We start from the raw sequence: 46,755 nt of genomic DNA on the forward strand, positions 1-46,755 counted from the left end.
TAGATTTTTTCTTCCCTTGCAACCCCTTATTTCACTTATTTTCAACGGGTGTTGCTTTTTTCGACTAAAAAGATGAAAAACATGAATTTTCACTCATTTTTTAATCATTATTCATATTTATTTTCATCATTCATTTAAATTTTACGAATAATTTTCATTTTTATACACACTGGAGCTCATATATTTTGATGTTTTATTTTCCAAAATGTTTTTTTACGCTACATTGAATAAAAATTAAGTTGAATTGCTCGCATGATGCGCTCCATTATTTTGATCTTTTCCTTTTTATGCATTGCATATTTTGCTGTACAACGTTTTATTCATCCTCAATTAAATCACAATTCAACTTTAGATCGGCTTCAACACCCCATTGATCAACGCCTAAGATATCGTATTGGGTTTATTGACCCAAGATTTCAACTTGATGCAGAGGCATTACGCCAAATAACTCAAGAGGCAGCGAATATCTGGGAAAATCAAACTCAACAAAAATATTTTGTTTACGACCCCAATGCTCGTCTTACAATTAATCTCATTTTTGATGAACGTCAAAATGAATCAAATTATAGAAAACATACGCTAAAGCAATTTGAAAATAGCAAATCATTAGCCGACCAAATGAGATTACAGCTAGAGCAAGAATCACAACAACTTGAATTTTTAAAACAGCAAATTGAACAGCAGCAACACAACTATAGTAATGATCTAGATCAACATAATAATTTCGTCCACCACATTAATGGCTTAAACACATCTATTACAGATTCACAACTTCAGCAGATCAATAACTCTAAGACACGACTCACACAGCAGAAGCTTAGGATTGAAAGCAATATTGAAAGATTTAACATCTTACGAAAAGAACTCAACGATAAAGTTGAAAAATTCAATCAATCCCAACACCAACAACGTAAAGCCATTGATGAATTCAACCAAGTTTTTCAAGCCAAAATGTTCCATAAAGGCGAGTTTAATGGTCGTGAAATCAATATTTATGAATTTCAATCTATAGATGAGCTTCGAATCGCATTGGCTCACGAATTAGGTCATGCATTAGGTCTCCAGCATACTAACGACCCCAATGCCTTAATGTATCCAATTCTAGAAAAGCAGAATTTCTCCAATTTTAAATTGACTGCTGCCGACCTCGAACTGCTAAAAAGTCGATAAAATCAGCACCACAGCTCAATCCCATAATTAAATTACGGATTTAATTGAATAGTTTTGAATTCGTGTTAAGGTATTTTGAAATTAATCAGAGGAGAGAGACGTGAGTTATTATCATATTATTCTTGAGGTAAATGATCATATCAGCACGATCGAGGAAACTCGCGATATTGAAATATTTGATATTGTCGAGCTTCAACCTTATCTCTACTCAATTTTACTGCCATATTTCAATAAACAACTCATCGAACTCGATGATGAGAACATTAAATTCGAAGACGTCTTACATATTCAAATTAAGCAAACACTATTACCTATTCAAGATTTAATTGAAGAGGAACAACGCCAACTTCCAAGCGATACAGATGTCACCATTACAGCTTATGAAATTTTTAATGATCGAGAATTAAGTCAAGATGTAACCTTAGTCATTTTTGACTTACTCGATGCTGTTAAAATCGATCGCTCCATTATTTAGAAACATCATCACAAAAAAAGGTCAACCTATGTTGACCTTTTTTAATCCGAGAACCTATTTATTGCATCATCAGCTGAGCCTGCTCATTTCTAAATGCACTCAATATCTGCTGTCCCGCTCGACCTGTAGGATTTAAGCCCAATCGGGTTTGCTCTTGACGAATTGCCTGTCGAGTTTTATCCCCAATTAAACCATCAATCGCACCAATATCGTAACCGCGCTGGATTAAATAGCGTTGAATTTCTCGGCGTTCTGCTCTTGATGTACCAGGATCATCAGTCGGCCAAGCGTTTGCAATTTTGGCTTTTCCTTGCAATCGATCTGATAAATGTGCGATTGCCAACGCATAACTTTCTGCTGCGTTATAACTATATATAGCATCAAAATTTTTAAATACTAGAAATACTGGCCCAGCACTGCCAGCAGGCGCAAGCAACCCAGCTTGAGAAGAGGCAGAAAGATTACCCTGAATTAAAGGGGAGCCATCCACTCTATTCAATCCTTGATTGACCCAATAAGACAATGCTTTCTTATTACGTCGCCCCTCACCTACAACTGACATTCCTGCAGGAATCTGCACTTCAAATCCCCAAGGTTGACCAGTTTGCCATCCTCTTTTCTTCAAAAAATTTGCTGTTGAAGCCAAAGCATCTGGAATACTTGAGACTAGATCACGTCGCCCATCACCATCAAAATCTACAGCAAGCTCATCATAGGTTGAAGGCATAAACTGAGTATGCCCAAAAGCCCCTGCCCACGATCCTCTCAATTGTTCTTCCCGAACATCACCACGCTGTAAAAGTTTCATGGTGGTAAAAAATTCACCTCTAAAATACGATTGACGGCGTCCCTCACAACTTAAAGTCCCCAAAGCTTGGAGCAATGGATAGCGTCCAGAAATATCACCATAGTTACTCTCAACTCCCCAAACTGCAACCACCGTTTCAGCTGGAATGCCATAAGCCACACTTACACGGTCAAGTGTTTCTCGATGCTGTTGAAGTTTCTGTTGCCCCAATTGAACACGTTCATCATCAACTAAACCTGACAAATAATCCCAAATTGGCGTCGAAAATTCAGGCTGATAATTTAAACGTTCAATCACAGAATAGTCAGGAGTTAAATTCTGCGTGTAACGATCATACGTCGCCGAGCTAACCCCTCTAGTGATCGCTTGTGATTTTAAATTCGAGATGCATTGCTGAAAATTAGGAGCGGATGACACAGTTGCCGTCATGGATGGCGAGGCTGTCACAGACTGACCATTAATAATCAACTCAGCATGAGTTTGAGACATCGCTAAAAAAAATGAACCTATCGTGAGTGCAAGCCGTTGCATAAGACCCTGTAATTCTAAAATGTTGGAATTATGTCTTTACCTTAACAGCTCACTCTAAAAATTAAAGCATCGAATCGTAAATTTAAATTCATACTTTCTACTTTTTTAAATTTATTTTGAAAATTTAAATTTAAAAACTTATCCACAACCTAGTTTCAAATTTATTTGTTATTGAATTTAAATTTAAACCGCCACACAACATTTAAATTCAAAAAACTTATCCACAGTCATCCAATACTACAAATCAACCTAAATCATTGAAAATTATAAATATTAAAATAATTTAATTTACTCAATAGATAAGAATTTAGATATAAATCTTTAAATACATTTTTGAATTCAAACCTCAATAGTAACTTTGAATTCAAAATATCCTGCAAGCCTATTATTTTGAATTTAAACCCACTTTGAATTCAAAGTTAAGATGGCTCACATAGCCATAATCAAACTTATACACAGTTCAAAATATGTATTCTAATCAGAACTAATAGTATAATTATTATGCAATTTTTTTAAAATTTCATCCGACCAATGGCAAATGATTTTTAAAGAGGCGCAATCATGCCTTAAACAAGATAAATAAAAAAGCGACCACTCGTGTGATCGCTTTTTTTATCAGCAACTTAAAGTCTAGATGGTCATATCTTCACTTAATGCTAATGGGTTTGGTAAAATTTTCGACAATTGGCGACAGAGTGTAGTCAATTCTGAGCTATCGATTGGCATTAAGGTAATATGACCAATTTTACGACCTTCACGTTCTGACTTGTTATAAAGGTGCAAATGTGCACCCTCTAAAGCCAACACATCTTCAGTCTTTGGATGCTGACCAATAATGTTCACCAATACCGTTGGACGAATCATCTCAGTTGAACCCAAAGGTAAGCCTGCAACAGCACGGATATGGTTTTCAAACTGAGAGCACACAGCACCTTCAATCGACCAATGACCTGAGTTATGTACACGTGGCGCCATCTCATTGGCATACAAGCCTTTGTCCGTCACAAATAGCTCAAGCGTCAGCACACCGACATAGTTCAAATGGTTAAGCAAGCGAGTGATGTAATCTTGTGCTACAGGTTGTAGATCTACACTGTTCGGTGCAGGGACAATCGAGTGCGATAAGATACCATTGTGATGGTGGTTCTCAGCCAATGGCCATGTTTTCACATCACCATTCTGACCACGTACTGCAATGATTGACACTTCACGCGAGAAAGTCACAAAACTTTCAGCAATCAATTCACCCGCAGGACCAAGTTCCGCCCATGCTTGATCAATTTGATCCGCAGTGCGTAAGACAAACTGACCTTTACCATCATAACCACCACGTGAAGTTTTTAGTACGATTGGAAGACCAAGTTCAGCGACCGCGTTTTGTAAACTTTCTAGTGATGTCACCGCTTTGTAAGGTGCTACTGGAATATCTAACTCATCAAATAACGCTTTTTCAGACAAGCGATGCTGAGCAATCGCTAAAGCCTGACGCGGGGGATGCAGTTGCTTGGTTTCAGTTAATACATCTACATCTGACAATGGCGTATTTTCAAATTCTAAAGAAAAGACTTCTGCACTATTAATGAAATCCTGTAAGCCATTTTTAGCTTGAGTTGAGATCACTGGACCCAAAGCAGCAGAAGGGCAGTCTGTACTTGCTTCAAAAAAAGTACATTGAATATTTAATGGAAGTGCCGCCTGCGCCATCATTCGACCCAATTGACCGCCACCAAAAATACCGATGGTTTTATCCATAAGATTTCTCTCGAATTAAGCTTGACCAGGAATATTTTTACTCGCAACTTTCTCAGTTTGCGCTAAACGAAAATCGGCTACATTCTTTGCAATATCAGGGCGAGTTAAACCTAAAATTTGTGCCGCCATAATCGCAGCATTGGTCGCACCTGCAGGACCAATTGCCAATGTACCGACAGCAATACCTGCTGGCATTTGTACAATGGAAAGCAATGAATCAACACCATTCAAGATCGAAGATTTAACCGGCACACCTAGAACAGGAAGATCAGTCTTCGCTGCGCACATACCCGGTAAATGCGCTGCACCACCAGCACCCGCAATAATCACTTGGATACCACGATCACGAGCTTGCTCAGCATATTCAAACAAACGATCTGGCGTACGGTGTGCTGAAACAACTTCCGCTTCAAAGGGTACACCAAGCTGATTCAACATATTGGCAGTGTGTTCGAGTGTCGCCCAGTCTGACTGAGAGCCCATGATAATTCCAACGAGAGGAGTGTCTTGTGAAGCGGCCGCATTCATTGCAATGTTTCCAGAGATTAAAGTAAGAGAGATAAATCTCGACGAGAGCCAAGCTTTAATAAGAACTCACTATTATAGACTGAAAATGAATAGGTCTAAAGTTAAGCTGATAAAATAAGGATTAAAAATATATACTTGTTAATAGACATAAAAATGAATTTTGTGATTGGTCATTGTTCTGCCTCATCCACCTTAAACATCTGGCTCATTCAAGATAAATTGAAATTGAATTTGGATTAAACTGAACTAAGCCATTCAAATTAAAAAATAAAAAGGAGAATATAGAATGTGGTTTAAACTGAAATTATGGTGGAATAACCCTGCAGAAAATTTATGGTTTACACCAGCACTTGGAGCTTTATTAGCGATTTTTTTCTCTTTATTTGCAACTGCAAGTCGTTATTTTATTCCATCACACGCGGTTCCAAATATCAGTATTGAAACACTAAGTAGCCTACTGGATATCATTGCTTCGAGTATGCTGGCGGTCACTACATTTTCACTTTCGATTATGGTCGCCGCATTTGCTTCAGCTTCATCGAGTGGTACGCCACGTGCTTATAAGCTGATGATGAATGATGATAATACTCGTCTCGCAATTACCAGTTTTATTTCCGCATTTATCTATGCCGTCATCGCAAAAATCGCTTTAGGTTTACAATATTATGGCGTTTCGGGTCGATTTGTCTTATTCGTAAGTACCATTTTGGTTCTTATTTATTTGATTGTGACATTAATTCGCTGGGTACAAACATTGTCTCAGCTTGGCACACTAACCAATGCTATTTCTAAAATTGAAACAGCAGCATCTCAAGCTTTAAGTACATTTCGTACACATCCCAACTTTGGCGCTTCTGGACAAAAACCATTGAGCGAAAGCCAACTCAAAATACACCCAAAACAGACAGGTTATTTTACTCATTTTGATATTGAGTCCTTAAATCTTCTTGCTCAAACTCACAATGCACATATTCATCTTGCTTTTCTTCCTGGGAAATTTGTAGACCCATCACTGGTTCTGATTGAAGTCTTTGCAGAAAATCTAATAGATGATGAAGAATTAAAAAATTTAGAACAACAAATTCATGAATACGTAATTATCGAAACGAACCGTAGCTTTTTACAAGACCCAAGATTTGGTTTATTGGTCATGAGCGAGGTTGGACAAAAAGCGATGTCAGCTGCAATTAATGATGTGGGTTCAGCAATTAGTGCGATCAATGCCTTAACGCGGATTATTATTGATAGTCAGCCAGATCCAGAACAGAAAACTTTTAATTTCTCGAATATCAGTGTCGATATGTTTGATATTCGTGAGTTTATTAGCAGTAGCTTTGCACCGATGGCACGGGACTGTATAAGTAATATCGAATTAAATCAAAGAATAATTAAATGCTTATCCATGATTGAAAAAAATGTATCTGAACCGGAACTACGGGAAGCTGCTCATGAAATGGCACATGAAATCTTGGCACGCTGCTTAAAACATTTTGATTTTGAACCTGATCGTCAAAGATTAGTTCGGGAATATGAAAATAACTTTAGTTAATCTTCATCCTTTTGAATCATGGTGTTCTAAATACAAAATAGACACAACCACATAAGCAAAGTGCAGCCCATACATAATCTAATTTGAAAGGCTGTTTAAACATGAAAATCATGAAAGGAACAAATACCAATAGCGTAACGACTTCCTGAGTGATTTTCATTTGTCCCACAGCCCAGCCATTTTGAGCCAGCATCTTGGTTGCAGGAATCATTAAGCTGTATTCGAATAATGCAATGATCCAACTAAATAGAATGGCTTGCCATAAAGGGGCATCATGCGGCAAAAATTTTAAATGACCATACCACGCCAAAGTCATAAAGCAATTTGCTAAAATCAGAAGCAATAAAGGTAAATAAATCATTTAAATCTCAAGTTAAATCGTCCGCGTTATTCTACGATTAAATCATTTCGTTTCATCATACTAGATTAAAAATATTCATATATTTTAGCTCATAAGTTTAAAAATTTATTTCTGCAAAATTTTACGGAATGCCTTCTAATAATCACTATCTTTTCACCAAGACCCTTGTTATCGTTGACATCAAATCAAATAACACATGACAACAGCACCAAAAAGATGTTTGTGTCGAAAAGAGTAGTGGAGTAAATCATCATGCATCTGCATATTTTGGGAATCTGTGGCACCTTTATGGGATCGTTAGCACTGTTAGCTCGAGACCTAGGGCACACAGTGACAGGCTCGGACCAAAATGTGTATCCACCTATGTCGACACAACTTGAAAATGCGGGTATTACCTTAATGCAAGGTTATGACCGTAGTCATTTGCAACCACACCCAGATTTAGTGATCGTTGGTAATGCCATGAAACGTGGAATTGACGCCGTTGAATACATGCTAAATCAGGGTTTACCCTATATCTCTGGACCACAGTTCCTTGCCGACCATGTGCTACAAGGTAAACATGTATTAGGGGTTGCTGGTACACACGGAAAAACAACTACTACCACGATGTTAGCTTGGGTATTAGATCAAGCGGGCTTGGAACCGGGTTTTTTAATTGGTGGTGTACCACTTGGATTTAAAGAAAGTGCTCGTCTAGGCGGAGGTCAATATTTCTGTGTAGAAGCAGATGAATACGACTCTGCCTTCTTTGATAAACGATCTAAATTTGTTCATTACCATCCAAAGACAGCTATTCTGAATAATCTTGAATTTGATCATGCAGATATCTTTGATGATCTCGCTGCCATTCAAAAACAATTTCACCATTTGGTTCGTACTATTCCAAGTGAAGGCCGTATCATCGCACCAATCACTGAATCAAATATTGATGAAGTTTTGTCACAAGGCTGTTGGACACCGATCGTCCGTACATCGCTTGAATCTCATGATCAAGCAACTATCTCTGCAAACCAACTTTCTGCAGATGGTACTCATTTCCAAGTCTTAAAAGACGGCGAAGTAAAAGGTACAGTCCAATGGTCGATGACAGGTCAACACTCCGTTGCAAATGCTTTAGCAACCATTGCAGCTGCAGAGCATGTAGGTGTTTCCATTGAAACTGCATGCGAAGCATTATCGAATTTTGGTGGTGTAAAACGCCGTATGGAGCTCCTCGATACCATTCGAGGTATTGAAGTTTTCGATGATTTTGCTCATCACCCAACAGCAATTGACACAACACTGGATGGTGCTCGTAAACGACTAGGCGAACGTAAACTATGGGCTATTATTGAGCCGCGCTCAAATACGATGCGAATGGGAAGCCACAAAGATGGTTTAGCATATTCTGCTCGATTGGCAGATGAAGTGATTTGGTATCAACCTGAGGGTTTAGATTGGGATCTACAACCTGTTGTTGAAGCTGCTCCGAATAAAGCTGTGTTAGCGCGTACTTTAGAAGAGATCATCCGAAATGTCGTGAATGAAGCAGGCGAGGGGGATGCCGTTGTGATCATGTCAAACGGTGGATTTGGTGGTTTGCATCAAAAACTCATTCAAGCACTCAAAGCAAAAGAATAAATAAAAAAGCCCGCTCTGCGGGCTTTTTTATATTTAAGCGATAACGTCATGATATTCATTATGAAAACGCTTAAACATGACAACCACATAAGAGCAAGTTGGAACAATTTTTAATTTTTCTGTACGAGCAAATTCTACAAGTCGATCTAACAATAACTTTGCAGTTCCTTGTCCACGTAAACGATCATCGACCCAAGTATGATCCGCTATAATGATCTGTGGAGTTTGGTAACGATAGCTGATTTCTGCAATTCTTGATTGATCTGCGTCCGTGAGATAAAACTCACCGCCTTTCACACTATCGATATGTTCAAACTGCATATGACCGCTCACTGTATGATTTTATTTAAACAGAACATCATGGATTGCTTCATCTTTGTTGAAAACAGATTTAGCAAATGGACAAAGCGGTAGGATTTTAACATTCTTTTGACGAGCTAATTCCACCGCACGGTCAACAAGTTGACGTCCCACGTTTTGCCCTCTTAATGAATCATCAACCCAAGTATGATCAATAATAAATTTATCTTCACCTGCCCATGAATAAGTCATTTCAGCTAAATGATGGCCATCTTCACCAATAAAAAACTCACCTTTTGATCCATTTTCTTGATGTTTAATTTCTAACATTATCATTATCCTATCATTCGTTATTAAATATAGATTAGAACGACATATTTACATAACACTATGAAAAAATGGGACAAACTTGTCTATCAATTACAAATTCAAAACTTTAATTTATTTTAAAAAAAGAAATATTATAAAAAACAAAAATATATATTGTCAGTCATAATCATTAAATGTTATTTTTTTAATATATAAATGTATTATTATTGTTAAAACATTAATGAGTAAATGAAATGGATATCTATTTAATATCAATTGTAGTATTGATCATCATTGCTATAATCTTATTAATTTCAATTTTTAAAGACAAATTTAATAACCCATTTAAATAATTTGCACACAACTTATAAGTGTGTCATCCTTTGTGCACTCGAAATCAAATGAAACGATTTCAACGTAATTTATTATCAAATTTGAACAAGGGGAGTAGCCTCCTCCAACAGTACTTAAATACTGTGTCAGAATATCGTCATTACACTTTGAAAGAAGTCGGTATCTGAGCATCATTTCGATTATCTAAAATGCATAATCAAAATGGTGTAGGCAAGACCTTGATCATGTTGTTTCAGAATTATTATCTGGCAACTGGTCGAGGTTTTTTTATGCCAAAATCAATTGCCAGTATTGGAGATCACTATGGAAACCATAGGCAATATTTGGCTTTATGTCATTTTTTTTGGCATCGTCACGATTATGCTCTTAATTGACTTTCTAGGTTTTAAACAAAAAGAAGGTCAAGAAGTTAAAGTTAAAACTGCTGCTTATTGGAGTATTGCATGGGTCACTGTCGCAACACTTTTTGGTGGTGGACTATGGCTATATCTAGAAAATACCGCTGGTATAAACGTAGCCAATACGAAAGTTATGGAATATTTTGCCGGCTATTTACTGGAAAAGTCACTCGCAATTGATAACGTCTTTGTGTGGCTAATGATTTTTGCTGCATTCGCTATACCTCCTGCACTTCAACGTCAATTACTCCTTTATGGTGTATTGGGCGCTATTATTCTCAGAACAATTTTTATTTTTATCGGTGCGTGGTTCGTTCAGGAATTTTCGTGGATCCTCTATATCTTCGGTGCTTTCCTTGTATACACTGGATTTAAATTCCTTAAAGGACAAGAGGATGATCCAAATATTGAAGATATGGCCATTCTGAAATGGCTACGTAAACACATGCGAATTACTCCACAGTTGGAAGGAAATAAGTTTTTCGTAAGGCAAAATGGCGTTCTATGGGCAACCCCATTATTTTTAGTGCTAATTTTAGTCGAGGCATCTGATGTTATTTTTGCAGTCGATTCTATTCCAGCGATTTTTGCGGTCACCACTGATCCTTTTATCGTCCTTACAGCTAACTTGATGGCTATCCTCGGTCTACGGGCTATGTTTTTCTTACTGTCTGGAGCCGCTTCAAAAATGCATTATTTGCCTTATGGACTTGGGGCTATTTTAATTTTTATCGGTTTCAAAATGCTTATGCTTGACGTATTCCATATGCCAATTTGGATCTCATTAAGTTTTATCGTGATTGCCCTTTCAATTACAGCATGGCTTTCAATTCGTTATAGTAAAAAACATCATCAAACGACCTTATAAGGTCAAACTTTGTTGGATTCAATAAAGCCTTCATCTGAAGGCTTTATTTATATCATTAGATGAGCCATCTAATTCACAATGCTTAACTTAGGCCATCGTTCCAAAAAACATTTTGACTTAACCCTATGTTCAAAGACTCCACGTGAAACCAAACGATTATTCCACCTTAATTTTAAAGTAAATAAATCTTCAAGCCCCAAAGGGGCGAGGATTTCAATATGATTATTCTCCATTAATTTGATAGCGATTGCGGTTGCCGTTTCTGGCCAAAAACTCATAGCATGATGTACTGAAGTATATGGATCAATTTGAGCACCTTCATCAGTTCTGTACCAATGATGTACCAGAGCTTGATTTGTAATGTCCCAATGAATATTAGGATATCTATGTTGAAGTGCACCCTTTAAATAATTTCGTCTCTCATCCATTTTTTCTGAAGGATCAAAATAAATGACATCAATTTCAGTTTCAAAAATGGAATAATTTTGATTATGTAAATAAGACCAGATCCAATTTCGAATCAAGCCCGCACTAAAATAGGCCGCACTATCAATCTGCCGTAAACACTGTAAAAGTTCATAGATATCTGCATTAGATCGTATTAAATGGCTTAACTTCTCATATAAGTCCATGGGTGAATTCACTTTATATATTTTGATTAGAATTTAATATTTCCACTCAGCTCTCCAATTTTAAATGTTAAGAGAGGGTTGGCAAAGATCTTGCATCATCTCCAAAGAAAAAAGCTCAGTAAATTTAGCGCAGCTCTTCGGAGCTCTTTTTTTAGGAAATGACGATGAATATGATTCCCGCATTAAATCCACTCAGTGCACCTTGCCAATGTAGTTTCGACTTACAAGATTGGGAAATTCTCGCGCAATATTGGTATCCAGTGGCTCGTATTCAAGATGTTTCAACCACACCACATCAGGTCACTTTACTTGATGTAAAAATGGCGATTTACCAAACTGACAAGGGAGAAATTCGATTAGTGCGTGATATCTGCCCTCATCGAGGTGTACCTCTAAGTAAAGGATGGGTAGAGGGTGAAGAAATTATTTGCCGATATCACGGGTTAAGATTCGACCTTGCAGGGAAGTGTACAAAAATTCCTGCTCAACCTGATTTAACTAAGATATCTGACCGTTTTAGTTTAACCCAATTTCCAGTAATTTTGAGATATGGACTGGTCTGGACTAGCTTGCATGGACGTGATTCTCAACACAATAATATTCCCCAACTTGACACTTGGGATCATCCTGATCATCAGTCTATTTTACCTCCATATGTTGATATTGCAGGCTCAGCAGGTCGTCAACTCGAAGGATTCATTGATGTAGCTCACTTTGCATGGGTGCATCACGAAGCTTTTGCAGATCGAAACAACCCAGTTGTACCGAAATACCATACTGAGAGAACAGACTATGGTTTAAAAACAATTTATATTAGTGGTGTCAGTAATTACCCGCATACTTTGAAACACTTAGAGCCAGAAGGTTTTGAATGGAAAAGGACTTTTGATATTTACCCACCATTTTCAGCGATATTAACTGTAGATTTTCCAGACAATGGGATTTTAAAAATCTTGAATGCGTGTTGTCCTGTATCGGTCAATCAAACCAGATTATTTGTTCCTTTGACGCGTAATTTTGATCAGACTGGAGATTTACAAGCAGTCTATGATTTTAATGCCCAAATTTTTGCCGAAGACCAAGATATCGTAGAATCGCAAAAACCTGAAGAATTACCACTTGATTTAATGATGGAAGCGCATTTTGAGGCTGATCGATCTTCGACTACTTATCGTCGTATTCTCGCAGAGTGGGGGCTCAGCAAACGATATACAATTTAATTAAGATAGATCAGTTACAATCAATCGAAAAAATTAAAAGTGTAGGTTTTAAATGTCTTCTGTAGTTGCATCGACGGCGATTCGCGGTCGCTTCCTAGATATTCAGAATACGGTTGCCCAAGCGCGTGAAATTCACGACCAAGTGCGTTACGTAGAAGATGGTTTATTGATTACTCAAGCGGGTAAAATTCAATGGTTTGGTCGTTGGGAAGATGGGCAACAACAGCTCCGTAAGCTTGAATCCTCTATCCAAGTTGAGCATTACCCAGATCAACTGATTGTTCCTGGTTTTATCGATACGCATATTCACTTTCCTCAAACTGAAATGGTAGGTGCGTATGGCGAACAATTACTCGAATGGCTGAACACTTATACCTTTCCTACAGAAATCCAATTTCAAGACAAAGCTTATGCAGACCAAATTGCACACTTTTTTGTCAATGAGCTGCTGAAAAATGGCACAACGACTGCATTGGTTTTTTGTACAGTTCATAAAGAATCTGTTGATGCACTATTTGAAGCGGCAGAACAATACCAGATGCGTTTGATTGCAGGCAAAGTATTGATGGATCGTCATGCACCTGAAACACTGATAGACACCGCTGAAAATGCTTATACAGATAGCAAAGAATTGATTGAGAAATGGCATGGTAAAGGTCGAAACCTTTATGCCATTACGCCTCGCTTTGCGCCTACCTCTACACCAGAACAATTAAAAAGAGCAGGGCAGTTAAAAACTGAATATCCTGATGTATATATTCATACTCATTTGAGTGAAAACACCAATGAAATCGCTTGGGTGAAAGAGCTTTTTCCTGAGCAAAATGGCTATTTAGATGTGTATCACCACTATGGATTAACAGGCAATAAATCTGTTTTCGCTCACTGCGTTCATTTAGAAGAGCATGAATGGGATTGTATGCATCAAACAAACTCTGCAATCGCCTTCTGCCCGACTTCAAACCTCTTTCTAGGAAGTGGATTGTTTCCATTGAAAAAAACCTGGGATAAACAAGTCAAAGTCGGTCTTGGCACAGACATCGGTGCGGGGACTTCATTTAATCAGCTTCAAACGTTGAATGAAGCCTATAAAGTTCAACAACTCCAAGGCGACAAATTATCTGCATTTGAATCGCTTTATCATGCGACCCTAGGTGGAGCAAAAGCATTAGCGCTCGAGGATAAACTTGGTAACTTTAATATTGGAAAAGAAGCGGATTTTGTTGTATTAAATTTGAATGCCACTGCATTACAAACATTAAGACAACAACGCGCTAAAAATATTGAAGATGCACTTTTCGCATTGTTTACCATGGGTGATGATCGAAATATTGAGGCGACTTATATTTATGGACAAAAAGCATATCAACAATCAGCATCCTAATGCTCAGACTCAACCACAACACCCAATTAAAAAATATGTGTTGATTGGTGCTGTATTCTTAGTTTGTGCTGTCGTACTAAAACGCGATGCGCATTAATAAACCATTAGTTTACATTTCGTTTTTTTAAAAAGGGTGCAACATTCTGGGATATGTTTTAAAATCGAAGCATATTTCAGGTGTTGCAGGTCAACACCTTTTTTAATTTTAGAATTGTTGTTTTAGGTATCTACCCATGACCATTGACATGAAAGTGTTGATTTCCGCTGAAGAAATTCAAGCGAAAGTTAATGAACTTGGTAATCAAATTAATGCTCACTATGCAAATAGTGATCGAGAATTGGTTCTTGTAGGCTTACTTCGCGGTTCAGTGATTTTCATGGCAGACCTATGCCGCACCATTGAAAAACCACACGAACTCGACTTTATGACAGTTTCAAGTTACGGCAGTGGAACGACTTCTAGTCGTGATGTTAAAATTCTAAAAGACCTTGATGGTGAAATTCGTGGTAAAGATGTTCTTGTCGTAGAGGACATCATCGATTCAGGCAATACGCTGAGTAAAGTGGTAGAAATCCTTGAAACTCGTGAGCCAAACTCTATCAAACTTTGCACGCTGATCAGTAAGCCTTCTCGAAGAGAAATCGACTTGGAAGTAGAGTTTCTAGGATTTGAAGTTGAAGATAAATTTATCGTAGGTTATGGACTAGATTACGATCAAAAATACCGTCACATTCCATTCATTGGTGAAATCGGTCTGTAATTTTTTTTAAGAAAGTGGCATATGCCACTTTTTTTATAAACAACAAAATAACAACAACATGTAGCGTGATTCTTCTTTTCAAACATCAATACATAATCAACTATATTTGAGCGACACAATAAAAATTCATGATAAAAAGGAGAACAAGTATGTTTTCACTTATTGGAGCTATTCTTATCGGTTTTATAGCAGGTTTAATTGCTCGCGCAATTCATCCTGGTGACGATAAAGCAGGCTTCATCGTCACGACGTTATTAGGTATTGCTGGTTCATTACTTGCTACATATGGTGGACGCCTTCTTAATATTTATCCCGAAGGCTCATCGGCAGGTTTTATTGCTTCAGTCATAGGTGCAATTATCGTTCTGTTTATTTATAACCTCGTTACCAAAAAATCTTAATGAAAAAAAGCACCTTGTTAAGGTGCTTTTTTTCATTTCTATGAACTAGATTTTACAAGTTCAGCTCTTTCCAAATTTTTTCAATTTCTGAAGCTGGATAAGCGCCTGTTACCTTAAATCCATTTTCAAAAATAATTGCTGGCGTTCCTTGAACACCTAGACGACGTCCAAGTTCCAAATTTCTTTCAATAGGGTTTGAACAATCAGCTTGGGCTGTTGGTTGTTGATTCTTTTGTAAAAGGGCATTCCATGCAAACTCACGGTTTGCGGAGCACCAAACTTGTTTAGAGGGCTGGATCGATTGAGATTTAATTGGATACATAAACGTATAAATTGTCACATCTTTTAACTGGCTTAAATTATTTTCAAGCGTCTTACAATATGGACAATTTGGGTCAGAAAAGATCGCGAGCTGACGCTTACCATTCCCCCTTACAGTCTTAATGGCATCTTGAAGTGGAAGTTGTTTAAAGTCGACTGAATTATGTTTCAGCACCAAATCACGTGTTAGATTTTTTTGATCTTCGATACGAATCATTGATCCAAAGAATAAATGCTTAGCTTCTTCATCAATATAAATAATCTGATTGTCTAAAGATCCGCTATAGAGACCTTTCATCTCAGTTTTTTGTAAATTTTGAATATTCAATTTTGGGTGCTGCGTTTTAATTTTTTGCTGAAGCAATTCAATATTCGCAAAACTAGAACTTGTAGACAGTGCAAGTAAAGCACTGATTAAAATTTTTTTATACATAAGTTGAGCATATGTTTGATGGATATTATTGCTTATTCTAATCTTCTACTTTCTACAAAGATCAGTTTTTATGTAATTTTAAACCTCATAAATTGTTTCACGTGAAACCAAATATGACAGTTGAATTTTAACTGATTGAAGATAATTGACTCATGCTTAACAGTCGACATAGACTAATGAATCTTCGTATCAGCACTGCTGTTCTATAAGACAAATAATGAATGAAAACCAATCGTGGCGAGATTTTATTCTCGTAAGTATCGCACTCTGTATCGGCACCATTGGAACAGCGCTTGCTAGCCCACTTTATCCAATTTACCAAGAATTATGGGGGTTAAACCCGAGCGATATCACCTTTATTTTCGTTTCCTACATGCTAGGGTGCCTGACCACCTTACTGTTTTTGGGCAGAACCAGTAATACCATTGGTTATGTAAAAACTATGCAACTTGGGCTCATTTTTATCACCATTGGCTTGTTAATGTCTATCTTTGCGAGCGATGTCATGTCTCTCTCATGGGGAAGATTTATCATTGGTATCGCATCTGGATTGATGACAACATCTGCTCTTATTGGGCTTATTCAAACTGTTCCAACTTCCCATAAACAAATTGCACCACAATTAAGCTCAATCATTACTGCTGTTGGATTTGGGTTAGGTCCTTTATTTGGGGGATTTTTTGCTGAATTCTTTGCATATCCTTTGGTAATACCTTATGTACCCATTGTGATAGGTTCAATATTTTGCTTCTTTAGTCTATTTACACTCAAACCTATACCTTTTGATGTGCAAAAATTTAATTTTGCTCCCAAATTATTAACACCACAATCACATGATCGCACTCAATTTTTTATACTGAGCTTGACTGCATTTGCTGTTTTTGCAGGATTTAGTTTATACGCCTCACTATCTCCTTCATTTGTTAAAGACATTTTGCCTTGGCACGGTCCACTGATTAGTGGTTCTGCCATTACTGTCATTTTACTGATTTCAGCTGCGACACAATTTTTTTCAAGATCAATCAAACCGCAATCCAGTCTATTACTCGGCATCATGACTTGCTTCATAAGCGTGATTGCTTTATTCCTCTGTATGGAGTTTAAAATTAGCTGGTTATTTTTCCTAAGCGATGGTCTGTTTGGGATTGGACATGGCTTAGCTTTACTTGGGGCTTTCGGACTTATTCATCACATGACCACACCTCACAATCGAGCCGCCGTCATGTCTACTTATCTCTTTATCGGCTATCTCGGAACGATTCTACCCATCCTAGCAGTAGGATATTTAGCTGACCATTTTGGGCTTACAAATGCAGTGATTTGGTTCTGTATTGCAATTTCAATCTTACTGATTGTTTTATTCATAAAGCAGATGAGGGTTAAGCCAAGCAAGTTACCTTTAGCCAATTAACCAAAAAGCCCATTACTGGGCTTTTTAAACCACAGATAAAAACTCGTTTACTTCCCGATACAGAAAGAGCCAAAGATTTTTCCGAGTAAATCATCCGCGCTAAAATCACCAGTAATTTCACCTAATGCATTCTGTGCGAGACGTAACGATTCTGCGACAAGCTCTCCTGCATGGTAAACAACAAGTTGTTCACGAGCTTCCGCAAGATAAGATTGAGTACGCTTCATTGCGTCTAGGTGGCGTGTTCTTGCAATAAAGGTATCTTCTTCAGGCTGAAAGCCTGCATGTGCTGTAATCGCATCTACAAGCGATTGAACTCCCATTTCTTGCTTGGCTGAGACCGTAATGTGTCTAAAGCCTTTGAGATCAGCAACTTTGGCTTCACTATCTACTAAATCACATTTGTTAGCGATTAAAATTAAGCGTTTAGGATCGATATAATTAGCAAAGTAGGTATCTGCCAAATGCATCGGATCTTCACCTTGACTCAAATCGTAAACCAAGAGAAGAAGATCAGCATTTTCTATTTCCTTAATCGCTCGACGAATACCTTCCTTCTCAACAATATCTCCCGTTTCACGCAGCCCTGCAGTATCCGTCAGGGTAATTGGCAAACCATTTAGGCTTATTTTCTCGTGTAGTACATCACGCGTTGTACCTGCAATGTCCGTTACAATCGCGCGCTCAACACCAGCCAATGCATTCAATAAACTCGATTTACCTGCATTGGGTTTCCCTGCAATCACCACTTGTAAACCTTCACGCAGAAGTTGACCTTGGCGTGCTGATTGTTGTACTGCACCCACTGATGCTTGCACATCTTCCAATAACGCTAAAATTTTTCCATCTGCAAGAAAATCAATTTCCTCTTCAGGAAAATCAATCGCCGCCTCAACATGTAATCGTAAGTGAATGAGTTTTTCTAATACTGTATTTACTTTAGAAGAAAATGCGCCTTGCAATGAACGTACTGCAGAACGAGCTGCTGCTTGTGAAGTAGCATCAATTAAATCAGCGATTGCTTCTGCTTGGACTAAATCCATTTTTCCATTTTCAAAAGCGCGCATTGAAAACTCACCCGCTTTTGCTGCAATTGCGCCTAACTCTAACAGTCGACCCAATAATGTATTTTGAATCACCGGTCCACCATGACCTTGTAACTCAACTACATCTTCACCCGTAAAAGAATTCGGATTTGGAAAACAAATCACCAAACCCTCATCCATGACTTGCCCATTCGCATCAAGAAATTGACGAAATGCAGCATAACGAGCAGGACCGAGTGCCTTACCAGTTAAAGCCTCTGCTATGGCATATGCCTTAGGACCAGACAGTCGAATTACACCTACACCTCCACGACCTGGCGGTGTTGCAATCGCAGCAATAGTGGTTTGATGTTGTAGGTTCGTCATTGAAATGATCTCAAAGCAAGGCAAAAAAAATCCGCCTAAGGATATCACCTTAAGCGGATCGATTCAGCTACTAACAAAACTTAGTTCGTAGATGCTGTATCTTCTTTTGCTAAGCGAGCTTTCTCAACACTCTTATTGATCAGACCTTGCTGAAGAATCGTGATCAAGTTGTTGACAATCCAGTAAAGCACAAGTCCAGCAGGGAAGAACAATAAGAATACCGTGAAAATAATCGGCATAAACTTAAAGACTTTTGCTTGCATTGGATCTGTCGGCTGTGGGTTCAGCATTTGTTGAACATACATCGTCACACCCATCAACAATGGTAGGATAAACCATGGGTCCATTGCAGATAAATCTTGAATCCAACCTAACCAAGGAGCGTGGCGTAACTCAACAGACTCCATGAGCACCCAATATAAAGCCAAGAAAATTGGCATTTGAAGAAGTAAAGGTAAACAACCAGATAATGGATTGACTTGTTCACGCTTATAAAGTGCCATCATTTCTTGTGAGAAACGCATACGGTCTTCGCCGAACTCTTCTTTCATGCGTTGCATTTCTGGTGCAATCACACGCATTTTTGCCATAGAGCGATAGCTCTTAGATGAAAGAGGCCAAAGAATAAGTTTCACAAGAATTGTCAATAGAATAATTGACCAACCCCAGTTTCCAACAATGCCATGGAAGAATTGCAAACCTAAAAATAGCAATTTCGCAATTGGCCATAACCAACCATAATCAACCGTTTGATTTAAACCAGTTGCCAAGTCTTTTAATTCAGATTGAATTTTTGGACCTGAGTAGAATGTTGCATCAACAGTCATTGTTTTGCCAGCTGGTACATTAATGGTAGGCGAAGTAAAGCCAATGATATTCATACCATCAGCAGATTTACGTGACTCCATTTTTGCAGAATACGGCTGGTTACCGAAGTTACCAGGCACCCAAGCACTTACAAAGTAATGCTGAACCATTGCAACCCAACCACCTTGAGCCTCAACACTTAACTTTTCTTCATTAAAATTATCAAATTTTAATTTGTTATAGTGCTCATCAGGTGTACCCCAAGCACCACCTAAATAAGTGCCCAGCGTAAAGATTCCTTGATCAGTTTTACCTGGATCTTCAGAATTGTCACGTTTGATCTGACCAAACATTTGACCTTGCCAGTTTTGCTGACTACGGTTAATCACTTGATAACTTACGTTAACTGGATATGCACCTTCTTGGAAAGTGAACGTTTTGATGATTTCAACACCATCAGCCGTTTTTAATACCATTGGTACTTTTAACACTTTCTCAGCTTCACCATCTTTATTGGTGGTTGCTTGAGCATCAGCTAAAGTATAAGTCGACTTTTCAAACTCAAATGTTGGACGTCCACTACGGCTACTGTCAGGTCCATTTAAACCAATTAAACCTGATTGAGCGACATAAGTACGTTTCTCATCATTTTCAAGCATAACGAACGGTTGTTCACTATTTTTACTTTTATCATGATTGAGTAGTTCAACACGGACAATGTCACCACCTTTAGGGTTAATCCAAAGATGATATAAATCAGTTTGAACAGCAACTAATTGTTGATTTGCTGTTGCAGGTGTAGTTGTGTCTTGTTGTTCAGCTGCAATATTTGCTTGCGGTATATCAGTTAAACCCGCTGTCGTTTGGCTCGTTGGCAGATCAGCAGAAACATCTTGGGCAACGACGGCAGCAGGTGCTGTCGCAGCAGTTGTTTCAGTTTGACCATAGTCTTTTTGCCAAGCAAGAATAAGCAAATATGCGGTGACAAACATGGCCCCGAGAATTGCAAACCTGGCCCATTGTTGCATATCGATTACCCCAATTGGTTAGAGTGATTTTTGGTTCAATAAACGCTCACGCAAGGGTACAGTAACGTGAGTCATTTGAGAATCTATTTGCTGAAATGAAATAAAACGAATTGCTTTTTTGGGAACAGGATCATATCCACTTCCACCCCACGGATGGCAACGACAAATCCGTCGCGTTGCATACCAGGCACCTTTAATCGGGCCATGTATATGAATAGCTTCTAACGAGTATTGAGAACAAGTTGGGAAATAACGGCAACGAGGTCCAAGGAGCGGACTAATCGCAATTTGATAGAAACGAATCAACCAATGCAATATACGGACCATTGGCCACCTCTAACTTTGAGGAGAGGGAACTGATATTTTATGATGTTTTTTTACAAGACGCTGTAGCTTCTGCCATGCAAATTGTAATTGCTTATGCAATTCAGCATTCGGAATTGACTCAATACCTACCTTAGGCATGACCACAATATCCAATAAATCTATATCTTGCTGATTTAAGCGAAAACTTTCGCGAGCAATACGTTTTATTCGATTTCTTTCATGTGCACGGCGCACTTTCTTTTTAGCAACAACAATACCTAAACGGCTTTTAGGCTGTTTAGTCGGTGTAGCTAAAAATAAGAAATGGGGTTGATGCACTTTAAAAAGCGCACCATCAAATACACCTTTGTAATCTGCAGCACAGCGGATTCTCACCTCTGGACTGAAACTATAAAGTGTCATAACACCCAAATCGTCGATAAACTAAACTGGTATTAAACAGTTAAGCTGTGACGACCTTTTGCACGACGACGAGCTAATACTTGACGGCCAGCTTTAGTCGCCATACGAGCACGGAAACCATGAACGCGTTTACGCTTTAATTCAGATGGTTGGAAAGTACGTTTCATATCGAAACTCCAAAGTTGGTGTTCTATAAAGGTTCGCGATTGTATTGTGCATTGTTTGTTCTGTCAATATTAAACAGTATTGTGTAACACTTTTGATGAAAGTTGCTTGACTCTGAGAAAGATACAAATTTGTTAAATAATCTATTTATACACAAAATAAATATATGTTTTTATTATAGTATTTAAGTTAACCACAGAAATATCCATAAACTTATACACAAAATGAAATTCAATTATGGCTGATTTTTAAATTTGAATTTAAATTTAAACACAAGGAATGATTATCCACAGAAAACCGAAGCTTATTAAATAAATTCAAATTTATAAATTTAAATTTATTATTATTAGGGTTGTAATTTTCTATGGATAAGGCATTATTTTTTTTAAAATATATATACTTAGGTTGTTGATAACTATGTTTTCATATTTTTTATAGATTGTGGATAAGTTATTCTTTTTATTTATCCACAGTTTGTGGAAAACCTTATCCACACCCTGTTTTAAATTTAAATTTAGACTTTTAAATTTGATTATTTGTGGTTAAAGTTCAAAATTACTCATGACATATGTGGATAACTTGGGTATGATTGCCTCCCCAATCTCATGGGGTTGTTTTTAAATTTAAATGGAATGAGGGGTTTCACATGCTGTGGACAGACTGCTTAAATCGCTTGCGACAAGAGCTCTCAGATAATGTCTTTGCAATGTGGATACGTCCATTGGTTGCCGAAGAGGTAGATGGTGTTTTAAAGCTTTATGCACCTAATCCTTACTGGACACGCTATATTCAAGAACATCATTTAGAATTAATTAGCATTCTTGCAGAACAAATGTCTGAAGGACGTGTTTGTAAAGTTGAAATTTTAGTCGACTCACGACCAGGCGCGATTTTATCTGCTTCAGAGCAACCAGCGACAACAACTGCAGCGCTTGAGTCTTCAGCAGCACCTGTAGTCAGAGCAAAAAAAGAAAGCAATGAGCAGCAAAATGCAAAAACATCAAAAAAACGATTATTAAATCCTCTGTTTAATTTTGCATTGTTCGTCGAAGGGCGTTCAAATCAGATGGCGGCAGAAACTTGCCGTAAAGTGTTAACTCAGTTAGGCGAACCTCAACATAACCCGTTATTTTTATACGGTCCGACTGGTTTAGGTAAGACCCACTTGATGCAAGCAGTGGGTAATGCTTTATTACAAGCTAAACCAAATGCTCGTGTGATGTACATGACTGCTGAAAGTTTTGTTCAGGATTTTGTGAGTTCCCTTCAACAAGGTAAAGTCGAAGAATTTAAAAAGAATTGCCGTTCACTAGACTTACTTTTAGTGGATGATATCCATTTACTTGCAGGTAAAGAAGCCAGCTTGGTTGAGTTTTTTTACACGTTTAATGCCTTATTAGATGAATCTAAACAAATTATTTTAACCTCAGATCGCTATCCTAAAGAGTTGACCGAGTTAGATCCTCGTTTGGTATCTCGCTTTTCATGGGGATTATCGGTAGGGGTAGAACCGCCTGATATTGAAACTCGAATTGAGATTTTACTTAAAAAAGCTGAAAGTAATGGTATCGATTTGCCTCGTAACTGTGCGCTCTTTATTGCACAGCAGGTTGTGGCAAACGTACGTGAACTTGAAGGTGCATTAAATAAAGTCGTCGCGATTTCTCGTTTTAAAGGGACACCAATCGACTTAGATGTGGTGCGAGAATCACTGAAAGATGTTCTTGCGATTCGTGCTCGTACTATTAGCACCGAAAATATTCAGCGTGTAGTCAGTGAATATTTTCGTATCCCATTGAAAGAGCTGGTTGGACCTAAACGAACTCGTATTTATGCTCGACCACGTCAGTTAGCAATGGGGCTTGCGCGTGAATTAACGGGCGATAGTTTTCCTGAAATTGGCATGGCATTTGGTGGTCGTGATCACAGTACAGTCATGCATGCCTGTGAAAAAGTGCAGAGTTTGTGTGCTGAAGATCCTATCTTTAATGAAGATTACAAAAATTTAATGCGCTTATTACAAAGCTAAATCTGTTTAAATTCTATTCTTGCAATGCGGCATATTCTGCCGCATAGTACATGATTAAAGTGTTTTAGTCTGTCGTCGATATACTGTTTTAGAGGAAATCCATCGTGCGTTTGAAGATCGCGAAAGAAAGCTTACTCAATGTTTTGTCTCATGTTGTAGGTGCTGTAGAACGTCGCCATACGTTAAATATTCTTTCAAACGTCAAAGTTCAGGTTACTCAAGATGCACTGACGATTACAGGTTCCGATCTTGAAGTTGAACTTGTTGCGAGTACAACGCTTGTAGAGGGAGCATGTTTACAAGCAGGTCAAACCACAGTACCGGCACGTAAATTGATGGATATCTGTAAATCTTTGCCGACAGCAGCACTTATTGATTTACAAATCACAGAAGACCAGCGTTGTATTTTGAAATCTGGTAATAGCCGCTTTGTATTAGGAACATTATCTGCTGAGGATTACCCTTTATTAACGACTGAAAATAGCCAAGGGACTCAAGTTCAGGTGACTGAACGTGAACTAAAACGATTATTTGAAAAAACCTCTTTTGCGATGGCTGTTCAGGATGTCCGTTTTTATCTTACAGGCACTTTACTGGAAATTGATGAAAATCAGCTTCGTGCAGTGACGACAGATGGACATCGTCTTGCTCTTTGTGAAACATTGGCCAGTTCGAATGCTTCGCAGTTAGTGCAAGCAATTGTGCCTCGTAAAGCGGTCGGTGAATTACAGCGTCTATTGAGTATCGAAGATAATCAACTCTCGTTGTTAATTGGTCGTGAACTGCTGAATGTTACTTTGACAATTCCAAGCCGTGATAAAGAGCAGGGTGATATTACTGTTCGTATTACTACAAAATTAATTGATGGTAAATTCCCTGATTATCGACGTGTTATTCCTCGTGGCGGTGATAAAACAGTTACGATTGCACATGATATTTTCAAACAATCATTACAGCGAGTTGCTATTCTGAGTAACGAAAAATTACGTGGTGTATTTTTAAACTTCAATCCAGATTCACTGCAACTTCGTGCCAATAACCCTGAGCAAGATGAGGCAGTTGAAGATCTTGCGATTCAATACAATAATGCACCTATGGAAATGTCATTCAACGCACAATACATTTTGGATGTATTGAATGTGTTGGATGGTGATGATGTATTAATGACAATGACTGAGGCAAACCAATCTGTATTGGTTCAAGATCCTGCTCATCAAGATCAAACTTATGTCGTCATGCCGATGCGTGTTTAATGTTGTTTTTGATTTAGTTTAATCTGGTCATGTTCATTACGCGTTTAAATATCCAGCGTGTGAGAAATTTAAAAGCGGTTGCACTCCAAGAGTTGCAACCGTTTAATGTTTTTTATGGACAAAATGGTTCAGGAAAAACGTCTATATTAGAAGCAATTCACTTATTGGCCACTGGTCGATCTTTTCGTACACATATTCCTAAACATTACATTCAAAATCAAATGCAGGATGCGATTGTATTTGCACAGTCTGCTACTGAAAAGATTGGTATGCAAAAGCTCATTACAGGTGAGCAAAATATTAAAGTGAATGGGGATAGTATTGCCACGCAAGGACAGCTAGCCAAAATTTTACCATTACAGCTTATTGACCCTCTGAGTACAGATATTATTGATCACGGAGCTAAACCAAGACGACAATTGCTTGATTGGTTAATGTTTCACGTGGAACCAGATTTTTACTATGCATGGCAATTTTATTCTAGAGCATTAAAACAACGAAATAGCTTATTAAAATCAAAACGTAATCTGACGGTGCAAGATTTAGAAGCATGGAACAAAATGCTTAGTGAGTACGGTGAAATATTACATTTACAACGTCAGGCTATTGTTGAACAGTGGCAGATATTTTTTCAGCAAGATCTTAAAACACTATTACCAGATATCGAGATCCATATGGAGTATGCAGCAGGCTTTCATGTGGAACATGGCTTGGCTGAAGACTTGATTTTGTATCATCAAAAAGACTGCGAAAGACGCTATACAGAATATGGTCCACACCGTGCAGATTTAAAGTTAAAAACCCCAACAGGAGATGCAGATGCCGTACTGTCACGGGGGCAAAAAAAATTATTAATCATGGCTTTAAAATTGTCACAGATCGCAATGTTGCATGCGTCTAATAAGGAAACTGTGGTATTATTAGATGATGTGACAGCAGAATTAGATATAACCGCACAACAACGTTTAATTGAGCGATTGAGCCAACTTGGTAGTCAAGTTTTCATTACCACTTTAGACCATGAATCTGTACAAAAGCATTTACATGATTTGTCTATTTCCTATCAATTATTCAATGTTGAAAACGGTTCTGTTCAAGTTGTTGTGCAATAATTTTTTGAAGTTTTCTCCATCTTTGGATAGACCTTTTTTTCACTAGGGAGTAACCATGAGTTCAGAAGATCAAGCTGCTTCTCAAACAGAACAAACCATTGAAAAGGCTTATGATTCCTCTAGCATCAAGGTATTACGTGGTTTAGATGCAGTACGTAAGCGTCCAGGCATGTATATTGGTGATACGGATGATGGTACTGGTTTACACCATATGGTGTTTGAAGTGGTGGACAACTCGATTGATGAAGCCCTTGCTGGTCACTGTGATGAAATTCTGGTTACCATTCACGAAGACGAATCTGTTTCTGTCGCAGATAACGGTCGTGGTATTCCCACAGATATTCACCCTGAAGAAGGTGTATCTGCTGCTGAAGTCATCTTAACGATTCTTCATGCGGGTGGTAAGTTTGATGACAACAGCTATAAGGTTTCTGGTGGCTTACACGGTGTAGGTGTTTCAGTTGTAAACGCTTTGTCTAGTAAACTGGAACTCACAATTCATCGTGCTGGTAAAATTCATGAACAAGAATACCGCCATGGTGACCCTCAATACCCTTTAAAGGTGGTGGGCGATACAGATCGTTCAGGTACTCGTGTACGTTTTTATCCAAGTGCTGAAACATTCAGTCAGACCATTTTCAATGTCGATATTTTAGCTCGTCGTTTACGTGAACTGTCATTTTTAAATGCGGGTGTCCGAATTGTTCTACGTGACGAACGTGTTGGTTTAGAACATGTATTTGATTATGAGGGTGGTTTATCAGAATTCGTTAAATACATTAACGAAGGAAAAACGCATCTTAACGATATTTTTCACTTTACCACGCAAGCTGATAATGGCATTGGTGTTGAAGTTGCATTGCAATGGAATGATACGTACCAAGAAAACGTACGTTGCTTTACCAATAACATTCCTCAAAAAGATGGTGGTACTCACTTAGCTGGTTTCCGAGCTGCTTTAACTCGTGGCCTTAATAACTACATGGAAAACGAAAACTTACTCAAAAAAGAGAAGGTTGCAGTTTCTGGTGATGATGCACGTGAAGGTTTAACAGCAATTGTTTCAGTGAAAGTTCCTGATCCAAAATTCTCTTCTCAAACCAAAGAAAAATTGGTATCGAGCGAGGTAAAACCTGCTGTTGAACAAGCAATGAATAAAGCTTTTTCAGAGTATCTTCTTGAAAATCCAGCTGCAGCTAAATCAATTGCGGGTAAAATTATTGATGCCGCACGTGCACGCGATGCGGCGCGTAAAGCACGTGAAATGACTCGCCGTAAGAGTGCGCTTGATATAGCAGGTCTTCCTGGTAAATTGGCGGACTGTCAAGAAAAAGATCCAGCTTTATCTGAACTATATCTTGTCGAGGGTGATTCAGCAGGTGGTTCAGCGAAACAAGGTCGTAACCGTAAAATGCAAGCGATTTTACCGCTCAAAGGTAAAATCTTAAACGTGGAACGTGCTCGTTTTGACAAGATGATTTCTTCTGCTGAGGTCGGAACACTGATTACAGCATTAGGTTGTGGTATCGGTCGTGAAGAATATAATCCAGACAAATTACGTTACCACAAAATTATTATTATGACCGATGCGGACGTGGATGGTTCACATATTCGTACGCTGTTATTAACGTTCTTCTTCCGTCAAATGCCGGAATTAGTGGAACGTGGTCATATTTATATTGCTCAGCCACCACTTTATAAATTAAAGAAAGGTAAGCAAGAGCAGTATATTAAAGATAATGATGCGCTTGAAACATATTTAATTTCTAATGCAATTGATGAGTTGGCATTACATATCAGTGCTGACGCACCTGCGATTCGTGGTGAAGCGCTTGCAAAAGTCATTGCTGATTATCAGACATCACAAAAAAGCTTACAGCGATTAACGATTCGTTATCCTGCAACTTTGTTAGATGCTTTACTTGGTTTAGATGCATTTAAATTAGATCAAAATCAAGATGAAGCTTATGTGACGTCTTGGGCTGAGCAATTGCGTCAAGCAATTGAAACACAACAGCCAAGCTTAAGACCTGAATTCACGCTCGAAGCATTCGAAAAAGAACTCGCAGATGGTTCACGTGAAACACATTATTGGCCACGTTTAACAGTGTATGTACACAACCTTCCTCATCACTATTTATTAGATGCTGGTTTATTGGGTTCAGGTGAATATAAACGTTTACTTCAAAACTCAAAGAGTTGGTTTACGTTACTTGAAGACGGGGCTTATTTGCAAAAAGGTGAGCGTAAAGTCAATGTTGCTAACTTCCATCAAGTATGGCAACAAGTATTGGCAGATTCACGCCGTGGCATGATGATCCAACGCTATAAAGGCTTGGGCGAGATGAATGCAGAGCAGCTTTGGGAAACCACGATGGATCCTGAAAATCGTAATATGCTTCAAGTGACAATTGATGATGCAATTGAAGCAGATCGCATGTTCTCTTGTCTCATGGGTGATGATGTTGAACCACGTCGTGCATTTATTGAAGAGAATGCATTGAATGCAGATATTGATGCTTAATGCAATAAGTTAAAAAAAGCACTCTTAGGAGTGCTTTTTTTGTATCAATCTAAAATCTTAAGTCATTTTTTTGGAATTAATTTCAATAAAATGATGTGCTTGAAGTCACATATTTTATTTATTATATGAAATATAAAGATAATTAAATAAGCATTTACGAAATTAATAAATAATTAAAACTATAAAATTCAATAATTTATAATTAGATAATAAAAAATAGAGCAATAGCTCTATTTTTTTAAATAGAGAGTGATTAAAATTTTTGTCATGGAAAAGAATCCATTTAAATGCTTAAAAGGAACTAAGAATGAAAAAAACAACTCTGGCTTTATTGGCGGCTTCAACCATGGGTATGGTTTCAACTGCTCAAGCAAAGGTTGATGTGTGTGTATTTGATTTACTCGGTAAGTCTGGTGAATCGTTTCAAATGGCTCAAGAATGGGCATTGGCAGCAAAGGGCTGGGGTGCAGATATCAATCTGATTCCACGTCAAGATGAGGCTGTAGCCGATAATGATTTTAAAGCAGGTAAGTGTGATGCTGTTTTCTTAACAGCGATGCGTGCTCGTCAATATAACAAGTTTGTGGGTTCGATTGACTCTTTAGGTGGCGCACCATCAAATGCAATTGCACAACGTGCGATTACTTTTGCTTTAGACAAACGTAATGCTGCAAAGATGGTCACAAATCTCGGTGGGAAAAAATATGAAGTTGCTGGTATTGCACCACTAGGGGCAGCATATATTTTCGTGCGTGATAAAAAAATTGATTCAATCGAAAAAGCTGCTGGTAAGAAATTCGCAGTATTAAGCTATGATCCAGCACAAAAAATTATGGTGCAACGTGTCGGTGCTCAAGCAGTAGGATCTGATGTTTCGAACTTTGTTGCGAAGTTCAATAATGGTCAGGTGGATATGGTGGGTGCACCAGCATATGCCTATAAGCCTCTTGAAATTTATAAAGGTTTAGGCAATACAGGGGCAATGTTTGATTTCCCTGTGGTACACATTACAGCAAACTTTGTGATGAAGCCTGAAAAATTCCCTGAAGGGTTTGGTCAAAAATCACGTGATTGGTTTGTTAAAAACTTGCCGAAAAGCTACGCAATGATCAAGCGTTTAGAGGGTGAAATTCCTGCTAAGTACAAAATGCAATTCTCAGCTGAAGAAAAGCTGAAATATCAAAAACTACTTCGTGATGGTCGTATGGATCTCACTAAACAAGGTATTTATGACAAAGAGATGATGTCTGTTCTTAAGAAAGCACGTTGCTCTGTCGATAAATCCAACTTCGAATGTTCACTTGGTGGTGAATAATTCTGATTTCTAAAGAAAAAATCCTAGACCTGGTCTAGGATTTTTTTTATTCATTTTATGTCATTTTCGCCAATGCACATTTATAAGAAAAAAGTATGCTTTAATCACAATAAGTAGTATTTAAATGATCTGTATCTAAAAACCATATACATACAGCATCTCAGGATCAGTATCTACACAATTGGATCGTGTAATCTCATTTTAGTTCAACACACTGACACTGAAGTTTAAGGTGTTCGATATGGGATATTCGAGACTATAAGAAAGAAGGAATAGGAAACAATAAAATGAATTTAACCAAAACATTATTATTATCAGCAGGTTTAATGACTGCTGCAACGGCTTCACAAGCAAAGCAAGTCGTCTGCGTGTTTGATCTCGTCGGGAAAAACGGCGATGTCTATGCGTTAATGAAAGATTATCAACTTGCTGCTAAGCAGTGGGGAGCTGATATTGAGCTTAAAGTCGGACAAAATGAAGGCGTAATTGCTGAAGATTTCAAAGCAGGTAAATGTGACGGTGTCAGTATCACAGGGATGCGCGGTCGTCAGTTTAATAATTTCACTGGCTCTTTAGATGCCATTGGTGCGATTACTAATCTCAATTTAGCTGTCAAAGTTATGCAAGGTTTAGCAAGTCCAACCTTTGCAAAGCATATGAAAAATGGCAACTATGAAGTTGCAGGAGTGATTCCTGTTGGCGATGCTTATTTAATGGTGCGTGATCGTAGTATTAATACGGTTGCTAAAGCTGCGGGTAAAAAGATCGCCGTACTTGATTATGATCAGGCACAAAAAATTATGGTACAGCAAATTGGTGCGCAAGCAGTGAGTTCTGATGTCACTAATTTTGGGAGTAAATTCAATAATGGCCAAGTTGATATTATTGGTGCACCAGCAGCGGTATTCCGTCCTTTAGAACTTCATAAAGGGCTAGGAACGAAAGGTGCAATTGTGAATTATCCAATTCTTCAAGTGACCGGTAATATCATCATTCGTCATGATAAATTCCCTGAAGGTTTCGGACAGAAATCGCGTGATTGGGTGAAAACACAATTACCACGTGCGAATCAAATTTTAGGCAAAATGAAAGCGGATATTCCGGCTAAATATTGGATGAATGTTCCAGCTGGAGATAAACCTGGTTATCAAAAATTAATGCGTGAATCTCGTATTGCACTTACTAAACAAGGTGTTTACAACAAACAAATGATGAAACTACTTTGGCAGTTCCGTTGTAAGAATGAACCGACAAACTTCGAATGTAGCTTGCAGGATGAGAACTACAAATAAGTTCATAGGACGTTACATTTAAATCCGATAAATTTACTCTGAATAAACTTTAAAGTTCGAGTTATGACCATATATTGAGTATGTTATACTTGATATATGGTCTTTTAATTTCAAAGCCTATTTAATTTTTTGAGGAATCCATCATGACTGCCCAAGCACTTGAGCTGACTGACAATGCTGCGAATAAAGTTCGTCAACTTCGTGAGAGCGAAGGAAATCAAGATTTGATGTTACGTGTATATGTGACAGGTGGTGGTTGCTCTGGTTTTTCTTACGGATTCAATTTTGCTGAATCTCAAAATGAAGACGATGCTGAATTTGTGAATGGTGATGTGAAGATGCTTGTTGACTCACTGAGTTATCAATATCTCGTTGGTTCAGTTGTGGATTATGTTGAAGGTTTGGAAGGATCACGCTTTATCGTGCAAAATCCTAATGCGACAACGACATGTGGTTGTGGATCTTCATTCTCTATTTAATATGCAGTAAAAAAAGCCCGCTAAGCGGGCTTTTTTTATGATAATTTTTGCTGTTCTTTCAGAATTAAATCAGTCAGCTCATGATAATTTTGAACTGGAATCCAATGATTCGCCTCTAAATGAATTTCCGTATATGGACCTTCAACATAATTTTGATTGAACTGAACACCTTTAGCATCAATTGCAACGTCATCTTTGCCCCAAATAAATAAAGTGGGAACTTTGACTTTATTGAATAGCGTTTTATTAGAGCTAAAAGGTAAACCTCGATACCAATTGAGTGATGGGCTGAGCCGTTTTTCTATAATCATTTCTTGTTTAAAGTCATTTAATTGTTCAACTGTCATTCCAGAATTTTTTAATAAAGCCTCGCCAATTTGAGGTGTTTTATTAAAGAGCAACTCAGGTATCCATGGAAGCTGAAATAGTCCCATATAATAGGATTTAAAAAGTTGTGTACTGCTGTAAAAAGCCCGCATAAATGCTGCTTTGTGAGGGACGGAGATCGCGGTCAAATGTTTAATTTTATTAGGATAACGTAGAGCAACTTCCCAAGCAACGACTGCGCCCCAGTCGTGTCCTACGATATATGAAGGCTCTCCAATTAAGTCGAGTAAAACATTTACATCATCTGCTAAATGTTGAATGGCATAATCTGCACGTTTCTTTGGTTGAGCCCTTAAGCTATATCCACGTTGGTTTAACGCATAGGTGCGAAAACCATGTTGGTTTAGTATTTCGGCACTATGCTGCCAAATTTTTGATGTTTCAGGAAAACCATGTAATAGCACAATTGGAGTGCCATCGATTGGACCGCTATCTATTACATCAAAAATAAGATTACCTTTTTGAAACTCAGTGATTCGTTGTTGTTTTTCCATAATCAATATCCTCTTTCCTTTACATATCTTTATCAAATTTGGATGATAGAACTAGGGCTGAACGGGTCAGTTCTAGGTGAAAGAAGGTCGTTCATTGTCTGACAATATTATGGGTTGATTAAACGGTGTATTTGTATTGGGATTTGTTTTTGTAAGAACGTTAAGCAAAGTCTCAAAGCTAAGGTCCGATAGCTTAAGCTCGGAGTAACCAAGTGGACATCTTCAGGGATTAGAGACCATTCAGGTAAAATATGAATCAACGTTGAGTTGACTAATTGATGGGCCACTTGGATTTCTGCAACGGCGGCAATACCTAAATGTGCTTCTACAGCAGCAAGAGCATGTTCGGATGGTGTCACCATCAGATGTGTATAAATTTTAAATTTTTTTATCGTACCGTTTTTGAAAAGTTTGATTTTGGACAGCTCGCGGTTATGTGAGATAAAATGATGATCACACAGTTGCTCTGGGTGTTCAGGAATGCCACAACGCATTTGATAGGTTGGACTGGCGCATAAAATTCTTCGAACTTGTCCAACCTTTTGAGCATGGAGTGTAGAGTCTGCTAAATCACCAAGTCTGATGGCTAAGTCATATCCTCCAGAAATCAAATCAACTTTAGTGTCATTCAAATCAATTTCAATATCAATGTGTGGATATTCAATTAAAAATTGAGAGATTAAAGGCAATACCACCAATTTTCCAAAAGTTCCCGAAGCAGCTATTCGAATTCGACCTTTGGGTTGTATTTCTAATTGTGTGAGGTCGTTCGTCAGCGATTCAATCTGATGAAATAGGGGGGAGATTTCTTTTAAGAAAATCTTACCAGCTTCAGTTAGTGAGCTTGAATTGGTATTTCGATTTAATAATCTAATATTTAAGGATTCTTCAAGTCTTGAAAGTCGATTAGATAACGTGGATTTAGCAATATCATAACGTCTTGCTGCCGCGGATAAACTTCCAGCATCTGCAATCAGTACGAACCAATATAGGTCATCGATTGAGTAGGGTAAGCTGTTCATAAAATCGAACACCACCTTTCATTTTTATTGTCTATTCACATCATTATAGAACCGCTAAGTTAAGTCAATTGATCAGATGTAGCAAATGATCTGATTTAGCAAATTGAGGACATAGCAATGACAATGAATTGTGATTTAGAAATTGGTACTTGTTCAGTAGCCGAATTGGAAAAAGGCCAAAATGCAGTGGTCAATGTAGCATCTGACCTCAGCCTGATTTATGTGGGTGACCCAATGTGCTCATGGTGTTGGGGAAGTTCAAATATCATTAAACAAGCGCGTGAATATGCAATTCAGCATGGTGTTGGCTTTCAAGTGATTAGCGGTGGTTTAAGACCTGGTGGAGGTGATGCTTGGACTGATACTTTCAAGAATTTTTTACGCACCGAATGGAAAAATATTCAGAGACTGACTCAACAACCTTTCACTGAAAAATTGTTAGAAAGAGCACATTTTAATTATGATACTGAGCCTTCAGCACGTGCTATTTACGTTGCTCGACAACTTTGGCAAGACCATGATCATCATGATGAAAAACTTTTGGCATTTTTTTCAGCAATCCAATATAAATTTTATGTGGATGGTGAAGATCCGAACGAGCTTGAATATTATCGAAGTATATGTGAAACATTTGAGCTAGATTTTGACGTATTCTCAACGTTGTTTGAATTACCTGAGACCCAAACAGCGACCTATGAAGAGTTCAAGCTTAATCGAAGTTGGGGCATAAAAGGGTTCCCAAGTTTTGCGATACGTCATGGAGACAATGTCAAAATCATAGGCTCTGGTCATGTGGCATTGGAAAAATTAACACAAGCTATTGATGACTTAATCAAAGATGCGCGTATATAAGGAAAAGTTGAATGGCGATTATTCTACAAATTGATTTTCCCTATGATGGACCTTGGGGGCATGAAATGTTTGAAAGTTTCAAAACACTCGCGGATTCAATAGCAAATGAGAAAGGCTTGATTTGGAAAATTTGGACTGAAAATGAAGCGTCCAAAGAAGCAGGTGGAATTTACTTATTTGAAAGCCAAGCAGATGCAGAGGATTATCTAAATATGCATCTTCAGCGTTTAAGGGAAAATGGCTTTACTGAATGTAGACATCGAATTTTTGCTGTAAACTCGCCACTTTCAAAATTGAATTTTGCACCTGTTTAAGTAAATCGATGTATCAACTCAGGATAGTGGATACATCGATTCTTCATTTAAACCGCAGTGATCGTTCCTAAAACTCGATCTCCTTGAGCTCCTGTCACTTCAGGTAAATTACCAGCAAGTTGGTTTACAAATCGCATAGCCAACCACGCAAAAGCGGTCGCCTCCACCCAAGTCGGTGCTAATCCCAAATCTGCTGTGGTTTGAACACTCCACTCATGTTTACGTAAACGCCAACGTAATTGTTCTAATAATTGTGAGTTGTATGCACCCCCCCCACAGACATAAACTTCACCTGTGTCCATAGGGGAACGATAAATGGCTTTTTTAATGGCACGTGTCGTAAGTTTCATCAGCGTTGCTTGAACATTTTCAGGCGTATCTTCAAGTTCAGCGTATTCAACATCGCTACGCCAATCCGCAATTTGTTCATCCAACCATTCCAAATTAAAGTCTTCACGACCAGTACTTTTTGGCGGCTCTTTCGAGAAAAAGTCATGTGATTGCAAACGATCAAGCAAAGCACGAATAGGCGTACCATAAGCAGCCCAATTGCCATTTTCATCATAAGGCTGCCCTGTGTAACGTTCACACCAAGCATCCATCAAAATATTGGCTGGTCCAGTATCAAAACCATATACGCCTTTAGGATCACCCGCAGGTAACATACTGACATTGGCAATTCCACCGAGATTTAAGATCACACGGTGTATCGTCGGATGCTGAAATAAGGCTTGATGGAATGCTGGCACTAGAGGTGCACCTTGACCACCAGCAGCCATATCACGGCGTCTAAAATCTGATACCACAGGAATTTGAGTGATTTCAGTAATAATGTTGGGATCACCAATTTGAAGGGTAAATCCATGTTCGGGACGATGACGAATCGTTTGACCATGAGATCCAATGGCTTTTATTTGAGTTCTATCGAGATTATTTTCTTGTATAAGTTGATTGATTCCATGACCGATCATCTGTGCTAAAGCGACATCAGCTTTACCCATGCGGTCAATTTCATTATCGTCTGGCAAAGTAAGTGCCATCAGTTCATCACGTAAATCTGGATCAAAGGCTAATGTCAGCGTTGCATGGATCTGTAATGGATCAAAAGAAGCGGCTACAAAATCGACGCCGTCCATACTCGTGCCAGTCATTACACCAATGTAGATTGTGGTCATGATTATTCTTAAGCCTGCATTGTGCTGAAAAAGTGTTAGTATATCGCACAAATTGAACAACAGATGTATTTGGGTTTTGTGATGTCAAATTTCCTGCCTGCTGAAGAACAACTTGCCCTCATTCAACGAGGCACACATGAAATTATTTCAGAAGAAGATCTTCTGAAGAAATTAAAATTGAATCGTCCTTTGAAAATTAAGGCGGGTTTTGATCCTACAGCACCAGACTTACACTTAGGTCATACGGTATTAATTAACAAGCTTAAAGTGTTCCAAGACTTAGGTCATGAAGTATTCTTCTTGATTGGTGATTACACTGCGATGATTGGTGACCCAACAGGTAAAAGTGCAACTCGTCCACCATTGTCACGTGAGCAAGTCTTAGAAAACGCGAAAACCTATCAGGAACAAGTGTTCAAAATTCTTGATCCAAATAAAACTAAGGTGGTGTTTAACTCAGAATGGTTTGCTCAAAAAACTGCTGCTGACCTGATTCAATTGGCTTCACAGCAAACGGTTGCACGTATGCTTGAACGTGATGACTTTACTAAACGCTATAACAACCAACAGCCGATTGCGATTCACGAGTTTTTGTATCCATTGGTGCAAGGCTATGACTCTATCGCGCTTGAGGCAGATGTTGAGTTAGGTGGTACAGATCAAACCTTTAACTTGCTGATGGGGCGTACTTTACAAGGTCGTTATAATCAAGAGCCACAAGTGTGTATCACTGTACCAATTCTTGAAGGTTTAGATGGCGTCAACAAAATGTCTAAATCTTTAGGTAACTACATTGGTGTATTTGATGCACCTGGTGCGATGTACCAAAAAGTACTTTCAATGCCAGACAGCTTAATTGAGCGATATTTCGAACTGCTGAGCTTCAAGTCAATGGAAGAGATCGAAGGCTTATTGAAAGAAATGGCCGAAGGTCGTAACCCTCAAGAAATTAAACGTATCTTAGCGCTCGAGTTAGTGGAACGTTTCCATGGAAGCGAAGCTGCTGCGAATGCACATAAAGGTGCAGGGAATATCATCACAGAGGGTGAGCTTCCTGAAGGAACGCCAGAAGTGACGATTTCACGTGGTGAATTCGGTGGTGAAATGTTTATTGCTTCTATTGTTCGTGCAGCAGGTTTAACCAAAAATGCAGCGCAAGCAAAAGATGCTGTTTCACGTGGAGCCGTAAAAGTTGATTGGGAAGTGGTGGATGCATCATTCTCAATTAACGAAAACAAAACAGTGATTGTTCAAGCAGGTAAAAAGGCCATTGCTAAAGTAACTTTTACTGACTAAATCATTAAGTTTTGAATGATTCAAAAGCCATCCTGAGTGATGGCTTTTTTATGTCAAGAATGAAATGAAGATGAAAGATGGATTAATTTTTGGTTGTTCTGGGTGAAATCCATTAAAATGCGCCATCCAATACTTATTTGTTTGAATATCTATGATTCAGTTAGACCAACTTACCATTCGCCGCGGCGGTCGCATTTTATTTGAAAAAGCGTCTATGCAACTTCACCCTGGTTGGAAGATTGGTTTAACAGGTGTCAATGGTGCAGGAAAATCGACTTTGTTTTCAGCCTTACTTGGGGGCATGGAATCAGATGGTGGCTCATTGACACGACCATCGGTTTGGACAGTGGCGCATATGGCGCAAGAGATTAAAGCGCTGGATATGAAAGCGATTGATTTCGTTCTATCCGGTGATGAAGAGTATTGGAATATCCAACACAAACTTGAGCATCCTGACGGATTGTCTGATCAAGATTTGGCAAATTTATATGGTCGTTTTGATGAAATTAGTGGCTATTCAGCGCCGTCTAAAGCATCACAACTGATGGCTGGCCTAGGCTTCTTTGAACATCAGTCAGAACTTAGTGTAAAAAGTTTCTCTGGTGGATGGCGTATGCGTTTAAATCTTGCGCGTACTTTGATGAGTCGTTCAGATTTACTCTTACTTGATGAACCGACGAACCATTTAGATTTAGATGCTATTTTATGGTTAGAAGACTGGTTGAAAGCATATGAAGGCACATTGGTACTGATTTCGCATGACCGTGATTTCTTGGATGCCATTACCGACCATATTTTGCATATCGAAAACCAAGAATTAACGCTTTATACCGGCAACTATTCAACATTTGAACGTACCCGAAGTGAACGTTTAGCTCAGCAACAACAAGCCTATGAGAAACAGCTCGAGCTACGTGCACATCTGCAAAAATATATTGATCGTTTTAAAGCTAAGGCAACCAAAGCAAAACAGGCACAAAGCCGTATTAAACAGCTCGAACGAATGCAAGAGCTTTCTGCTGCGCATGTCGATACGCCTTTTACCTTTAGCTTCCGTGAACCGACCAAAATGAGTTCTCCGTTGTTACAACTGGATAGTGCTGATATTGGTTATGGCGACAAACTGATTGTGACCAATGTGAAGCTACAAATCACGCCAACCAGCCGTATCGGTCTGCTGGGTATGAATGGTGCAGGTAAGTCCACATTAATTAAATCTTTGGTGGGTGATTTATCTTTAATCCAAGGTCAACGTAAAGCATCCGAATTACTTAATATTGGTTATTTCGCCCAACATCAAATGGATGCATTAGATGGTAATGCGAGTCCAATGTTGCAGTTATCTCGTATCGCAGATAAGAAGATCAGTGAAGCGACTTTACGCGCATTCTTAGGAAGTTTTGGCTTCTCTGGTGAGCGTATGGATACACCGTGTGAAAGCTTTTCTGGGGGGGAGCGTGCACGTTTAGCATTGGCTTTGATTGTCTGGCAGCGTCCAAATGTTTTAATTCTAGATGAACCGACCAACCATTTAGACTTGGATATGCGTCATGCATTAACTATGGCACTACAAGACTTTGAAGGGGCAGTGGTGTTGGTCTCACATGAACGCCAATTAATTGCAAGTGTCTGTGATGAATTACTCCTAGTGCATAACGGTAAATGTCGTGAGTTTGAAGGTGATCTGGTCGCTTATGCAGACTGGTTACGTCAAGCACGTGCAGAGTTGATGAAGCAAGGGCAGCAAGCACCTGAGCCAGTAAAATCTCAAGTGATCGATAAGCCTGTAGTTTCTAAAGTAGATAAAGAAGCACAGCGTAAAGAAGCTGCGCGTCGCCGTGAAATGAGTCGCCCAATTCGTAAAAATATCGAAAAATTGGAAGCTGAGATTGCAAAGATTCAACCACGTTTAGTTCAAATTGAGGATGCTTTAGGGGAGGCATCACTTTATGATGCGTCTCGGAAAGATGATCTTTTAAAATTAATGAATGAACAAAGTGAGCTTAAAGGAAAATTAGCACAAGCAGAAGAAAAAATGCTTGAACTGATGATGGAACTTGAAGAGTTAGAAAGTTCGTTTGATGAGTAATTTGTGATAAAAAGCCCAATGTAGATTGGGCTTTTTTATTAAAATAGGCGTTATTTTGGTCATAGTCATAAAAACTGTCATTTTAATTTTTTTATTTTATTTGTGTTTTTAATTCAACTTGACCTCAAGCTAACTTGAGTTTTGATCATAAGAAATCTAATAACAAAATTGGAAAAACGACAGTGCCATCATCAATCAATAAAACTTTTTTAATTCATGGAATCAGTTATGGTCTAGGAAAAGCGTTAGCTACTTTAGTTCCAAATGATGATGATTTAATCTATGGAATATCACGCTCAACCCCACAACTACCACGCCAGATTGAGTGGATTCAAACTGATTTAGCTTATCCTGTCCAAGCATGCAAGAAAATTAAAGACGTAATTGGAGATAAAGCATTAGATGTATTTATTTATAATGTAGGTGTTTGGGAGCAAGATGCTTTTACGCATGACTATGATTTTTCATCAATCTCAGCATTAGAAATTCAAACGATCATCAATACAAATATCACCAGTTGTATTTTATCTATACAATCCATTTTGGAAAATTTAAAGAAATTAGATCATGCCAAAGTGATCCTCATTGGTTCAACATGGGGTTTAGACAATCACAATGGAAAAGAAATAGTATTTTCAGCTACCAAATTTGCATTACGTGGAATTTCCCATGCCTTAAGAGAGTTGATACGAAAGGATCGAATAGGCGTTACGGTGTTAAATCTTGGATATTTAGCACCTGATTTTGATCTAGATACAACAATAGAATCTGTCCTAGAAGAAACAGACGAATCTTTAATTCCTGTGTCTGATGTAGTTGCTGCCGTTCATTTTGTGCTTAATACGTCTAGAGCATCTTGTGTGAAAGAAATTATGATGCCTGCAATGCAAGATACAAATATCTGATAATCATTTAAAAATTCAAAGATGTAAATAAAAAAACCGCGCTTTCGCGCGGTCTTTTATTTAAAGAGACAAATTATTTTTTGTCATCTTTTACTTCAGTGAACTCAGCATCTACAACGCCGTCGTCCGCTTTTTGTTGTTGACCAGCAGCATCACCTTGGAATGCATTTGGATCAAAACCTTGCGCACCACCTTGAGCACCCTGCGCAGCTTCATAAGCACGTTGAGTGATCGGCATGATGATGTTTTGAAGTGCTTCAGTTTTCGCTTTGATCGCATCAACATCATTTTCTTTTGTTGCAGCTTCAAGTTCTGAAATAGCAGTTTCAACCGCAGTTTTTTCATCAGCAGTTACTTGTTCGCCAAGGTCTTTTACTGCTTTTTGAGCAGAAGAAACTAATGCATCAGCTTCGTTACGCGCTTTTGCTAATTCTTCAAACTTACGGTCTTCTTCCGCATTCGCTTCAGCATCTTTGATCATCGCTTCAATTTCAGCATCGCTCAAACCTGAGTTTGCTTTAATTTGAATTGATTGCTCTTTACCAGTGCTCTTGTCTTTCGCAGATACTTTCAAGATACCATCAGCGTTGATGTCGAACGATACTTCAATTTGCGGCACACCACGTGGAGCAGGTGGGATATCGCCCAATTGGAAGTTACCCAACAATTTGTTTTGTTGAGCCATTTTACGTTCACCTTGGTAAACCGAAATGTCTACTGCAGGCTGGTTATCAGCAGCTGTAGAGAACACTTGTGATTTTTTCGCAGGGATTGTTGTGTTTTTCTCGATGATTGGAGTTAACACGCCACCCATTGTTTCAATACCAAGTGTCAATGGTGTAACGTCAAGTAATAGAACGTCGTTTTTATCACCTGAAAGTACAGCACCTTGGATCGCAGCACCCATTGCTACAGCTTCGTCAGGGTTCACGTCTTTACGTGGCTCTTTACCGAAGAACTCTTGTACTTTTTGTTGTACAAGCGGCATACGAGACTGACCACCAACCAAGATCACGTCAGAGATATCAGAAGTTGATAAACCAGCATCTTTAAGTGCAATCTTACATGGCTCGATTGTACGAGCAACTAAGTCAGCAACAAGACCTTCTAATTTCGCACGTGTTACGTTGATCACTAAGTGTTTAGGACCAGTCGCATCAGCAGTGATATATGGAAGGTTAATTTCAGTTGCATTCGAAGAAGACAATTCAATCTTCGCTTTCTCAGCAGCTTCTTTCAAACGTTGTAAAGCAAGTGGATCATTTTTCAGATTCACATTTTGTTCTTTCTTAAACTCTTCAACCAAGTAATCGATTAACGCGTTATCAAAGTCTTCACCACCTAAGAATGTATCACCGTTGGTAGACAATACTTCGATTTGTTGGTCGCCATCAAGGTCAGCGATTTCAATGATTGATACGTCGAAAGTACCACCACCTAAGTCGTAAACCGCTATTTTACGATCGCCTTCTTTCTTATCCATACCGAACGCAAGCGCTGCAGCTGTTGGTTCGTTGATGATACGTTTAACATCTAAACCAGCAATTTTACCAGCATCTTTCGTTGCTTGACGTTGAGCATCGTTGAAGTATGCAGGAACAGTAACTACCGCCTCAGTAACTGTTTCACCTAAGTAATCTTCCGCAGTTTTCTTCATTTTCTTAAGAACTTCTGCAGAGATTTGTTGTGGTGCTAGTTTCTTGTCGTTTACATCAACCCAAGCATCGCCATTGTCAGCTTTGATGATTTTGTAAGGTACAAGACCAATATCTTTTTGAACTGCTTGATCTTCGTAACGACGACCGATCAAACGTTTGATCGCGAATAATGTATTTTTCGGGTTTGTTACCGCTTGACGTTTAGCTGATTGACCAACAAGGATCTCGCCATCTTTATACGCAATAATAGACGGAGTTGTACGAGCGCCTTCAGCGTTGTCGATTACTTTAACTTTATCGCCTTCAAGTACTGCAACACATGAGTTTGTAGTACCTAAGTCAATACCAATAATTTTAGCCATTGATGTGTTCCTCGAAAATTTTGTTGTGATCTTTCACTTGTTATCCGATATGAGAGCCATTCATTATTTTTCAAGTTAAAAACTTAAAAAAATTTTTACAAACTCCCGTATTTCTTGACTTATTGGCCTACCATGACCATTGCAGGACGAAGTAAACGGCCAGAAAGGGTGTAACCTTTTTGAAGTACCGTACCAATCTCACCCGCTTTTGCATCTGGAGCAATACCTACTGCTTGATGCAAATCAGCATTAAAACCATTTTCAGTGTCAACTGCCACAACACCAAATTTTTCTAATGTTGCTAATAATGACTTCAGTGTGAGTTCTACACCTTCTGATAAAGGAGTTTTTTCATCACCTGCAGCAGCAATTGCACGTTCAAGGTTGTCAACTGAATCCAATAATTCTTTTGCAAATTTCTCTAAAGCAAATTTTTTCGCAGTATCCGCCTCACGCTCTAAACGTTCTTTGGTTTTTTCTGCTTCATACTTCGCATTTGCAGCAACTGCTTTTTCATATTTTAAGTTTTCAGTCAGCGTTGCGATTTGCGCTTGAAGGTCTTCTACAGAAACTTCAACTTCAGCTTGTTGATTTTCAACTTGCTGTTCAGTTTGTTCCGTTTGAACGTCCTGAGTTTGTTCGTTTTGCTCATTTGCCATGGAAGATCTCCGCTTAAATGGGTTTTTAAACATGTACAGTCCTTTGGCATCAGTGTTAACTGCGTTAATCTGAACTGCCATGCGTGTGTAATTCATCAATACAAAGGTAATGTGGGCGACTATAAATAATTCAAGCTTAAACGATGTTTATTTCTACTAAATTCATCTTTACAACAAGGAATGAAAATTTTCGATCCATTTAGAGAAATCTAAAGTCTAGAATAAGAAGAGGAGATGAACTGAAGAACGATTATAAAAATATGATTTTGTATATATTTTATATATAAAATATATAGATTCAGATAAAACAAGTCTTTCCTTTTAAAGAATCAAAACTGTATTATCTTTAACCAGATACTAACGCTGTAGTTTCTATTTATTTTGTTTTTGCTTTTTAATAGCTCATCCAACCTCCTTGGATGAGTTTTTTTTTGCTTGTCGAGATCTGAGTAACAATGTTAAGCAACCGATATACCGTGTAGCCACACTGTGATTCAGTCACCTTCAAAAAGGGTTTATATCGCACCACATATTCACTAAACAATAAATTAAATAAATGGCTTAGCACATATATTCAACTATAAAAGTTGAATTGCATTTTCTTTACACTTTTTTCATAAGTTCAACCTGAAGTCATCGAAACTTGAACCAAGAACTGACGCATGAAATAAAAAAGTCAGGAATGATAAGCCTTCAAAGTTAACTCTGACTTTGAATGTTTCAAGTAAGGAATTAAACAATGAAAAAATTAGGTCTCATTTCCCTGGCATTTGCAGCTATTGGTTTTGCTACTGTAGGTTGTACTTCAAACCAATCTGCTGAAACTGCTCAAGCGACTCAACCGACCACACAAACAGATGCTTCAATAGCGCAAGCGGCAACTACTGAAATGGATACCCAAAATGGTGTGGCTGTACAAGCTGACCCAAGTGTAGAGTCTGTTGAACCGATTCAAGCTGTCCCAGCTGAAGGTGCAGAAGCCCCTCAAGTTGTTGAGTAAAATGCAATGAAATTTAATTCATTTAAACTGCTTAGAATGGATTAAATTTTATGAAAAAGCAGAGAATAGAGAGTAAATAGGATGCCTTTACTGTCTATTTTTAGAATCACAGCACTTAAAAAAACCTAACATTCAAATGTGAATGTTAGGTTTGTGAGGTAACTTTAAATCAATTGTCTTGAGTCCACGAAAGCTTAACGATCTCGGCGATCATGTTGACGTTCCTGTTCTCGCTTCTTGCGATCCTGTTCTAAGCGCTTACGTTGTTCTTCAATCGCTTTTTTACGATTATCTTGATTCCAACGATTACGTTCAGCTTGACGTTGTTTTAAAATTTCCTTTTGACGTTGTTCAATCTGTTTACGACGATCATGCTCAGCACGTTCTTTATTACGTCGATCTGCTAATTCACGTTGTTGGCGTTGACGTTCATATTCACGTTTGCGCTTTTCTTGTTCAAGGCGCTGTTGATGTAAACGTTGTGCGCGTTCTCTCTCCCAACGTTGACGGTCATAGTTGCGATCATAATCACGATCATAACGATGGTCATAATTACCATTATAATAAGGGCCATCGTCAGGGAAGGCCACACAACCGACTGCAAGAACTGCTGTGGCCAATGACATTATCATTACTTTTATTGCCATAGCTTTCACCTTTATATATTGAATCAGGACAACCAAAAAATTCCTGATGTTGGATTAAATAGTCAATGACAAGACTGCTATAGTCAGATTAGCGTAAATAGGATTGAAGTTTGTATATTGATCAGTAGACTTAGTTAACAAAATAGTCATGAAATGGCTGATCGTGTAGAAAATATGAAGAATACGGATTTTTAAAAGGATCGGAATCGTGAATCAAAAAATACAACAATTACTTGAAAATGGTCAGGGTTCTGCAGGACGTGCATTAGATCGACTCCCAAAGATCGTTCAAGAATCTCTAGTGAAGTTACTTGGCTATCCCTATGACTATCCTCAACTCGATAGCTTTACAAAATGCTTGATGGCTGCACAGTTGAAACAAGGAAAATCAGGCTTTATTGGCGCTGATATTGATAAATCAAGAAAAGAATTTGAAAATCAAATCCAATCCATCACACATAAATCATCTCATGTTCAATATGTAGAAGATATTCGTCTTCCTTTACAAAGTGGTACTGTATTTGCCAGACATTATCATCCTGCTCCGAATAAAAAACTACCAATGATTGTATTTTATCATGGTGGTGGGTTTGTTGTCGGAAGTGTGAATACACATGATGAAGCGTGCCGAATCATTGCGAATTATGCAAAAGCACAAGTAATCAGTATTGATTATCCTTTAGCACCAGAAGTTTCTCCACAATCATTGATTCAATCATGTGAAGATGCATTGGCATGGGTATATCAAAATCGCCGTCACTTTAAAATCTTAAAAAACCGTATTGCTGTAGCAGGAGATAGTGCTGGCGGTAATATTAGTGCTGTCGTTGCTCAACGTGCATTGAATGCCAGTTATGCGCCTCAAGCTCAATTTTTAATATATCCTGCGGTGGATTTCAAAAGTCGTCATCCATCATTCTTTGCGTATAAAGATGGTTTAGTATTAACCAACAGCGATATTGACTATGTGACAGAATACTACGCGACAAGACATAAAGTTGCTTTGGATAATCCACTAATCTCCCCAACATACGGCAATCTAAAAAAATTGGCACCAGCTTATGTTGTTACAGCGGGACATGATGTATTGCATGATGAAGGCAAAATTTACGCCCACAAATTACGTCAAAATGGCACTAAAGTGTTGTATCAAGATTTTGAAGATCAAACACACGGATTTATTAATCTAACGCTAATCTCAGGGCGTTCTAAAAAATTGTTGATTGAAATGAGTAAAGAGTTTAGAAGATTTTGGGATAAAAATAGTTAATAGATCCTTACTTTCAAATCCTGAGATTTAAACGAAACTCAGGATTTTTTCTTTATATAGAGTAATCGAATAAAAATACTTTGATGCTTAACAAAAAACTGAATCTTTTCTGGCGATTGATTCATGAATAATAGATAAGATAAAACATCAATAAGAGGATAGCGTATGTTAAAAAAAATGATGTTAGGTGCTTCTGTTGCGGCGATGAGTACTTTGTCTTTGGCAGCAAATACGCATATGCAAATCAAAACATCAGCAGGAGATATCGAAATCGAGTTGTTTAATGATAAAGCTCCGATTTCAGTAAAGAACTTTGAAACTTATGCGAAAGCTAATTTTTATAACGGCACAATCTTCCATCGGGTTATTCCAGGGTTCATGATCCAAGGTGGAGGATTAGATGTATCGATGAAAGAAAAAGCGAATCGACCTCCAATCAAGAACGAGTCTTATAATGGCTTAAAGAATAACCGTGGCACTTTAGCCATGGCACGTACAAACCAGCCTGATTCAGCAACAAGCCAATTTTTTATCAATATTGCGGATAATGATTTTCTAAATAAAGCGCCAATGAATCCTGGTTATGCTGTGTTTGGTCAGGTAACTAAAGGCATGGATGTTGTCGATAAAATTGCAAAAGTGCCTACTGGTAGATTTGGTATGCATCAAGATGTGCCAAAAAATCCTATTAAAATTTTAAGTGTGAATATAAAACCTTCAAAAGCGAAATAGTGATTAAAAAAAGAAGCAGAAATATTAAATTAATATTTTTGCTTCAATATTATAGGGTTAAGTGTAAATGTGATTATTAATGAATCATAATGGTGCATAAAAATAGAACACTCAATAAAACATGGGGTTAAAAGCACTTGCAATGATTTCGAAATGCTC

At 38.2% G+C, this 46,755-nt stretch carries 44 protein-coding genes and 1 pseudogene; 26 read left to right on the forward strand and 19 right to left on the reverse strand.

Translation table 11 applies throughout. The annotated features are described in order from the left end of the window. Positions 1-252: 252 nt before the first annotated feature. Both AC1M9A_RS13730 and AC1M9A_RS13735 read left to right on the forward strand, forming a co-directional pair. Positions 253-1,170, forward strand: coding sequence for a matrixin family metalloprotease (locus AC1M9A_RS13730; RefSeq protein ID WP_481610423.1), 918 nt, complete (start codon positions 253-255; stop codon positions 1,168-1,170). A 100-nt stretch (positions 1,171-1,270) separates the two neighbouring features. Next, positions 1,271-1,645, forward strand: coding sequence for a hypothetical protein (locus tag AC1M9A_RS13735; RefSeq protein ID WP_035270344.1), 375 nt, complete (start codon positions 1,271-1,273; stop codon positions 1,643-1,645). Positions 1,646-1,703: 58 nt separating this feature from the next. On the opposite strand, the gene AC1M9A_RS13740 is transcribed toward AC1M9A_RS13735, so the two are convergent. The 3 genes from AC1M9A_RS13740 to purE all read right to left on the reverse strand — a co-directional run bounded on the left by AC1M9A_RS13740 (position 1,704) and on the right by purE (position 5,264). Beyond that, positions 1,704-2,984 (reverse strand): lytic murein transglycosylase, encoded by a 1,281-nt coding sequence (locus AC1M9A_RS13740; RefSeq protein WP_481610424.1) that lies wholly within the window; start codon positions 2,982-2,984, stop codon positions 1,704-1,706. Positions 2,985-3,614: 630 nt separating this feature from the next. Next, positions 3,615-4,736, reverse strand: coding sequence for a 5-(carboxyamino)imidazole ribonucleotide synthase (locus AC1M9A_RS13745; protein ID WP_481588067.1), 1,122 nt, complete (start codon positions 4,734-4,736; stop codon positions 3,615-3,617). Between the two features lie 15 nt (positions 4,737-4,751). Then, positions 4,752-5,264 (reverse strand): 5-(carboxyamino)imidazole ribonucleotide mutase, encoded by a 513-nt coding sequence (purE, locus tag AC1M9A_RS13750; RefSeq protein WP_035270333.1) that lies wholly within the window; start codon positions 5,262-5,264, stop codon positions 4,752-4,754. A 286-nt stretch (positions 5,265-5,550) separates the two neighbouring features. On the opposite strand from purE, the gene AC1M9A_RS13755 reads away from it, so the two are divergent. Continuing rightward, positions 5,551-6,813, forward strand: coding sequence for a DUF2254 domain-containing protein (locus AC1M9A_RS13755; protein ID WP_481608229.1), 1,263 nt, complete (start codon positions 5,551-5,553; stop codon positions 6,811-6,813). Positions 6,814-6,829: 16 nt separating this feature from the next. Here AC1M9A_RS13755 and AC1M9A_RS13760 read toward each other — a convergent pair whose 3' ends face one another. Continuing rightward, the gene (locus tag AC1M9A_RS13760; RefSeq protein ID WP_035270328.1) at positions 6,830-7,174 is read right to left on the reverse strand and encodes a DMT family protein; all 345 of its coding nucleotides are present in this window, start codon (positions 7,172-7,174) and stop codon (positions 6,830-6,832) included. A gap of 252 nt (positions 7,175-7,426) precedes the next feature. Between AC1M9A_RS13760 and mpl the strand changes: the two genes are divergently transcribed. After that, the gene (gene mpl / locus AC1M9A_RS13765) at positions 7,427-8,797 is read left to right on the forward strand and encodes a UDP-N-acetylmuramate:L-alanyl-gamma-D-glutamyl-meso-diaminopimelate ligase (RefSeq protein WP_481610425.1); all 1,371 of its coding nucleotides are present in this window, start codon (positions 7,427-7,429) and stop codon (positions 8,795-8,797) included. A 33-nt stretch (positions 8,798-8,830) separates the two neighbouring features. Here the strand turns inward: mpl and AC1M9A_RS13770 are convergent, their stop codons facing one another. Continuing rightward, positions 8,831-9,118, reverse strand: a complete 288-nt coding sequence (locus AC1M9A_RS13770; protein ID WP_035268576.1) for a GNAT family N-acetyltransferase — start codon at positions 9,116-9,118, stop codon at positions 8,831-8,833. A 21-nt stretch (positions 9,119-9,139) separates the two neighbouring features. Beyond that, positions 9,140-9,427 carry a GNAT family N-acetyltransferase gene (locus tag AC1M9A_RS13775; RefSeq protein ID WP_035268578.1) on the reverse strand — a complete coding sequence of 96 codons (288 nt, stop codon included), beginning with the start codon at positions 9,425-9,427 and terminating at the stop codon, positions 9,140-9,142. Positions 9,428-10,063: 636 nt separating this feature from the next. Here AC1M9A_RS13775 and AC1M9A_RS13780 point away from each other — a divergent pair. Continuing rightward, on the forward strand, positions 10,064-11,026 hold the full coding sequence (locus tag AC1M9A_RS13780; RefSeq protein ID WP_481588063.1) for a TerC family protein: 963 nt from the start codon (positions 10,064-10,066) through the stop codon (positions 11,024-11,026). A gap of 68 nt (positions 11,027-11,094) precedes the next feature. Here AC1M9A_RS13780 and AC1M9A_RS13785 read toward each other — a convergent pair whose 3' ends face one another. After that, the gene (locus tag AC1M9A_RS13785; protein ID WP_180028803.1) at positions 11,095-11,658 is read right to left on the reverse strand and encodes a nucleotidyltransferase family protein; all 564 of its coding nucleotides are present in this window, start codon (positions 11,656-11,658) and stop codon (positions 11,095-11,097) included. 164 nt (positions 11,659-11,822) lie between these two features. Here AC1M9A_RS13785 and AC1M9A_RS13790 point away from each other — a divergent pair, with 164 nt between their 5' ends. The 5 genes from AC1M9A_RS13790 to AC1M9A_RS13810 all read left to right on the forward strand — a co-directional run bounded on the left by AC1M9A_RS13790 (position 11,823) and on the right by AC1M9A_RS13810 (position 15,424). Beyond that, on the forward strand, positions 11,823-12,878 hold the full coding sequence (locus tag AC1M9A_RS13790) for a Rieske 2Fe-2S domain-containing protein (protein ID WP_481610426.1): 1,056 nt from the start codon (positions 11,823-11,825) through the stop codon (positions 12,876-12,878). Positions 12,879-12,930: 52 nt separating this feature from the next. Next, entirely contained in the window at positions 12,931-14,262 is a 1,332-nt protein-coding gene (gene guaD, locus AC1M9A_RS13795; protein ID WP_481610427.1) for a guanine deaminase, read from the forward strand. Then, positions 14,228-14,359, forward strand: coding sequence for a hypothetical protein (locus tag AC1M9A_RS13800; RefSeq protein ID WP_257219949.1), 132 nt, complete (start codon positions 14,228-14,230; stop codon positions 14,357-14,359). The genes guaD and AC1M9A_RS13800 overlap by 35 nt, the downstream gene beginning before the upstream one ends. Positions 14,360-14,495: 136 nt before the next feature. Further along, the gene (hpt, locus tag AC1M9A_RS13805; protein ID WP_035268589.1) at positions 14,496-15,023 is read left to right on the forward strand and encodes a hypoxanthine phosphoribosyltransferase; all 528 of its coding nucleotides are present in this window, start codon (positions 14,496-14,498) and stop codon (positions 15,021-15,023) included. 149 nt (positions 15,024-15,172) lie between these two features. Continuing rightward, positions 15,173-15,424 (forward strand): GlsB/YeaQ/YmgE family stress response membrane protein, encoded by a 252-nt coding sequence (locus tag AC1M9A_RS13810; protein ID WP_035268591.1) that lies wholly within the window; start codon positions 15,173-15,175, stop codon positions 15,422-15,424. Between the two features lie 52 nt (positions 15,425-15,476). On the opposite strand, the gene AC1M9A_RS13815 is transcribed toward AC1M9A_RS13810, so the two are convergent. Next, positions 15,477-16,178: a DsbC family protein gene (locus tag AC1M9A_RS13815; RefSeq protein ID WP_481592399.1), complete on the reverse strand. Its 702-nt coding sequence runs from the start codon at positions 16,176-16,178 to the stop codon at positions 15,477-15,479. 217 nt (positions 16,179-16,395) lie between these two features. Here AC1M9A_RS13815 and AC1M9A_RS13820 point away from each other — a divergent pair, with 217 nt between their 5' ends. Continuing rightward, entirely contained in the window at positions 16,396-17,589 is a 1,194-nt protein-coding gene (locus AC1M9A_RS13820; RefSeq protein WP_481610428.1) for an MFS transporter, read from the forward strand. A 47-nt stretch (positions 17,590-17,636) separates the two neighbouring features. Here AC1M9A_RS13820 and mnmE read toward each other — a convergent pair whose 3' ends face one another. The 5 genes and pseudogenes from mnmE to rpmH form a co-directional block, all read right to left on the reverse strand. Beyond that, positions 17,637-19,001 carry a tRNA uridine-5-carboxymethylaminomethyl(34) synthesis GTPase MnmE gene (gene mnmE / locus AC1M9A_RS13825; protein ID WP_481589595.1) on the reverse strand — a complete coding sequence of 455 codons (1,365 nt, stop codon included), beginning with the start codon at positions 18,999-19,001 and terminating at the stop codon, positions 17,637-17,639. Positions 19,002-19,081: 80 nt separating this feature from the next. After that, positions 19,082-20,836 carry a membrane protein insertase YidC gene (yidC, locus tag AC1M9A_RS13830; RefSeq protein WP_035268599.1) on the reverse strand — a complete coding sequence of 585 codons (1,755 nt, stop codon included), beginning with the start codon at positions 20,834-20,836 and terminating at the stop codon, positions 19,082-19,084. Between the two features lie 5 nt (positions 20,837-20,841). Then, a pseudogene (yidD, locus tag AC1M9A_RS13835) lies at positions 20,842-21,163 on the reverse strand (membrane protein insertion efficiency factor YidD). Positions 21,164-21,172: 9 nt separating this feature from the next. Next, entirely contained in the window at positions 21,173-21,565 is a 393-nt protein-coding gene (gene rnpA / locus AC1M9A_RS13840) for a ribonuclease P protein component (RefSeq protein WP_035268604.1), read from the reverse strand. A gap of 32 nt (positions 21,566-21,597) precedes the next feature. Continuing rightward, entirely contained in the window at positions 21,598-21,732 is a 135-nt protein-coding gene (gene rpmH, locus AC1M9A_RS13845; RefSeq protein ID WP_000831329.1) for a 50S ribosomal protein L34, read from the reverse strand. Between the two features lie 644 nt (positions 21,733-22,376). On the opposite strand from rpmH, the gene dnaA reads away from it, so the two are divergent. From dnaA to erpA, 7 genes are all read left to right on the forward strand, one after another. Then, entirely contained in the window at positions 22,377-23,759 is a 1,383-nt protein-coding gene (gene dnaA / locus AC1M9A_RS13850) for a chromosomal replication initiator protein DnaA (protein ID WP_481610429.1), read from the forward strand. A 104-nt stretch (positions 23,760-23,863) separates the two neighbouring features. Next, positions 23,864-25,012, forward strand: coding sequence for a DNA polymerase III subunit beta (gene dnaN, locus AC1M9A_RS13855; RefSeq protein WP_092768709.1), 1,149 nt, complete (start codon positions 23,864-23,866; stop codon positions 25,010-25,012). A gap of 29 nt (positions 25,013-25,041) precedes the next feature. Further along, the gene (recF, locus tag AC1M9A_RS13860; protein WP_035268612.1) at positions 25,042-26,124 is read left to right on the forward strand and encodes a DNA replication/repair protein RecF; all 1,083 of its coding nucleotides are present in this window, start codon (positions 25,042-25,044) and stop codon (positions 26,122-26,124) included. A gap of 55 nt (positions 26,125-26,179) precedes the next feature. Then, the gene (gene gyrB / locus AC1M9A_RS13865) at positions 26,180-28,648 is read left to right on the forward strand and encodes a DNA topoisomerase (ATP-hydrolyzing) subunit B (RefSeq protein WP_035268615.1); all 2,469 of its coding nucleotides are present in this window, start codon (positions 26,180-26,182) and stop codon (positions 28,646-28,648) included. Between the two features lie 307 nt (positions 28,649-28,955). Beyond that, positions 28,956-29,963 (forward strand): putative solute-binding protein, encoded by a 1,008-nt coding sequence (locus AC1M9A_RS13870; protein WP_481610430.1) that lies wholly within the window; start codon positions 28,956-28,958, stop codon positions 29,961-29,963. A 287-nt stretch (positions 29,964-30,250) separates the two neighbouring features. Then, entirely contained in the window at positions 30,251-31,255 is a 1,005-nt protein-coding gene (locus tag AC1M9A_RS13875; RefSeq protein ID WP_035268621.1) for a putative solute-binding protein, read from the forward strand. Positions 31,256-31,398: 143 nt separating this feature from the next. Further along, entirely contained in the window at positions 31,399-31,734 is a 336-nt protein-coding gene (erpA, locus tag AC1M9A_RS13880) for an iron-sulfur cluster insertion protein ErpA (RefSeq protein WP_035268624.1), read from the forward strand. Positions 31,735-31,769: 35 nt separating this feature from the next. Here erpA and AC1M9A_RS13885 read toward each other — a convergent pair whose 3' ends face one another. Both AC1M9A_RS13885 and AC1M9A_RS13890 read right to left on the reverse strand, forming a co-directional pair. Next, positions 31,770-32,615 carry an alpha/beta fold hydrolase gene (locus AC1M9A_RS13885; RefSeq protein ID WP_481589589.1) on the reverse strand — a complete coding sequence of 282 codons (846 nt, stop codon included), beginning with the start codon at positions 32,613-32,615 and terminating at the stop codon, positions 31,770-31,772. A 107-nt stretch (positions 32,616-32,722) separates the two neighbouring features. Next, positions 32,723-33,637 carry a LysR family transcriptional regulator gene (locus AC1M9A_RS13890; RefSeq protein ID WP_481610431.1) on the reverse strand — a complete coding sequence of 305 codons (915 nt, stop codon included), beginning with the start codon at positions 33,635-33,637 and terminating at the stop codon, positions 32,723-32,725. Between the two features lie 117 nt (positions 33,638-33,754). On the opposite strand from AC1M9A_RS13890, the gene AC1M9A_RS13895 reads away from it, so the two are divergent. Continuing rightward, positions 33,755-34,489, forward strand: a complete 735-nt coding sequence (locus AC1M9A_RS13895) for a DsbA family protein (RefSeq protein WP_481610432.1) — start codon at positions 33,755-33,757, stop codon at positions 34,487-34,489. A gap of 11 nt (positions 34,490-34,500) precedes the next feature. Further along, entirely contained in the window at positions 34,501-34,803 is a 303-nt protein-coding gene (locus AC1M9A_RS13900) for a monooxygenase (protein ID WP_481589586.1), read from the forward strand. A 47-nt stretch (positions 34,804-34,850) separates the two neighbouring features. Here AC1M9A_RS13900 and AC1M9A_RS13905 read toward each other — a convergent pair whose 3' ends face one another. Then, positions 34,851-35,978 carry an anhydro-N-acetylmuramic acid kinase gene (locus tag AC1M9A_RS13905; protein WP_481610433.1) on the reverse strand — a complete coding sequence of 376 codons (1,128 nt, stop codon included), beginning with the start codon at positions 35,976-35,978 and terminating at the stop codon, positions 34,851-34,853. A gap of 63 nt (positions 35,979-36,041) precedes the next feature. Here AC1M9A_RS13905 and tyrS point away from each other — a divergent pair, with 63 nt between their 5' ends. The 3 genes from tyrS to AC1M9A_RS13920 all read left to right on the forward strand — a co-directional run bounded on the left by tyrS (position 36,042) and on the right by AC1M9A_RS13920 (position 40,268). Further along, complete coding sequence (tyrS, locus tag AC1M9A_RS13910) at positions 36,042-37,274, forward strand: tyrosine--tRNA ligase (protein WP_171076798.1); 1,233 nt, start codon at positions 36,042-36,044, stop codon at positions 37,272-37,274. Positions 37,275-37,425: 151 nt separating this feature from the next. Continuing rightward, entirely contained in the window at positions 37,426-39,363 is a 1,938-nt protein-coding gene (locus AC1M9A_RS13915; protein WP_481610434.1) for an ATP-binding cassette domain-containing protein, read from the forward strand. 182 nt (positions 39,364-39,545) lie between these two features. Further along, positions 39,546-40,268, forward strand: coding sequence for an SDR family oxidoreductase (locus AC1M9A_RS13920; RefSeq protein ID WP_481610435.1), 723 nt, complete (start codon positions 39,546-39,548; stop codon positions 40,266-40,268). A gap of 73 nt (positions 40,269-40,341) precedes the next feature. Here AC1M9A_RS13920 and dnaK read toward each other — a convergent pair whose 3' ends face one another. Beyond that, positions 40,342-42,288: a molecular chaperone DnaK gene (gene dnaK / locus AC1M9A_RS13925; RefSeq protein ID WP_481610436.1), complete on the reverse strand. Its 1,947-nt coding sequence runs from the start codon at positions 42,286-42,288 to the stop codon at positions 40,342-40,344. Positions 42,289-42,407: 119 nt separating this feature from the next. Next, the gene (gene grpE / locus AC1M9A_RS13930; RefSeq protein ID WP_257219952.1) at positions 42,408-42,980 is read right to left on the reverse strand and encodes a nucleotide exchange factor GrpE; all 573 of its coding nucleotides are present in this window, start codon (positions 42,978-42,980) and stop codon (positions 42,408-42,410) included. Positions 42,981-43,686: 706 nt separating this feature from the next. Between grpE and AC1M9A_RS13935 the strand changes: the two genes are divergently transcribed. Further along, entirely contained in the window at positions 43,687-43,947 is a 261-nt protein-coding gene (locus AC1M9A_RS13935; RefSeq protein WP_481610437.1) for a molybdenum ABC transporter substrate-binding protein, read from the forward strand. Between the two features lie 194 nt (positions 43,948-44,141). Here AC1M9A_RS13935 and AC1M9A_RS13940 read toward each other — a convergent pair whose 3' ends face one another. After that, positions 44,142-44,594: a cell envelope integrity TolA family protein gene (locus tag AC1M9A_RS13940; protein WP_092768671.1), complete on the reverse strand. Its 453-nt coding sequence runs from the start codon at positions 44,592-44,594 to the stop codon at positions 44,142-44,144. A gap of 199 nt (positions 44,595-44,793) precedes the next feature. On the opposite strand from AC1M9A_RS13940, the gene AC1M9A_RS13945 reads away from it, so the two are divergent. After that, positions 44,794-45,864: an alpha/beta hydrolase gene (locus AC1M9A_RS13945; protein WP_481609323.1), complete on the forward strand. Its 1,071-nt coding sequence runs from the start codon at positions 44,794-44,796 to the stop codon at positions 45,862-45,864. 165 nt (positions 45,865-46,029) lie between these two features. Then, entirely contained in the window at positions 46,030-46,596 is a 567-nt protein-coding gene (locus tag AC1M9A_RS13950) for a peptidylprolyl isomerase (RefSeq protein ID WP_481589581.1), read from the forward strand. Positions 46,597-46,755 lie beyond the last annotated feature (159 nt).

Source organism: Acinetobacter sp. ANC_7634 (assembly GCF_056779875.1).

What these genes read in the sequence shown, in the direction of transcription:
- AC1M9A_RS13730 (WP_481610423.1), top strand. Translation starts at nt 253, where the DNA reads ATGATGCGCTCCATTATTTTGATCTTTTCCTTTTTATGCATTGCATAT.
- AC1M9A_RS13740 (WP_481610424.1), bottom strand. Translation starts at nt 2,984, where the DNA reads ATGCAACGGCTTGCACTCACGATAGGTTCATTTTTTTTAGCGATGTCT.
- AC1M9A_RS13745 (WP_481588067.1), bottom strand. Translation starts at nt 4,736, where the DNA reads ATGGATAAAACCATCGGTATTTTTGGTGGCGGTCAATTGGGTCGAATG.
- purE (WP_035270333.1), bottom strand. Translation starts at nt 5,264, where the DNA reads ATGAATGCGGCCGCTTCACAAGACACTCCTCTCGTTGGAATTATCATG.
- AC1M9A_RS13755 (WP_481608229.1), top strand. Translation starts at nt 5,551, where the DNA reads ATGTGGTTTAAACTGAAATTATGGTGGAATAACCCTGCAGAAAATTTA.
- AC1M9A_RS13760 (WP_035270328.1), bottom strand. Translation starts at nt 7,174, where the DNA reads ATGATTTATTTACCTTTATTGCTTCTGATTTTAGCAAATTGCTTTATG.
- mpl (WP_481610425.1), top strand. Translation starts at nt 7,427, where the DNA reads ATGCATCTGCATATTTTGGGAATCTGTGGCACCTTTATGGGATCGTTA.
- AC1M9A_RS13770 (WP_035268576.1), bottom strand. Translation starts at nt 9,118, where the DNA reads ATGCAGTTTGAACATATCGATAGTGTGAAAGGCGGTGAGTTTTATCTC.
- AC1M9A_RS13775 (WP_035268578.1), bottom strand. Translation starts at nt 9,427, where the DNA reads ATGTTAGAAATTAAACATCAAGAAAATGGATCAAAAGGTGAGTTTTTT.
- AC1M9A_RS13780 (WP_481588063.1), top strand. Translation starts at nt 10,064, where the DNA reads ATGGAAACCATAGGCAATATTTGGCTTTATGTCATTTTTTTTGGCATC.
- AC1M9A_RS13785 (WP_180028803.1), bottom strand. Translation starts at nt 11,658, where the DNA reads ATGGACTTATATGAGAAGTTAAGCCATTTAATACGATCTAATGCAGAT.
- AC1M9A_RS13790 (WP_481610426.1), top strand. Translation starts at nt 11,823, where the DNA reads ATGAATATGATTCCCGCATTAAATCCACTCAGTGCACCTTGCCAATGT.
- guaD (WP_481610427.1), top strand. Translation starts at nt 12,931, where the DNA reads ATGTCTTCTGTAGTTGCATCGACGGCGATTCGCGGTCGCTTCCTAGAT.
- AC1M9A_RS13800 (WP_257219949.1), top strand. Translation starts at nt 14,228, where the DNA reads ATGGACAAAAAGCATATCAACAATCAGCATCCTAATGCTCAGACTCAA.
- hpt (WP_035268589.1), top strand. Translation starts at nt 14,496, where the DNA reads ATGACCATTGACATGAAAGTGTTGATTTCCGCTGAAGAAATTCAAGCG.
- AC1M9A_RS13810 (WP_035268591.1), top strand. Translation starts at nt 15,173, where the DNA reads ATGTTTTCACTTATTGGAGCTATTCTTATCGGTTTTATAGCAGGTTTA.
- AC1M9A_RS13815 (WP_481592399.1), bottom strand. Translation starts at nt 16,178, where the DNA reads ATGTATAAAAAAATTTTAATCAGTGCTTTACTTGCACTGTCTACAAGT.
- AC1M9A_RS13820 (WP_481610428.1), top strand. Translation starts at nt 16,396, where the DNA reads ATGAATGAAAACCAATCGTGGCGAGATTTTATTCTCGTAAGTATCGCA.
- mnmE (WP_481589595.1), bottom strand. Translation starts at nt 19,001, where the DNA reads ATGACGAACCTACAACATCAAACCACTATTGCTGCGATTGCAACACCG.
- yidC (WP_035268599.1), bottom strand. Translation starts at nt 20,836, where the DNA reads ATGCAACAATGGGCCAGGTTTGCAATTCTCGGGGCCATGTTTGTCACC.
- rnpA (WP_035268604.1), bottom strand. Translation starts at nt 21,565, where the DNA reads ATGACACTTTATAGTTTCAGTCCAGAGGTGAGAATCCGCTGTGCTGCA.
- rpmH (WP_000831329.1), bottom strand. Translation starts at nt 21,732, where the DNA reads ATGAAACGTACTTTCCAACCATCTGAATTAAAGCGTAAACGCGTTCAT.
- dnaA (WP_481610429.1), top strand. Translation starts at nt 22,377, where the DNA reads ATGCTGTGGACAGACTGCTTAAATCGCTTGCGACAAGAGCTCTCAGAT.
- recF (WP_035268612.1), top strand. Translation starts at nt 25,042, where the DNA reads ATGTTCATTACGCGTTTAAATATCCAGCGTGTGAGAAATTTAAAAGCG.
- gyrB (WP_035268615.1), top strand. Translation starts at nt 26,180, where the DNA reads ATGAGTTCAGAAGATCAAGCTGCTTCTCAAACAGAACAAACCATTGAA.
- AC1M9A_RS13870 (WP_481610430.1), top strand. Translation starts at nt 28,956, where the DNA reads ATGAAAAAAACAACTCTGGCTTTATTGGCGGCTTCAACCATGGGTATG.
- AC1M9A_RS13875 (WP_035268621.1), top strand. Translation starts at nt 30,251, where the DNA reads ATGAATTTAACCAAAACATTATTATTATCAGCAGGTTTAATGACTGCT.
- erpA (WP_035268624.1), top strand. Translation starts at nt 31,399, where the DNA reads ATGACTGCCCAAGCACTTGAGCTGACTGACAATGCTGCGAATAAAGTT.
- AC1M9A_RS13885 (WP_481589589.1), bottom strand. Translation starts at nt 32,615, where the DNA reads ATGGAAAAACAACAACGAATCACTGAGTTTCAAAAAGGTAATCTTATT.
- AC1M9A_RS13890 (WP_481610431.1), bottom strand. Translation starts at nt 33,637, where the DNA reads ATGAACAGCTTACCCTACTCAATCGATGACCTATATTGGTTCGTACTG.
- AC1M9A_RS13895 (WP_481610432.1), top strand. Translation starts at nt 33,755, where the DNA reads ATGACAATGAATTGTGATTTAGAAATTGGTACTTGTTCAGTAGCCGAA.
- AC1M9A_RS13900 (WP_481589586.1), top strand. Translation starts at nt 34,501, where the DNA reads ATGGCGATTATTCTACAAATTGATTTTCCCTATGATGGACCTTGGGGG.
- AC1M9A_RS13905 (WP_481610433.1), bottom strand. Translation starts at nt 35,978, where the DNA reads ATGACCACAATCTACATTGGTGTAATGACTGGCACGAGTATGGACGGC.
- tyrS (WP_171076798.1), top strand. Translation starts at nt 36,042, where the DNA reads ATGTATTTGGGTTTTGTGATGTCAAATTTCCTGCCTGCTGAAGAACAA.
- AC1M9A_RS13915 (WP_481610434.1), top strand. Translation starts at nt 37,426, where the DNA reads ATGATTCAGTTAGACCAACTTACCATTCGCCGCGGCGGTCGCATTTTA.
- dnaK (WP_481610436.1), bottom strand. Translation starts at nt 42,288, where the DNA reads ATGGCTAAAATTATTGGTATTGACTTAGGTACTACAAACTCATGTGTT.
- grpE (WP_257219952.1), bottom strand. Translation starts at nt 42,980, where the DNA reads ATGTTTAAAAACCCATTTAAGCGGAGATCTTCCATGGCAAATGAGCAA.
- AC1M9A_RS13935 (WP_481610437.1), top strand. Translation starts at nt 43,687, where the DNA reads ATGAAAAAATTAGGTCTCATTTCCCTGGCATTTGCAGCTATTGGTTTT.
- AC1M9A_RS13940 (WP_092768671.1), bottom strand. Translation starts at nt 44,594, where the DNA reads ATGGCAATAAAAGTAATGATAATGTCATTGGCCACAGCAGTTCTTGCA.
- AC1M9A_RS13950 (WP_481589581.1), top strand. Translation starts at nt 46,030, where the DNA reads ATGTTAAAAAAAATGATGTTAGGTGCTTCTGTTGCGGCGATGAGTACT.